A 54,129-nucleotide genomic window follows, 5' to 3' on the forward strand; every position below is an offset into this window, starting at 1 on the left:
CTGGCGGCGGAAGTACCGCTGAAGACCGTGCTGCGCGAGCACCGTGGGGCCGTGGTGCTGTCCATGCTGCTGACCTGGGTGCTGTCCGCTGCCATCGTGGTCGTGATCCTGATGACTCCGACCCTGCTGCAGACCGTTTACGGCTTCGAGGCAGCCACTGCGTTGAAGGCCAACAGCCTGGCCATCGTGTTGCTGTCCATCGGCTGTGTGCTGTCGGGTGCGATCGCCGACCGCATCGGCGCCGGGCGTACTTTCCTGGTGGGTGGCCTGATGCTGGCCATCAGCTCCTGGACCTTCTACACCAGCCTCACGGCTCATCCGGACTGGCTGTTCCCGCTCTACGCCATTACCGGGCTGTTCGTAGGCACCATCGGCGTCGTGCCCTACGTAATGGTCAAGGCTTTCCCGGCGGTGGTGCGCTTCTCCGGGCTGTCTTTCTCCTACAACCTGGCCTACGCCATCTTCGGCGGCCTGACGCCCATGGTGGTGTCGCTGCTGCTGAAGTGGGACAAGCTCGGCCCGGCCTATTACGTGGGAGCCCTGTGTGGCGTGGCGATGCTGATCGGGGTGTTCCTGATCGCGAAGAAGCGCTGAGAGCCTGTTCACGATTAGCGGCGCGTCGGTCCTGTTGCGTTAAAAGCAGGCTCGGACTGCTCATTTACAGCTGTAAACTGCGCGTCCTCGCCTGCTTTTGCCTTGCATGGCGCCAGCTCCCAAGCTCGTGAAAAGGCTCTGAGTGCCAGATCAGCTCCATGGAGTGGGTAGAGCCCGCGAACCCCATCGAAATACAATGCCGGGAGTGGCTCATTTCTTCTTCGCCGCACTCACCCGCCAGACCTTGTTGCCCACGTCGTCTGTCACCAGCAGGGCGCCCTTGCTGTCGAGCTTGACGTCCACCGGGCGACCCTGGGCATTGCCTTTGTCGTCGAGGAAGCCGGTCAGTACGTCCACTGGCAGGCCATTGGGCTTGCCACCCTTGAACGGCACGAAGATCACCTTGTAGCCACTGTGGGGCTTGCGGTTCCAGGAGCCGTGCTGGCCGACGAACAGGCCGTTCTGGAAGCCCGGCAGCTTGCTGCCCTTGGCGAAGGTGATGCCGAGTGAGGCGGTGTGCGGGCCCAGGGCGTAGTCGGGAACCAGGGCCTTGGCCACCAGATCCGGGCGTTGCGGCTGGATGCGCTCGTCCACATGCTGGCCATAGTAGCTGTAGGGCCAGCCGTAGAAGCCGCCGTCCTTGACCGAGGTGATGTAGTCCGGCACCAGGTCGCTGCCCAGCTCATCGCGCTCGTTCACGGCCGTCCACAACTTGCCGGTTTGTGGTTCCCAGGCCATGCCGTTGGGGTTGCGCAGGCCAGTGGCGAAGAGGCGTTTGTTGCCGCTGGCACGGTCCAGTTCCCAGATGGCGGCGCGGCCTTCTTCGGCCTCCATGCCGTTCTCGCCGACGTTGCTGTTGGAGCCCACCGTTATGTAGAGCTTGCGGCCGTCACGGCTGGCGATGACGTTCTTGGTCCAGTGGTGGTTCAGGCCGGCGGGAAGGTCAGTGACCTTGGTACCCGTCTCGCTGATCTCGGTGGCGCCCTTTTCATAGGGGAAGCGCATCAGGGAATCGGCGTTGGCGACATAGAGGTCCTTGCCCACCAGCACCATGCCGAAGGGCGAGTTGAGGCCGCTGAGGAAGGTGCTGCGCAGGTCGGCCACACCGTCGCCGTTGATGTCGCGCAGCAGGGATATGCGGTTGGCGCTGGGTACCTGGGAGCCCGCTTTCTTCATGAACCAGCTTGCTGCCCGGCTCTTGAGGCTTGGCGCCTTGTCCGTGCCGGGTGCCGCGCTCTCGGCCACCAGTACGTCACCATTGGGCAATACGTAGAGCCAGCGCGGATGCTGCAAGCCTTCAGCGAAGGCATTGACCTGGGTGCCCTTGGTGGCCATGGGCAGGGTCCCGGCGGGCCAGCCCACGGCGGTCGCAACATTGACGGTGGGGATGAACGTCCTGTTCGGCGCAGGCAGCTGCGGGTTGGGACCGGTGCCGTCCTCGACCGTCAATGCGGCCATTTCACTGCAGGCGGTGCAGAGGGCCAGAACGGCGATAGGCAGCAGGGGATGGGGCTTCATGTGGGGGTCTCCGGACGATTCACGGGGCGTGATTTTCCGTTGGACAGCGGATGGTGGCCTTTCATCCAATTGTCACAATCAATTCATAGAGTGGTCATACGGCCTCTCGATACTGGCCCCCGTTGCATTCACCCCCTCGTCCTGCTTAGGAGCAAGGCATGAAACTGAAGCGTTTGATGGCGGCCCTGACCTTCGTCGCCGCCGGCGTCGCTACCGCCAGCGCGGTCGCCGCTGTCGATCCGGCTATCCCGGCCTACCAGAAAACCACTGGTGTCTCCGGCAACCTCTCCAGCGTTGGTTCCGACACCCTGGCCAACCTGATGACCCTGTGGGCCGAGGCGTACAAGCGCGAGTACCCGAACGTGAACATCCAGATCCAGGCCGCCGGTTCCTCCACCGCGCCGCCGGCTCTGACCGAAGGCACCGCCAACCTGGGCCCGATGAGCCGCAAGATGAAAGACGTCGAGCTGCAGGCTTTCGAGCAGAAGTACGGCTACAAGCCGACCGCTGTTCCGGTTGCCGTCGACGCCCTGGCGATCTTCGTGCACAAGGACAACCCGATCAAAGGCCTGACCATGCAGCAGGTCGATGCGATCTTCTCCGCCAACCGCCTGTGCGGTGGCACCACCAACATCAAGACCTGGGGTGACCTGGGCGTGACCGGCGACCTGGCTTCCAAGCCGATCCAGCTGTTCGGCCGTAACTCGGTATCCGGCACCTACGGCTACTTCAAGGAAGAAGCCCTGTGCAAAGGCGACTTCAAACCGAACGTGAACGAACAACCGGGTTCCGCTTCGGTGGTTCAGTCCATCAGCCAATCCGTCAACGGCATCGGTTACTCGGGTATCGGCTACAAGACTTCCAGCGTGAAGACTGTTGCCCTGGCCAAGAAAGAAGGTGGCGAGTTCGTTGAAGACAACGAGCAGAACGCCCTGAACGGCAGCTACCCGCTGTCCCGCTTCCTGTACGTCTACGTGAACAAGGCGCCGAACAAGCCGCTGGCTCCGCTGGAAGCCGAGTTCGTGAAGATGGTTCTGTCCAAGCAAGGTCAGGAAGTCGTGGTCAAGGACGGTTACATCCCTGTCCCGGCCAAGGTTGCCGAGAAAGCACTGAAAGATCTGGGTCTGTAATCCAGACCGGATAAGGGAGCGGCCGCCTCATGCGTGCCGCTCCGCAAGGACGCAAGGGCGACGGAAGACCCCGTCGCAGAAGCCCGCCCGAGGATTCCTCCGGGTGGGCTTCGCCACGTCAACTCGCTGTAATCTTTCTGTCACACGAAGCCCGTAGTCTGTGCCCCCATCGTAAAAGCCTGCGCGCGCTGACTGTGGCAAGAGCCCGAATCCATGACTGACCTGGCCAACTCCCTGAATACTCCGAAGAACCCGCCCGCCCGCATCGACTTCAATACGCCTGCGCTGGTGCGCAAGCGCAAGATGCGTGCGCTGAAGGATCGCCTGACCCACTGGTACGTGCTGGTCGGTGGCCTTGCCGTACTGGGCGCCATTACCCTGATCTTCTTCTACCTGGCCTATGTGGTGCTGCCGCTGTTCAAGGGCGCGGAACTGACCGCGCGCAAGGAACAGAGCCCCGCCTGGTTGCAGCAGGATGCTGGCAAGCCCCTGTTGCTGGCCCTGGAAGAGCAGAACATGGTCGGCATGCGCGTTGCCGACAAGGGCGAGGTGCAGTTCTTCTCGGTCAAGGACGGCAGCGCGCTCAAGCGCCAGCAATTGCCGCTGCCGACGGGAGCCAGCGTGGTATCCATCGGCCAGGACCAGCCCGGTAGCCCGCTGGTGGTGCTGGGTCTGTCCAACGGCCAGGCCCTGATCTTCAAGCACAGCTACAAGATCACCTACCCGGACAACCAGAAGACCATCGAGCCCCTTGTCAGCTTCCCCTACGGCGAAGCACCCATGGTGCTGGATGCCCAGGGCCGCGCGATCGAACACGTCGCCCTCAGCATCAATGACGAGACGCTGATCCTGGCCGGCTCCACCGGCAACCAGTTGCACGTGCAGCAGGTAGTCAGCGAAGAGAACATGCTGACCGGTGAGACCACCCAGGAGCAGAGCAGTGTCGAGCTGCCGCAGATGGTCGAACCGATCAAGGCGATCTACATCGATCCGCGCCACCAGTGGCTCTATGTGCTCAACGGGCGTGCCCAGGCCGACGTCTTCAGCCTGCGCGAGCATGCCCTGAACGGCCGCTACAAGCTGCTGGAAGACGGCGAGCGCGAGGTCACCGCCAGCAACATGCTGTTGGGCGGCATCTCTTTGATGGTGGGTGATTCCAAGGGCGGCATCGCCCAGTGGTTCATGGCCCGCGATCCGGACGGTTCCTCGCGCCTGAAGCACATCCGTGACTTCCAGCTGGGGACCAGCCCGGTGGTGCAGATCACCGCTGAAGAGCGCCGCAAGGGCTTCGTCGCGCTGGATGCCACCGGCCACCTCGGTGTGTTCCACAGCACCGCCCACCGCACCCTGCTGGTGGAACCGGTTGCCGATAGCACCGGCATGCTGGCCCTGTCGCCACGCGCCAACCGCATCGTGGTCGAAGAAGGTGGCAAGCTGCTGCCGTTCCGCCTCAGCAACCCGCACCCGGAAGTCTCCTGGAGCGCGCTGTGGGGCAAGGTCTGGTACGAGAGCTATGACGAGCCGAAGTACGTCTGGCAGTCGACCGCGGCCAACACCGATTTCGAACCCAAGCTGAGCCTCGCACCGCTGACCTGGGGCACCCTCAAGGCGGCCTTCTACGCCATGCTGCTGGCCGCTCCGCTGGCCATCGCCGCTGCGATCTACACCGCCTACTTCATGGCCCCGGCAATGCGCCGCAAGGTCAAGCCGGTGATCGAGCTGATGGAAGCGCTGCCCACCGTGATCCTGGGCTTCTTCGCCGGCCTGTTCCTGGCACCCTACGTGGAAGGCCACCTGCCCGGCATCTTCAGCCTGCTGCTGCTGACACCCTTTGGCATCCTGCTGGCCGGCTTCATCTGGAGCCGCCTGCCGGAGTCCATCCGCCTGCGAGTGCCGGACGGCTGGGAAGCGGCCATCCTGATCCCGGTGGTCGGCCTCACCGCCTGGTTTGCCCTGGGCATGAGCCCGCTGCTGGAAAACTGGTTCTTCGGTGGCGACATGCGCCTGTGGATCAGCAATGACCTGGGCATTACCTACGACCAGCGCAACGCCCTGATCGTCGGCCTGGCCATGGGCTTCGCGGTGATCCCGAACATCTTCTCCATCGCCGAAGACGCCGTGTTCAGCGTACCCAGGAGCCTGACCTACGGCTCCCTGGCCCTGGGCGCTACGCCGTGGCAGACCATGACCCGCGTTGTACTGCTGACCGCCAGCCCCGGCATCTTCTCCGCCCTGATGATCGGCCTCGGCCGCGCCGTGGGCGAGACCATGATCGTGCTGATGGCCACCGGTAATACCCCGGTAATGGAAGTGAACATCTTCGAAGGCATGCGCACCCTGGCCGCCAACGTGGCTGTGGAAATGCCGGAGTCGGAAGTGGGCGGCAGCCACTACCGGGTGCTGTTCCTCTCGGCGCTGGTGCTGCTGACGTTCACCTTCGTCATGAACACCCTGGCTGAGCTGATCCGCCAGCGACTGCGCAAGAAGTACGCGTCTCTTTAAAAGCGCGCCTCGTAGAGGCGCATCTGCTGACCCTCTCCCTTCAGGGAGAGGGGGTAAATGACACGAAGCCTCCGGCCCCTGGCGGGAGGAACTGAAAGACTCACGCGGTGGAGAAATCCGTGAAAAAGGTTTCCCTGAAAGACTGGTTCAAAAGTGGCGCACCGGGCGTCTGGATAAGTGGTGGCGCGGTTTCCATCGCGGTCATCATGACCATCGGCCTGCTTTCGGTGATCGCCGTGCGTGGCCTCGCCCACTTCTGGCCGGCCGATCTGGTGGAGGCGCAGTACTCCGTGCCCGGCCAGGCAGCCAAGCCGGTGATCGGCGAAGCGGTACAGATCGAGGAAGTATCCCGTGTGCGCCTGCAAGGCGCCGGCCTGCCCGTGCCGGAAACCGGCCCGGAGTTCATGACCCGCGAGCTGCTCAAGGTGGGCAACCGTGACGTCTATGGCAGCGACTTCACCTGGGTCGTAGGTGACTGGCTGCTGGACCAGAAGTATCCGGCCGAGCTGGTGGCGCTGGAGCGCCGCGAGTGGGGCAATTTCTACGGCCGCCTCGTATCGGTGAAGGAAAACGGCCAGGTAGTGGCCGAAGGCGAGGCCGCCATGGCCGAGCTGTTGAAGCGCCTGGAGCGCGTGAATGCCCTCTACGACAAGCTCTACCAGCTGGAGAAGAAGGACATCGGCGCCATCAACCATGGCCTGGAGCGCCTGCGCCTGCAGACCCGCAAGCTGGAACTGAATGACGCCCTGACCCCTGAGGCCCAGGCCGACATCGCCAGCGAGCGCGCCGAGCTGGAGACGCGTTACAAGGGCCTGGAAGAGCAGCTGATGGGCCTGCACCAGGAATTCAACCGCGACAGCGTCGTGGTCCGTGAGTCCGGCGGCCAGGAACAGGAAATCAGCCTCGGCAAGGTGGTTCACGCCTACCAGCCCAACGCCATGGGCGTGGGTGCCAAGCTCGGCTTCTACTTCGCCAAGCTGTGGGAATTCCTTGCCGACGACCCGCGTGAAGCCAACACCGAAGGCGGTATCTTCCCGGCCATCTTCGGCACCGTGATGATGACCCTGATCATGGCCGTGATCGTTACGCCCTTTGGTGTGATCGCCGCCATCTACCTGCGCGAGTACGCCAAGCAGGGCCCGCTGACCCGCGTGATCCGCATTGCGGTGAACAACCTGGCGGGCGTTCCGGCCATCGTCTACGGCGTGTTCGGCCTGGGCTTCTTCGTCTATGTGCTGGGTGGCTCCCTCGACCGCCTGTTCTTCCCTGAATCCGCTCCGGCGCCGACCTTCGGTACGCCGGGGCTGCTCTGGGCGTCCCTGACGCTGGCGATCCTTGCCGTGCCGGTGGTGATCGTCGCCACCGAAGAAGGCCTGGCGCGTATCCCGCGTGCCGTGCGTGAGGGGTCCCTGGCCCTTGGGGCGACCAAGGCCGAAACCCTGTGGAAGGTGGTCCTGCCCATGGCCAGCCCGGCCATGATGACCGGCCTGATCCTCGCCGTGGCCCGTGCCGCCGGTGAAGTGGCGCCGCTGATGCTGGTGGGCGTGGTGAAACTGGCGCCCAGCCTGCCGGTGGACGGTAACTACCCGTACCTGCACCTGGACCAGAAGATCATGCACCTGGGCTTCCACATCTATGACGTCGGCTTCCAGAGCCCGAACGTCGAGGCCGCGCGGCCGCTGGTGTATGCCACCGCGCTGCTGCTGGTGCTGGTGATCGCCCTGCTGAACTTCTCGGCCGTCGCCATCCGTAACCACCTGCGCGAGAAATACAAGGCGCTGGACAGCTGATCGTCCGCCGCGAACCGCATTGCCTGAGGCTTACAGCTTGTAGCTCGAAGCTACGAACGGAGTGAACACATGCAACACGAAACCCACAGCCACGGCGTCAACATTTCCGCCCTTGGCCGCGACAAGCAGAACCTGCGCCTGGACAAGGAAACCGTTGCCCTCGAAGTGCCCGGCCTCTCCCTGTTCTATGGCGAGAAGCAGGCGCTGCACGACGTCAGCATGAATATCCCGAAACAGCGCGTGACCGCCTTCATCGGACCAAGCGGCTGCGGCAAGTCGACCCTGCTGCGTTGCTTCAACCGCATGAACGACCTGGTGGATGGCTGCCGCGTCGAGGGTGAGATCCGTCTCGACGGCACCAACATCTACCGCAAGGGCGAGGATGTTGCCGAACTGCGCCGCCGCGTGGGCATGGTGTTCCAGAAGCCGAACCCCTTCCCCAAGAGCATCTACGAGAACGTGGTTTACGGCCTGCGCATCCAGGGCATCAACAAGAAGCGCGTGCTGGACGAAGCCGTGGAGTGGGCGCTGAAGGGCGCGGCCCTGTGGGACGAGGTGAAGGACCGCCTGCACGAATCCGCGCTCGGTCTGTCCGGTGGCCAGCAGCAGCGTCTGGTGATCGCCCGCACCATCGCCGTGGAGCCCGAGGTACTGTTGCTCGACGAACCCTGCTCGGCGCTGGACCCGATCTCCACCCTGAAGGTGGAAGAGCTGATCTACGAGCTCAAGAACAAGTACACCATTGTCATCGTGACCCACAACATGCAGCAGGCGGCGCGGGTTTCCGACTACACCGCGTTCATGTACATGGGCAAGCTGATCGAGTTCGGCGATACCGACACCCTGTTCACCAACCCGGACAAGAAGCAGACCGAAGACTACATCACCGGCCGTTACGGTTAACCCCGGATCGTCCCCTCTCCCGCTGGGAGAGGGTTAGGGTGAGGGCGGCCTCGAGCCATGTCGGACTTCCCTCACCCCCGGCCCCTCTCCCAGGGGAGAGGGGGGACAGACGCCTTCCCTAGGACATCAAAATGATCGACAAAGACAGCCTTACCCATCACATCTCCCAGCAGTTCAACGCCGAACTGGAGGAAGTGCGCAGCCACCTCCTGGCGATGGGCGGCCTGGTCGAGAAGCAAGTCAACGACGCGGTTACCGCACTGATCGACGCCGATTCCGGCCTTGCCCAGCAAGTCCGCGAGATCGATGACCAGATCAACCAGATGGAACGCAACATCGACGAAGAGTGCGTGCGCATCCTCGCCCGTCGCCAGCCGGCGGCCTCCGACCTGCGCCTGATCATCAGCATCTCCAAGTCGGTGATCGACCTCGAGCGTATCGGCGACGAAGCCTCGAAGATCGCCCGTCGCGCTATTCAGCTCTGTGAAGAAGGTGTGGCTCCGCGCGGCTACGTCGAGGTGCGCCACATCGGCGACCAGGTGCGCAAGATGGTCCAGGAAGCCCTGGACGCCTTTGCTCGCTTCGACGCCGACCTGGCCCTGTCGGTGGCCCAGTACGACAAGAACATCGACCGCGAATACAAGACCGCCCTGCGTGAGCTGGTCACCTACATGATGGAAGACCCGCGCGCCATCAGCCGCGTGCTCAACGTCATCTGGGTCCTGCGTTCCCTGGAGCGTATCGGCGACCACGCACGCAACATTTCCGAATTGGTGATCTACCTGGTGCGCGGCACCGACGTTCGTCACCTGGGCCTGGCGCGCATGGCCGAGGAAGTGAAGGGCAATGGCGCTGGTGTTGGCGAGGGTTCTCCCAAGAGCTGATCCTGCCGCCTGTACCAGGAACGCCCGGCTTCGTGCCGGGCGTTCTGCTTCTGGGGTGTAGGGTGCGCTGTGCGCACCAAAGTTTCCGCTGCGCATAGCGCACCCTACTCAGAGCCGCGGCCCGCCCGCACCAGGGTGGATGTGACCAGTTGGTCGTGCTGCAAAAACAGGCTTGGCAATTGGCTATCAGCCAAGGCTATTCTTAGCTCCGTTTTCCAAGGAGTAGTCGATGGGCAAGGTCAATGTGCTGGTGGTGGACGATGCTTCCTTTATTCGCGATCTGGTGAAGAAGGGACTGCGCGACAACTTTCCTGGCATCCAGATCGAGGAAGCGATCAATGGGCGCAAGGCCCAGCAGATGCTCGCCCGCACCACGATCGACCTGATCCTCTGCGACTGGGAAATGCCCGAGATGTCGGGCCTTGAGTTGCTTACCTGGTGCCGTGAGCAGGACCATATGAAGACCACGCCCTTCATCATGGTTACCAGCCGTGGCGACAAGGAAAACGTCATCCAGGCCATCCAGGCCGGCGTTACCGATTACATCGGCAAACCTTTCTCCAACGATCAGTTGGTCACCAAGGTGAAGAAGGCCCTGAGCCGCAGCGGCAAGCTCGAGGCGCTGATGTCCAGCGCGCCGGTCAAGCTGCCCAATGCAGGTGGATTCGCCAACGACTCCCTGGCCGCCCTCACCGGTGGCAAGGCCGAGGTGGTCCGCCCGGCTGCTGCGCCGACAGCGGCAGCACCCGTGGCCAAGCCTGCCGCACCGGCTCCATCGGCCAAGACCGCGGCCCAGGCGCCTGGCGGACGCGGACAGGCCCAGCTGCGCCTGCCAGGTGGCATGCAGGCATGTGTGATCAAGGCCTTGAGCCTGAAGGACGCGCAGCTCGTCGTTCGTGCCGGCGACCCGCTGCCGCAGGTGCTGGAGAGCGCTGTGCTCGACCTGGAGCAGGGTGAAGGTGGCGAAGTGGCGCGGCTCAACGGCTACCTGCATTCGGTCGCGGCGCTGGAACCCAAGCCCGACAGCGAATGGCTGCTGCTGACCTTCCGCTTCGTCGATCGTGATCCGCAGAAGCTCGATTACCTGTCCCGACTGATCGCTCGCGGCACTGCCCAGAAGCATTTCGTCCCCGGCGCCTGACCGTCCAGCCAACCCCGTCACAGCCCGACGGGCAACGTCTCGCCCGGCGAGATTCGCGCTGCTAGTCTTCGGCAACACGGAGCACAGAAGAACAACGGGCCGACATGCTGGGGCGATTCCTATCTCTAGTGCTGCTGCTTGGCGCGAGCCTGCCGGCGGCGGCAGTGACCATATACAAGTACACCGACGCCAACGGTGTGGTGACCTACACCGACAAGGCCGTGTCCGGTGCCCAGGTGTTCGTCTTCCGCGACCGCATGGTGGAGCGCCTGGACCTGTCGGTGAAGCTGGAAACCAAGAAGCACGACGCAGGCGAAACCCTGGTGCTGCGCAACGAGCTGTTCGCACCGGTGGAAGTGGAGCTGCGCATCGACCAGGCGCACAACGTCTCCGGTGCCCCGGACCAGCCGATCCGCTGGGTGCTGGCGCCGCGCAGCAGCATGCGCATGGCCACCCTGGCCCCGGCCGACCCGAGCCGGCCCATGCGCTACAAACCCAAGCTGCGCTACGCCATGGGCGACCCGCGCCTGCAGCCGGTGGTGTATCGCTATCCGCTGCCCTGGCAGGGCGGCCCCTTCCGCTTGACCCAAGGCGCCAACGGCCGCTACAGCCACTTCACGCCCAAGGGGCGCTATGCCCTGGATATCGCCATGCCCGAAGGCACGCCCATCGTCGCGGCGCGGCCGGGTGTGGTGGTAAAGATCGAGAACGACCAGAGCGGTCGGGGCAACAACCCGTCCGGCAACTTCGTGCGCATCCTGCATGACGACGGCACCATGGGCGTCTACCTGCACTTGATGCGTGGCTCGGTGCAGGTGCGCGAGGGCCAGCAGGTGTCCATCGGCGAGCGCATTGCCCGCTCCGGCAACACCGGCAACAGCACCGGTCCGCACCTGCACTTCGTCATCCAGCGCAACCTGGGCCTGGCGCTGGAATCCATTCCGTTCGATTTCGCCCAGCCGGTGGATACGCTGCCGAACTTCGCGGTGGGCGGGGAGTAGCGTCTTTACTCCCCTCTCCCTCCGGGAGAGGGTGTAGGAGCAAGCTTGCTCGCGAACAGCCCGGGCGGGATCTTTTCGCGAGCAAGCTCGCGCCTACCGCTCTGCCCAACCTACGCATGCGGTGCTCAGTCGAGCTTGAGCACCTTGGCGAGGACGATCTTCGGGCCCTTCATCTTCTTCACGATGATGCGCAGGCCGTCCGTTTCCAGCACTTCTTCCTCTTCCGGCACGCGGTTCAGGCTCTCGTAGATCAGGCCGGCCAGGGTGTCGGCTTCCACGTGGTCGAGGTCAATGCCGAGCAGTCGTTCCACCTTGAACAGCGGGGTGTCACCGCGCACCAGCAGCTTGCCCGGCTGGTAGGCCAGCACGCCGCGTTCGGTCTTGCGGTGTTCGTCCTGGATATCGCCCACCAGCACTTCCAGCACGTCTTCCATGGTCAGGAAGCCCACCACCTTGCCGTCGGCCTCCTCGACCAGGGCGAAGTGCGCACCGCCCTGGCGGAACTGTTCCAGCAGGCGCGACAGCGGCATGTGCTTGGTGACGCGCTCCAGCGGGTGGGTGAGTTCGGCGAGGTCGAAGCTTTCCGGCAGGCTGTCCAGCGCGGACAGCGCCAGCAGCAGGTCCTTGATGTGCAGGACGCCGACGAACTCGCCTTTCTGATCGTCGTGCACCGGATAGCGGCTGTACTTGTGGCGGCGGATCACGCTGAGAATGTCCGCCAGGGGAGCGTCGTGCTCCAGGAAAATCAGGTCTTCGCGGGAGTTCGCCCAATCCACCACTTCCAGTTCACCCAGCTCCACGGCTGATGCCAGCACGCGCATGTCCTGGTCGCTGGGGTCGCGGGCGCGACTGGAGTGAAGGATCAGTTTCAGTTCGTCGCGGCTGTAGTGGTGTTCGTGGTGCGGGCCGGGCTCGCCCTGGCCGGCGATGCGCAGGATGGCGTTGGCGCTGGCATTGAGCAGCCAGATGGCCGGGTACATCAGCCAGTAGAAGACGTACAGCGGAACGGCGGTCCACAGCGACAGCAGCTCCGGCTTGCGGATGGCCCAGGACTTGGGCGCGAGCTCGCCGACTACGATGTGCAGGTAGGAAATGATGAAGAAGGCGGTGAAGAAGGCGATGCCATGGATCAGTTTCGGCGAATCGATGCCGACGTACTCCAGCACCGGTTGCAGCAGGTGGGCGAAGGCCGGCTCACCGACCCAGCCAAGGCCCAGCGAGGCCAGGGTGATGCCCAGCTGGCAGGCCGACAGGTAGGCGTCCAACTGGTTGTGTACGGTGCGCAGGATGCGGCCACGCCAGCCGTGCTTGTCGGCGATGGCTTCGACGCGGGTGGAGCGCAGCTTGACCATGGCGAACTCGGCGGCAACGAAGAAGCCGTTGAGCAGCACGAGGAAGAGGGCGAAGAGAATCAGGCCGAAATCGGCGAAATAACTGAGAAAGCTGGTACTAGGGGAAGGGTCCATGGAGGGCTTTTGCTGACGAATGACCGGCTAAGGGTGAATGCTGGACCCCGAGTTTGCAAGTCGGGGAGCCGGGGCATTCAGTTCCGCCGGACCACCTGGGCGCTGGGGAAATGGCAGGTGAAGGTACTGCCGTGATTGAGTACCGAACTGATGTCGAGGCGACCACGATGGCGAATCAGCACGTGCTTGACGATGGCCAGCCCCAGGCCGGTGCCCCCGGTGCTGCTGTTGCGGCTGGAGTCGACGCGGTAGAAACGCTCGGTCAGGCGTGGCAGGTGCTTGGTTTCGATGCCGATGCCGCTGTCCTGCACGGAAAGGTGCGCACCGGATTCGTCGCCCCACCAGCGGACACGGATCTCGCCTTCGTCAGGTGTGTACTTCACCGCGTTGAACACCAGGTTGGAGAAGGCGCTGCGCAGTTCCGCCTCGCTGCCGCGGAGCTTGTAGTTGTGGTCGGCTTCCAGGCTGATGCGGTGGTGGCGGTTGCCGGACAGGGCGACGGCGTCGGCCTTGATCTGCAGCAGCATCAGGTCCACCGCCACCGGCTGGTTGTCCGATGGGTAGTCGGTGGCTTCCAGCTTGGCCAGCAGCAGCAGGTCGTTGAGCAGGTTCTGCATGCGTTGGCCCTGCTGGCTCATCTGCTGCAGCGCGCGGGTCCAGCGTGGATTCACGTCTTCGACGTTGTCCAGCAGGGTTTCCAGGTAGCCGGCGATCACCGTCAGCGGTGTGCGCAGTTCGTGGGAGACGTTGGCAACGAAGTCCTTGCGCATCTGTTCGAGCTGGTAGAGGCGGGTGACGTCGCGCACCAGCATCAGGTGCTCGCTGTTTCCGTACTTGGTGATGTGGAATTGTAGGCGCAGACGGTCGTTGACCGGCGAGGGCAGGTCCAGGGGTTCGTTGTACTTGCCCTGTTCGAAGTATTCCTTGAAGCGCGGGTGGCGGATCAGGTTGGTCGCCGGCTGGCCGCTGTCCTGGGGCGTCTTCAGGCCCAGCAGGGTCTCCGCGGCGCGGTTCCACCAGTCGAGGTTGCCATCGCTGTCGAGCATCACCACCGCGTCTTTCAGTGCGGCGGTGGACTCCTGCACGCGGTCGATCACCGCTTGCAGCCGACCCCGGACGCGCTGGTCGCGGCGCTGGAGGTGGTAGATGCTGTCGAACACCTCGCCCCAGAGGCCGTAGCCGTCCGGCGGCGGCTCATCGGGCCGATGCTCCTTGAGCCACTTGTACAGGCGCAGGAGTTGCGCCAGGGTCCAGCCGAGGTAGGCGCCGAGGCCAACCACCAGTGCCCAGGCATAGTGGCCGGTGACCAGGCCCACCAGCAGGCAGGCACCGATCAGCAGGAGCAGGCGGCGGATGACTACGCCGCGCCAGTCTTGATTCACCTATCGCGTCCTTGTGGAGGGGGCGGGGTCAGCTTTTCGTGGAGAAACGATAGCCGGTGCCGCGAACGGTCTGAACCAGATTTTCGTATACCTCGCCGAGGGCCTTGCGCAGGCGCCGGATGTGCACGTCGACAGTGCGCTCCTCGACGTAGACGTTACCGCCCCATACCTGATCCAGCAGCTGGCCACGAGTGTAGGCGCGCTCCTGGTGGGTCATGAAGAACTGCAGCAGTCGGTATTCGGTGGGGCCCATCTCGGCAGGCTTGCCGTCGATGGTCACACGGTGGCTGATCGGGTCCAGCAGAAGGCCGCCGATGGCGATCGGTGCCTCGCTGTCGCTGGGGCCTGCGCGGCGCAGCACGGCCTTGAGGCGCGCCACCAGCTCACGCGGGGAGAAGGGCTTGGTGATGTAGTCGTCAGCGCCTACTTCCAGACCCTGGATCTTGTTGTCCTCTTCACCCTTGGCCGTGAGCATGATGATCGGGATGTCGCAGGTGAGGTCATCGCGCTTCAGGCGGCGGGCCAGCTCGATGCCGGAAGTGCCGGGAAGCATCCAGTCGAGGAGGATCAGATCGGGTTTGCGGTCGACGATGACGGCGTGCGCCTGCTGGGTGTTTTCGGCTTCCAGGCAGTCGTAGCCGGCCATCTCCAGGGCGACGGCGATCATCTCGCGGATCGGCGCTTCGTCGTCGACTATCAGGATGTTCTTGCCAACCATGTTCAAGCCTCAAGAAAGGTCGCGTGTTTGACTGATTGCGCCGCATTAGATAACGGAATTATTGCAGGGATGTGACACGTGAATGTTAGGTCCTTGAACGAGTGGCGCGAACCCGGCAGCTCCTCCATTTGACATGGAACTCGGCCGAACGGGCCTCGTCTATTCTCAATGAGGCCGCCGCGAACCTGGGGCGGCCTGGAGCCTGGCACAGGACCCCATCGCCCTGATGGGGGTTCGTGGCTCCTTCTGTCCTGTGCTGCTGTGACCTCAAGCCGTGATCCAGCTGCCGCCAGGCTGTCGCTGTTCATTCCGAGGAGAGGCTAGAAAATGAGAAGAATTTCCCCCCGATTCGTCCCGCTGTTTGCCGGCGTATTGCTGAGCTGGCCCTTGTTGGGCCTGGCGGCCGAGCCGGCGATGGAGAAGGACGGCATGCTGGTGGATGCCAAGGGTATGACGCTTTACACCTACGACAAGGACTCCGACGGCAAGTCCGCCTGCAACGGTCAATGCGCGCAGAACTGGCCGCCACTGATGGCCGATGCCAGCGCCAAGGCAGAGGGTGAGTGGAGCGTCGTCAAGCGCGACGATGGCTCCATGCAGTGGGCGTATGACGGAAAGCCGTTGTACACCTTCGTCATGGACAAGAAGGCCGGTGATGTCACAGGCGACGGCAAGATGGGGGTTTGGCACGTCGCCAAGCCCGAAGCCTACTAGCCGGCTGGAAAACTACCTGCGTTGCCGATACTGCGTAGAAAAAGGCCGAGGATCGCGTCCTCGGCCTTTTTGTGTTTGGGCTGCCTCGCCCGCACTTGTCGTCTGGTTCGCGTGATGACGCCTCAGCGCAGCGAGTAGTCGGCGACGATGCCGGCAAAGATGGCCAGGCCTGCCCAGTGGTTGTGCAGGAAGGCCTTGAAGCAGGCCTGCGGGTCCTTGGTGCGGGTGCTGTAGAACTCCCAGGCGAAGCACGCGGCCGCAGCCGCCAGGCCCAGGTAGAAGCAAACCCCCAGCTCGAAGCGATTCCCCGCCAGCACCAGGCAGAACAACGCCAGGCCCTGCAGTGTGGCGATGATCAGGCGATCGGCGTCGCCGAAGAGGATCGCGGTGGATTTGACCCCGATTTTCAGGTCGTCCTCGCGGTCGGTCATCGCGTAGTAGGTGTCGTAGGCCACGGTCCACAGCAGGTTGGCGATGTAGAGCAGCCAGGCCGCCGCCGGCAGCTCACCGGTTTCTGCCGTGAACGCCATGGGCATGCCCCAGGAGAAGGCCGCGCCCAGCACTACCTGCGGGTAGTAGGTGTAGCGCTTCATGAAGGGGTAGCAGGCGGCCAATGCAAGGCCGCCAAAGGACAGCCAGATGGTGGCGGCGTTGGTGAACAGCACCAGTACGAAGCTGATGGCCACCAGGATGAAGAAGAACACCAGCGCCTCGCGTGGGCTGACCCGGCCATTGGCCAGGGGGCGCGCCCGGGTGCGGGTGACGTGACCGTCGAAATTGCGGTCGGCGTAGTCGTTGATCACGCAGCCAGCGGCGCGCATCAGGTTCACGCCGAGGACGAAGATCAGCAGATTGGCCAGGCTGGGGCTGCCTTCACCTGCAATCCACAGGGCCCAGAGGGTGGGCCAGAGCAGCAGGTAAATGCCAATGGGCTTGTCCAGCCGGGTCAGCTGGATGAAATCCATGGCGCGCGGGTGCAGGCGGTTCAGCGATTGCAGCAGGGTCAGGTACATCAGCGCTCTCCCTTCGAAGCGCCGGATTATACGGCCTCGATGTCAGCCTGGCGCCACAGTGCGGGGAGGAAGATCTCCGCTACCAGTACCCCCAACTCACCCCGCGAGAAACACGAGCGACGGCCCCACAGGCGTTCGGCGCGCACGTCAGTCGGCAGCAGGGCGGCCGGATAGCGGGTGACTTCAATGGCGCCCCGGTCAAAGGCGCGGTCGCTGAACAACAGCTCGCCAAGGGAGCGGCTGCCGAGCTGGTGCAGATCCAGCCCGGAACCTTCCAGGGCGGCGCGGGCGGCGACGCTGCGGGCGAACACCCAGATCTCGCCGTGACCGCGCAGGTACACCTCGCGTACCCAGCCCTGGCTGCCGGCGGGAATTCCAAGGGCCGCGCACTCGTCGACCCGCAGGGTCTGCCAGCCTTCTTCCAGCGGTGTGACGCTGAAGGCGTTATCCGAAAGGACGGTCAGCCGCCGGGTCAGCGAGCCCTGGTCGAACAGCCAGTCACGGACGCCGGCTGCCGGAGCGGGATGGAGCTGGGTGGCGGTGAGCCAGCGAGGCGGATGGACGAGGGCTGCGTGGGGCACGGGCGGGGCTTGGGCGATGGAAGACGGCGCAGATTAGCACGGCCAGTGCCCGTCGGCTGCCTCTTGCCCGAGGGTGGGATAAACCAGTAAAAAGCGCCCCTGACGTGACCGGAAACGCCCGCCAGAGGCTACGGTTCGAGAACGCATGATTGTGGAGAGCAAAGTGATGAAGAAGTGGCAATGCGTGGTGTGTGGCCTGGTCTACGACGAGTCCCAGGGCTGGCCGGATGACGGCATCGCCGCTGGCACCCGTTGGGAAGATGTGCCGCAAGACTGGATCTGCCCCGATTGCGGCGTGGGCAAGCTGGATTTCGAGATGATCGAAATCAACTGATCCCGTTCCCGCCTCGACCAAGCCGGCCCATGCCGGCTTTTTCGTGTCCACAGGATCAGCCTATCCTCTGTCTGGACTGGTCCGGTGGCGCTTGGCGGTCGCCGGTCGATTGGAGTAGGTTCAGTAAGGCTTTCCGCGCCGGCGGAGGTGGTCATGCGCAAGTGGCAATGCGTTGTCTGCGGTTTCATTTACGACGAAGCCGAGGGGCTGCCCGAAGAAGGCATCGCACCCGGCACGCGCTGGGAAGATATTCCGCCGGACTGGGTCTGCCCCGATTGCGGCGTCGGCAAGATCGATTTCGAGATGATCGAAATCGCCTGATCCGTCCGCCATCCAACCCCCATTCAAGCGACGGCCCGTGGGCCGTCGTGTCGTTTCGCGAGCAGGAGTGAGCAATGAGTGCACCCGTGGTGATAGTCGGCACCGGCCTGGCCGGTTACAACCTGGCCAAGGAGTTTCGCAAGCTGGACAGCGAAACCCCGTTGCTCCTGATCAGCGCTGACGATGGCCGCTCCTATTCCAAGCCCATGCTTTCCACCGGCTTCGGCAAGAACAAGGATGCCGATGGCCTGGCCATGGCCGAGGCCGGCGCCATGGCTGAGCAGCTCAAGGCGGAAATTCGCACGCACACACGTATCACCGGAATCGACCCTGGTCACCAGCGCCTGTGGATAGGCGAGGAAGCGGTGCCCTATCGCGACCTCGTGCTCGCTTGGGGCGCGGACACTATCCGCGTGCCGGTGGAAGGCGATGCCCAGGATGCGATCTTCCCGATCAACGACCTGGAAGATTACGCGCGCTTCCGCACCGCTGCGGCTGGCAAGCGCCGGGTGCTGATCCTCGGTGCCGGCCTGATCGGTTGTGAGTTCGCCAACGATCTCAGCCTGGGTGGCCTGGAAGTCGCGCTGGTCGCGCCTTGTGAACAGGTGATGCCGGGCCTTCTGCATCCGGCCGCCGCGGCTGCGGTCCAGGCCGGGCTGGAAGGTCTCGGGGCGCGTTTCCACCTGGGCCCGGTGCTGGCTCGCCTGGACCGTGGCGAGAACGGCCTGGATGCCTTGCTCTCCGATGGCACCCGCATTGCCTGTGACCTGGTGGTATCTGCCGTAGGCTTGCGTCCGCGCACCGAGTTGGCCGCGGCAGCTGGTCTTGCGGTGAACCGCGGTGTCGCGGTTGATCGTCAGTTGCGTACGTCCCACGCGAATATCTACGCCTTGGGTGATTGCGCCGAAGTCGATGGCCTCAACCTGCTCTATGTGATGCCGCTGATGGCCTGTGCCCGTGCGCTGGCGCAGACCCTGGCGGGCAATGCCACCGCGGTTGCGTACGGCGCAATGCCGGTGACGGTGAAGACCCCGGTGTGCCCGCTGGTGGTGTCGCCGCCGCCCCGTGGCACGGATGGCAGCTGGACGGTCGAAGGCTCCGGGGCGGACATCAAGGCGCTTTGCCGTGATGCTGCTGGTAGCCTGCTCGGATATGCCCTCACGGGGGCTGCGGTGCAGGAGAAACTGGCCCTGAACCGGGAGCTGCCGCCGCTTCTGGCATAAATGTCAGCCCTTCTGTCGGATTAATCGTTCTGTTCTTTCGGAATTCCCGCGGAGGACACTGGCGGAGTGCCAATCGGCGTGCCATCCTCCCCGTGGTCTGCCGCAGCGCAGAGCCGTTGCGGCGCCTTGGGCGCTGTTCTGGACGAACAGCACGGACACAAAAACAACAAACCGTCAATGAGGCATCTATGCGTAAACCGGAACTCGCCGCCGCCATCGCCGAAAAGGCCGATCTCACCAAGGATCAGGCCAATCGCGTACTCAATGCGGTGCTCGAAGAAATCACCAACGCGCTGAACCGCAAGGACAGCGTAACGCTGGTGGGCTTCGGCACCTTCCTGCAACGTCATCGTGGTGCCCGCACCGGCAAGAACCCGCAGACGGGTCAGCCGGTCAAGATCAAGGCCAGCAATACTGTCGCCTTCAAACCGGGCAAATCGCTGAAAGAAGCGGTGAACTAAGCTTCTTCTGCCCGGAACCGGGGAGGTTCCGGGCAGTTCACTCAAGCCCCTCGCAATACCCTCCTTTGGCTGGCTGTAGTCCTGCCGGCAAACCGCTACAATGCGCCGCTTTCTCAATCCTTCGAGGCCGTGCGCGCATGAAATTCCGCTTTCTTCTCTGGATGCTGGGCCGTTTGATGGCCAAGGCCAGCCGTGATAACGCCGAGTTCCAGCAGCAGCTGGCGGGCAAGGACCTGGTGTTCCAACTGCATACTCTGGACGGCAAGATCGCCCGTCATTTCATCGTTCGCGAGCAGCGCGTAATCAGCAAGCGCGGCGTCGCCAGCGCACCCGCGTTCGCCATTAGCTTCAAGGACGGTGCCTACGGCTTTGCCACGATGAGTGCGAAGAACAAGCAGTTGGCTTTCATGCAGGGCATCCAGAACAAGGACATCCAGATCCAGGGCAATCCAGCATTGGTGATTTGGTTCCAGGGGTTGACCAAGCACCTGGTGCCGAAGAAGAAGGCCGTCGAGAAAAAAGCCGCCTGACATTGTTTTCCCTGTAGCGAATTCATTCGCGATTGAAATCACTCCCACAGCGTGCGGAAAGGACATGAAAAAAGGGGCGCCATTGGCGCCCCTTTTTTCATGTCCGCAGGATCAGTGCGGCGCGTTGAACTGGGAAGCCAGTTCGCGTAGAGCGGCTTCCGCCTGCAGCACCTTGTTGACTGCGTCATCCGCCTTCTCGCGGGTGATACCCAGCGCTTCGAACAGGTCGTTCGGGATCTCTACTTCCGGGCCGGAGCCGATGCCGCGGTTGCGCAGCAGGCTGACCGCCAGGCACACCAGGTTGGGGTAGGCGGCATTGTCGTTCTGATAGTCAGGGTCGTGCTGGAAGCGCAGGGCGGTGTAGAGCTCTTCCGGCATGTCCCAGAAACGCATCAGCCAGCTGCCGATCTGCTCGCGGGTGATACCCAGCAGGTGCTGCTCGATGTAGCTGTGGGAGAGGTGCGGGTTGACTTCAAGGTGACGGCAGATCAGCGAGAAGTGCGGCGGGAAGACGTGGGCCAGTACCAGGTAGCCGAAGTTGTGCAGCAGCCCGGCAAGGTAGGTCAGGCCGGTCTCGGGGCGCTGCGCGCGAGGCATGGCGCGGGTCAGGCCCTCGATCACCGCGGCGGTATAGATCGCCTGTTGCCAGTACGGGGTCGCGTGCTGCGGCTGGTCCTTGGGCAGGCTCAGGGACTTGCCGAGGGCGAGGCCGAGGGCCAGGTTGATCACCAGGTCGAAGCCCAGCACGCGCACGATGGCGTCTTCCACCGAGCGGATCTTGCCAGGGGCAGCGTAGTAGGGCGAGGCGGCCCAGCTCACCACCTGCGCGGCCAGGGCCGGGTCGGTTTCCACCACGCCGGTGATGTCTTCCACCGTGGCATTGGGATCGACTCGCAACTTGATGATCTTCTGCGCGGATTCCGCCAGCGGCGGGATCTCGATGGTTTCTTCCAGGCGCTGCTGGATACGGCGTGCAGTGAAGGCCTGCACGGCCTGGGTGATCTCGGCGCGGTCGTCGGCCGGACGATCAAGGTTCGGGCGGATGCTCGCCAGGGGCTCGCCGAAGCGCGCGGCGCTGGCTTTGCTCAGCAGGCCACGATAGTCCTCGCTGGCCAGCTCAAGCAGTACCCCGGGCTGCCCGGATTCCACCAGCAGGCGCGGTTCCTGCAACAGGCGCTCGTCGTACAGGCAGGGCGAGCTGGTCAGTGGCGGCAGCCCGGGCAGTGCGCCCAACTGGTGCTTGCCGAGCATGCGCTCGAGGCGCTCGGGCTTGACTGCCACCAGCTTGCGGCCGGTGAGTTCGGCGAGACGATTGAGGTCGAGCAGCTGGCTGCGCGGGAACAGCACCAGGAGAGCGCCTACGGCGTCTTCCAGCAACACCGACTGGACCCGCTGCGCAGCGGGCAGACCCGGATGCTCCAGTCGAACCTGGAACGCAAGCCCGAGTTTCTCGAGCAGCTGCACTATCACTTCGGGCGGTTGTGGCGAGGAATCCGGGGCGAGGGCGACTTCAGTCATGGCAGCATCCAGCTTTGATTTTTCTGCCCCGGAGTATAACGAGCAGGTTAGAAGAGGTCGGGGCGAGGCGACGATTGAGCTGTGAACTGCATCACACTTGGCCGTACTGTTGGCCGTGACGCAACCAGCGCTCCAATAGTGGACTGACATGCTGAGGCCAATGGGCCAGCAGGGCCTGGGCCGCGTCGCGTACGGCGGGCAACAGATCGGCATCACGCATGAGGTCGGCCACCTTGAACTGCAGCAGGCCGGTCTGGCGGGTGCCGAGCATTTCGCCGGGGCCGCGCAACTCCAGGTCCTTCTCTGCAATGACGAAGCCGTCGCAGGTCTCACGCATGATCGCCAGGCGTTCACGGCCGAGCTGTGACAGTGGCGCGTGATAGAGCAGCACGCAGTGGCTGGCGGCACTGCCCCGACCAACGCGGCCGCGCAGCTGGTGCAATTGGGCAAGGCCAAGCCGCTCGGGGTTCTCGATGATCATCAGGCTGGCGTTGGGCACATCCACGCCCACCTCGATCACGGTGGTGGCCACCAGCAGTTGCAGGGCGCCGGCCTTGAATTCGGCCATCACCGCGGCCTTCTCAGCGGGCTTCATGCGTCCGTGGATCAGGCCTACGCGAAGTTCGCCAAGGGCCGAGGAAAGCTCTTCGAAAGTCGTCTCCGCTGCCTGGCAGGTCAGCTCTTCGGATTCTTCGATCAGGGTGCAGACCCAATAGGCCTGGCGCCCTTCGTGGCACGCCGCACGGACCCGCTCGATCACTTCGATACGGCGACTATCGGCCACCAGCACGGTGTTCACCGGGGTACGGCCGGGAGGCAGTTCGTCGAGGATGGAGGTGTCCAGGTCGGCGTAGGCGCTCATCGCCAGCGTTCGCGGGATCGGCGTGGCGGTCATGATCAGCTGGTGCGGGCAGAGGCGCCCGTCCACGCCTTTCTGGCGCAGGGCCAGGCGCTGCTGGACGCCGAAGCGGTGCTGCTCGTCGATGATCACCAGGGCCAGGCGCTTGAACTTCACCTCATCCTGGAACAGTGCGTGGGTGCCGACCACCATCGGTGTACCGCCAGCGATTTGCTCGAGCGCGGCGGCGCGGGCCTTGCCCTTGAGCTTGCCGGCCAGCCAGGCGACTTCGATGCCGAGCGGTTGCAGCCACTTGGTGAAGTTGACGTAGTGCTGTTCGGCGAGGATTTCCGTGGGCGCCATCAGTGCCACCTGATAGCCGGCCTCCAGGGCCTGCAATGCGGCCAGGGCGGCGACCACCGTCTTGCCGGCGCCGACGTCGCCCTGCACGAGGCGCAGCATGGGTTCTTGCTGGGCCAGGTCGTAGGCGATCTCGGCGCCAACGCGCTGCTGGGCGCCGGTGGGCTGGAAGCCGAGGTTGGAAAGGTATTGCGCGGGCAGTTTGCGCGCCGGCGGCAATGGCGGCGCGTGCTGGGCACGCAGGCTCTCGCGAAGGCGTTGCAGGGACAGCTGATGGGTCAGCAGTTCCTCGAAGGCCAGGCGTTGCTGCGCCCAGTGCTGGCCCTCGGCGAGTTCTTCCAGGTCGGCGTCCGGCGGCGGGCGGTGCAGGTAACGGATGGCCTCGTCCAGCGAGCCCAGGTGGTAATCGCGCGCCAGTTCCTTGGGCAGCCAGTCCGGCAGGCTGTGTGGGCCGAGGCGGGCCAGGGCGAGCTGGCTGAGGCTGCGCAGGCGCTGTTGGGTCAGGCCTTCGGTAGTCGGGTAGATCGGAGTCAGGGTCTGCTCCACCGGCGGCGCCTCGTCGCCGCTAAGGGCGCGGTACTCCGGGTGGTAGATCTCCAGTCCTGTGGCGCCGGGGCGGACTTCGCCATAGCAGCGCAACTGGGTGCCGCGCTTGAGACCTTCCTTCTGCGCCTGGCTGAAGTGGAAGAAGCGCAAGGAGAGGGTGCCGCTGCCATCTTGCAGGCGTACCAGCAGGCTGCGGCGGCGGCCCATGACGACGTCCGCACCGCCGACAATGCCTTCCACTACCGCATCCTGGCCCGGGCGCAGCTCGCCAATCGGGGTGATGCGGGTTCGGTCCTGGTAGCGGGTGGGCAGGTGGAAAAGGATGTCCTGCAGGTTTTCCAGGCCGACCTTGGCGAGTTTTTCCGCCAGGGCGGCACCTACGCCCTTGAGCGCGGTGACCGGGACTTGCGCCAGCTCGGTCATGCCGGCTGCGGTTCGCCCTGGGTTTTCGGGTGAGCCACGGAGCAAAGGCGGATCGAGTCCGCCAGCACTTCGATGGCGCGCGGGCGCGGGAAGCTGGCACGCCAGGCGATGGCCACCGTGCGGAAGGGCACGGGCGGTGTCAGCGGGCGGATCTCGATGACGCCGGGGGCATAGTGATGGCTGTCCACCGCCGAGAACGGCAGGATCGATACGCCGAGGCCGGAAGCAACCATGTGACGGATGGTCTCCAGGGAGCTGGATTCCACCGTGGTGTGCTTGGCGCTGTCTTCACCACCCTTGCGCAGGCTCGGGCAGGCTTCCAGCACCTGGTCGCGGAAGCAATGGCCTTCGCCCAGCAGCAACAGGCTCTTGTCGTTGAGCATCTCGCTGTCGATGGATTCGCGCTCGGTCCAGGGGTGCCCGAACGGCAGTAGCACGTAGAAGGGTTCATCGTAGAGCGGCTTGGTCAGCACATCGGCTTCGACGAACGGCAGGGCGATGATGATCGCGTCGAGCTCACCAGTGCGCAGCTTGTCACGCAGGATGTGGGTGAAGTTCTCTTCGATGTACAGCGGCATCTGCGGGGCGACCCGGTGCAGCTGCGGAATCAGATGCGGAAAGAGGTAGGGGCCAACGGTGTAGATGGCGCCAACCTTGAGCGGCGCGGCGAGCTGGTTCTTGCCGGCCTGGGCCATCTCGCGGATGCCCTGCGCCTGCTCCAGCACCTTCTGTGCCTGGGTAACGATGCCCTCGCCGACCGGGGTCAGGCGCACTGCGCTCTTGCTGCGCTCGAAGATGAGCACGCCGAGCTCGTCCTCCAGTTTCTTCACCCCGACCGACAGGGTCGGCTGGCTCACATGGCAGCGCTCGGCGGCACGGCCGAAGTGCTGTTCCTGGGCGAGGGTGACGATGTAGCGCAGTTCGGTGAGGGTCATAGCATTTATCCATTGAGGTCCGGCAAGCATAGCGGCTGGAGTCAATGGAACCAAGCGCCTGCGCGAGGTGCGCAGGCGCTTGGGAGTCAGCGGCGGTCCAGCGAGTAGACGAAGGGCGCGACCACTTCGAGGGAGCCGTTGTTGAGCAGCTCCGGCGGGGGCGGGGGCAGCGGCTGGGCGCGACGGATCATCTCCAGGGTGGCACGGTCCAGCGAAGCGCTACCGGACTTGCCGACCAGGGTGTAGGAGGTCACTTTGCCTTCACTATCGACCACGAAGCGCAGGCGGTTGACCCCTTCGAAGCCGCGGCGGCGGGCATCGTCCGGGTAACGCTTATAGCGAGCCAGGTGCGCCAGCAGCTTGCTTTGCCAGGTCGGCTTGGCGTCCGAAGGTGCGCTGGAAGCGGCCTGCTGCTGTGCAGCGGGCTTGGTGTCGCTCGGGGTCGTGGTCGGCGCGGCGACGCTTTCCTTCACGCTCTCGGTTTCCTGCGGCTTCTCAGGCTTGGGCTCCGGCGGTTTCGGCCTCGGCGGCTTGGGCTTGGGTTTCGGCTTGGGCGCGATGGCGATCTTCGGCTTAGGCACTTCCACCAGTTTGGGCAGCGGTTCGGGTTCGGGCTCGACCTGGGGCGGTGGCGCCGGCAACGGAGCTGGAGCCGGCAGCGGCTCCAGCTCCACCATCATGGCCGCCGGCGGCAGCTCGATCGGCTCGGCGTGAGGGCGCCAGTAGAGCGCCCAGAGGCCGAGGCCGATGTGCAGGCCGAGCACGACGACCAGGCTGACGCCCCATTGCGACAGCTTGCGTTTGCCTTGGCTCATTTAGTCCCGACCGTCTCGAGTCCGACCAGGCCGATCTTCAGGTAGCCGGCGTTGCGCAGGGCATCCATGACTTCCATCAGGCGACCGTATTCGACGACCTTGTCGCCGCGCACGAAGATGGTCTTCTCCTTGTCAGCCTTGGTCAGCTTGTCCAGCACGCTGGCCAGTTGCTCTTCGGTGACCTGCTCGTTGTCCAGGTATAGGCTCTTGTCTTCCTTGATGCTGAGGTAGATCGGCTTGTCCGGCCTGGGCGCGGGCTTGGCGGTGGAGGCGGGCAGGTCGACCTTGATGTCGACCGTCGCCAGGGGGGCCGCCACCATGAAGATGATGAGCAGCACCAGCATTACGTCGATGAAGGGGGTGACGTTGATCTCGTGGGTTTCCTGGAGATCATCGCCCCCATCGTTCAGATGGATTCCCATGACTCAGCCTACTTTCACCATTTGCGGAGACTGGCCACGCTCGGCCGTGTGATGGTCGAGGTCGCGGCTGACCAGCAGCAGGACCTGGGCCGACGCGTCGGACACCTGCGCCTTGTAACCGGCGATGGAGCGAGCGAAGACGTTGTAGATGACTACCGCCGGGATCGCCGCGACGAGACCAAGGGCCGTGGCCAACAGCGCTTCGGCGATACCGGGGGCGACCACGGCGAGGTTGGTGGTCTGGGATTTGGCGATGCCGATGAAGCTGTTCATGATGCCCCAGACGGTGCCGAACAGGCCGACGAAGGGTGCGGTGGAGCCGATGGTAGCGAGCACGCCGGTACCCTGGCTCATCTGACGACCGCTGGCGGCGACCAGGCGCTCGAGGCGGAAGCTGACGCGTTCCTTGATGCCTTCTTTCTCGCGGGTGTTGCTGGAGAGCTTCACCTCTTCCTGGGCGTCCTGCACCAGCTGGTGGGAGATGCAGGTGCCGTTGCTGACCTTCTGTCCGGCTTCGTTCAGGGTGCGGGCGGATTTCAGGGTGCCCAGTTCACGGCGCAGGCGGCGCTTGGCGGCGAGCAGCTCGAAGCCCTTGGCGATCCACACGGTCCAGGTCAGGACGGAGGCCAGAGCCAGTCCAATCATCACGGCCTTCACCACGATATCGGCGTTCTGGTACATGCCCCAGGGGGACAGGTCGTGGGCTAGCGTCAGCTCGCCTTCCGCCCCGGCTGCCAGCGGGTCGGTCGGAATGGCGTTCGGGTCCAGGGCGGCAGCGTCGGCCTGCACTGCGGTGCCGCCGGCGGCCGGGGTGGCGGCGGTGTTGGTAGCATTGGCCTGGGCAGCGGCGGGCTGGCTCGCGGCGGCCGGCTCCTCGGCAAAGGAGGCGCTGGGTACCAGCATCATGCTGATCAGCAGGGCTGCCAGCAGGCGAGGTGGGCGGGAGGCAATGTTGGGCTGTACGTTGCGAGCGTTGGATTTCATGCTGGCCGGACCTGAAGGAAAGGAAGCGATTTCGTCCAACGGCATTGAGGTAGCAGCCTGGACCGAAGGGTTCGCATTATTGCAAGTAATTCTTGTTTGTAGAAGTGACTATTTATCGATCACATTGCCGTTTGGCGATTCGAAGGCGTGCCGTGAGTGATTGGCGATTGCCTGCCATGGCCCTATCCTGAGGACTTTTTCGGAGTTTTCCCGATGTCCGCTTCCCTCCTGATCGCCGGCTGCGGCGATATTGGCAGCCGCCTGGCTACCGAGATGTTGCAGGCCGGCTGGACTATCCATGGCCTTCGCCGCCAGGTTTCGGCGTTGCCAGCGGGTGTGTTGCCGGTAGCTGGCGACCTCGAGCGGGCCGACTGTCCGACGGGCTGGCCCCAGGGGACCCTGGACTATCTGGTCTACAGCGCGGCGGCCAACCAGCACGATGAGGCCGGCTACCGCTTGGCCTACGTCGAAGGCCTTCGCCACGTGCTCGCGTGGTTGGCTCAGCACGGCCAGGTGCCGCGGCGCGTTCTGTTTGTCTCCAGCAGCGGGGTTTATGGTCAGCGAGACGGCGAGTGGATCGACGAGACTTCCCCGGCCGAGGCCGAGGGTTATTCCGGCCAGGTCATGCTGGAGGCCGAGCGCCTCGTCCTGGGCAGCGGCATTCCCGCTACCTGTGTGCGCCTGACGGGTATCTACGGTCCTGGACGCGAGTGGCTGCTCAAGCAAGTGCGCATGGGCTATCGCGTGGTCAGCGAGCCGCCGCTCTATGCAAACCGTATCCACGCTGACGATTGCGCCGGCTTGCTGGCTCATCTGCTCAAGGCTGATGCCGACGGTGTGGCGCTGGACGATTTTTATATCGGTGTCGACGATACGCCGGCTCCGTTGCACGAGGTTGTGGGTTGGTTGCGCGAGCGGATGGGCGTGACGGAGTGGGCCGACGAGTCGACAGTACGCCGCTCCGGCAGCAAGCGCTGCAGCAACGCCCGCGCCCGAGCCCTGGGCTGGACGCCGCGTTACCCGAGCTACCGCGAAGGCTACGGGGCGATCCTCAGCGGAGCCTGAACATGGATGCCAACCGCATGCTGGCTCGCCCCTGGTTACCGGGGGTGGAGTTGTTTCATGCGGATTTCTCCGGGCAGCCCTTTGGCCGTCACAGCCACGACGCCTTCGCCATTGGCGCCATCCTGCATGGCGTAGGCGGCTATCAGTGCCGGGGTGAACGCCATGCGCTGCCGGCGGGCACTCTGTCGCTGATGAACCCCGAAGAGCCCCACACCGGGCATGCAGAATCCGAGCGGCTGATCTATCGCATGCTCTACGTCGAAGAGTCGCGCCTGCCGACCCTGCTCGGGCGCAAGCGCTTGCCCGATGGGTTTCGCGAGTTGAATCCGGCCGATGACGGGCAGGTGGCGGCCGGACTGGCGCGCTTGGCGGCGGAGTTCGAGCGTGGCGATGCGCTGGCGCTGGAGAGCGAATTGCTGGATGTGCTTGAACTGGTGTTCGTCCGCCACGGCGGCCTGCGTGCGGCGGCACCCGCATCCCGGGATGGCGGTGTGACGAATTTCCTGCGCGACTACCTGGAGGCTCACTACGCTGAGGCCGTGAGCCTCGAGCAACTGGCCGGGCTGGTGCAGCGACATCCGCGTCATCTGATCGACGCATTTCGTCGTGCCTACGGTGTACCGCCGCACACCTACCTGCTGCAACGCCGGGTGCGCGAGGCCAAGCGCCTGCTTTTGAGCAATCAGCCGCCACTGGAGGTGGCGCTGTCCCTGGGTTTTTACGATCAGGCCCACTTCTCCGGTACATTCAAACGCTTCACCGGCGTGACGCCGGGGCAGTTCCGCCGAGCCGCGCGTACCTGAGAGCCTGTTCACGATCTGCTGCGCGTCGACCATGCCGCGTTAAAAGCAGGCCCGGAGTGTTCATTTACAACTCGTAAACTAGCGTGCGAGCCCGGCCCGCTTCCTCGCCTGCTTTCGCCTTGCATGGCTCTAGCTCGCGAAACCGTGATCAGACTCTGAGTTTTCTCCAAGACCGCTTGAGCCACGGACTTCGACACTGTCCGCAGCACTTCACGGAGGCTCGAAGCCATGCTCGCGTTGTTCCTGCTGGTCGCCAGTACCCACTTCGCTGCCCTGCTGTCGCCAGGGCCCGATTTCTTCCTGTTGCTGCGGGCCGGACTGGTCAATGGCCTGCGCCACGCGGATGGTGCTGCGGCGGGCATCGCGCTGGCCAATTTGCTGAGCATGCTGCTGGTCTTGCTGGCCCTCAGCCTGTTGCCCGCTTCGAACGGGACGTTCTGGCAGGTGCTGCAACTGGTTGGCGGTGGCTATTTCATCTGGATCGGCACCCAGGCGCTGCTGGCGACCCGTGAGCTGGAACTGCCGCAGGCCAAGGCGGGTGGGCATGGATCGTGGCGGCTCGGATTTTTCGAGGGGCTGCTGGCCAGCAGTCTCAATCCCAAGCTGCCGCTCTTCTATGCCGGACTGTTCGGTGTGCTGCGCAATGCGGCTATGCCCGGCTGGGGGCTGGTCATGAGCATGGGCTGGATGACAGTGGTGGTGCTGTTCTGGGATATGGCGCTGGTGCGATTGCTGGACCACCCGCGCTGGCGTAGTTGGCTGCAACTCCGGGTCCGGGCGCTGGATAGGTTTTGCGGCGCGTTGTTGCTGGCGCTGGGGGGATGGCTGGCGATCGGGGTGATGGGTGGCGTATAGGTTGGCGCTAAGTGGAGCGAAGCCCAATATGTGTTCGTTGGGCTTCGCTACGGTTCAGTCGCGCTCCAGCAGCCAGGCACGCTTGCCGGGGGCGTACTCTGGCATCTCGTCGATATGCGCACGGTTACGCGCTTCGAGGATTTCCAGCTCATCACCATCGTGGACGAAGATCCAGGCCGCACCCTGTTTGCCGTTCTGTAGCCAGATGCTGTCGTTCTCGCCGCTCATCGCGGCGCAGTCGCCAGCGAGGCAGAGGGCATAGCGATCAGCGCCCGGGAGGCCTTCCAGGCTGCCATCAGGATTGAACTTGACCAGGCCGCCCTGGCCTTGCCCTTCGACGATTTTCCAGGTTCCGCCGAGATAGGCGGAGTAGAGCGCGTGCTCGAATGCGCTGCCAAGCGGTGCCCCTTCGGCAGGATTCTGGTCCGGATGGACGAAGCGTTGTTCGGGGAGGTTATCGCTGGCTTTCTGCACCAGTTCCTTGCCGTCCACTTCAAGTTCTTCGTGGTAGTCGCCGTAGAAGTCCACTCGCCAGCCGTCATCTTCCTGGGCCGCGAGGCGCCCTTCACCCAGTTCGAAGCCATTGCTGTAGTGGGCCTCGCCGGATTTCTGGTCGATCTGCCACTCCAGGTTCGGGCCATAGGCGAGCAGGGACTCGCGTAACTTGCCCTCTTTGGCTGCGGCATTGATGGCCGCCTGGTTGATCCAGATGCCGCTCGGGTCTGATGACGTGCTGGAGCAGCCGCCAAGAATGGCCGCACAGAGCAGCAGGGGGAGGGTGTGACGCATGACGGATTCCTTCCGGAACGATGCCACGGACCGAGCGGCCCGTGGCAGAGGTAACTTATTCGAGGACCAGGATGGCGTCCATTTCCACCTGGGAGCCGCGCGGCAGCGCAGCTACGCCAATGGCGGCGCGAGCCGGGTAGGGCTGCTCGAAGTAACGACCCATGACTTCATTGACCTTGGCGAAGTGGGACAGGTCGGTCAGGAAGATGTTCAGTTTGACGATGTCCTTGAAGGAACCGCCCGCGGCTTCGGCCACGGCTTTCAGGTTCTCGAAGACCTGCACGGTCTGGGCTTCGAAGCCTTCGACCAGCTCCATGGTTTTCGGGTCCAGCGGGATCTGGCCGGACATGTAGACGGTGTTGCCGGCCTTGATGGCCTGAGAGTAAGTGCCGATGGCGGCAGGGGCCTTGTCGCTGCTGATGACGGTCTTGCTCATGAGAACTCCTTTGGGCTCTTGGGATCAGCTACGCCCGCACGCGGGTGATGCGGATCACCCCCTTGAGCGCGCGCAGCTTCTTGATCACTCGGGCCAGGTGCACGCGGTCGTGCACGCTGACCACCAGCTGGACCACGCTGATGCGGCCATCGCGCTCGTCCATGCTGATCTTCTCGATATTGCCGTCGGCGGCATTGACACTGCTGGCCAGCAGGGCGATCAGGCCGCGCTGGTGCTCCAGCTCGACGCGCAGCTCGACGTTGAATTCGCCGGCAACGTCCTTGGCCCACGACAGCTGGATGCATTTCTCCGGGTTGTGTCGGATTTCGCTGATGTTCTTGCAGTTCTCAAGGTGCACCACCATGCCCTTGCCGGCGGAAAGGTGGCCGACGATGGGGTCGCCCGGAATCGGCGTGCAGCACTTGGCATAGCTCAGCACCAGGCCCTCGGTGCCGCGGATTGCCAGCGGCCCCTCGGGGTTCGGCAGCTGTTCGCCGTCGCTGGCCAGCAGGCGGCGGGCGACTACGTAGGCCATGCGGTTGCCGAGGCCGACGTCTTCCAGCAGGTCTTCGATCACGTCCAGGCGGTACTCGCCGAGGACAGCCTGGACGCGTTCGGGGCTGATCTTGTCCAGATGGCTCTCGAAACCGGCCAGAGCCTTGTTCAACAGGCGTTCGCCGAGGCTGATGGATTCGGAGCGACGCTGCTGCTTGAGGGCGTGGCGAATGTGAGTACGTGCCTTGCCGGTCACGACGAAGTTGAGCCAGGCCGGATTCGGTCGCGCGCCGGGCGCCGTGACGATTTCCACTGTCTCGCCGCTCTGTAGCGGTTCCGAGAGGGGCGCCAGGCGGCGATTGATGCGGCAGGCGATGCAGGTGTTGCCGACGTCGGTATGCACCGCGTAGGCGAAGTCGACCGCGGTGGAGCCTTTCGGCAACTCCATGATGCGGCCCTTGGGCGTGAACACGTAGACCTCGTCGGGGAAGAGGTCGATCTTCACGCTCTCGATGAATTCGAGTGAGTTACCGGCGCGTTGCTGCAGTTCCAGGATGCCCTTGACCCACTGGCGTGCCCTGGCATGGGTGCCCTTGGGCTGGTCGTCCTCGGTGGACTTGTACAGCCAGTGGGCGGCGATGCCGTTGTTGGCCATCTCTTCCATTTCACGGGTGCGGATCTGGATTTCGATGGGCACGCCGTGCATGCCGAACAGGGTGGTATGCAGCGACTGGTAGCCGTTGGCCTTGGGAATCGCGATGTAGTCCTTGAAACGCCCCGGCAGCGGCTTGTACAGGTTGTGCACGGCGCCGAGCACGCGATAGCAGGTGTCGACCTTGTCGACGATGATGCGGAAGGCGTAGACGTCCATGATCTCGTTGAACGCCCGGCGCTTGCCGCGCATCTTCTTGTAGATGCTGTAGAGATGTTTCTCGCGGCCGATGACCTCGCCTTCCATGCCTTCGCGGCGCAGGCAGTTGGTCAGCGACTCCTCGATCTTGTTGACGATTTCCTTGCGGTTGCCGCGGGCGCGCCGCACCGCCGCGCGAATGCGCTCCGAGCGCATCGGGTGCATGGCCTTGAAACCGAGGTCCTCGAACTCCACGCGCATGCTGTGCATACCCAGCCGGTTGGCGATGGGGGCGTAGATTTCCAGGGTTTCCTTGGCAATGCGCCGGCGCTTCTCACCGGATAGCACTTCCAGCGTGCGCATGTTGTGCAGGCGGTCGGCCAGCTTGACCAGGATCACGCGGATATCGCGCGCCATGGCCATGGCCATCTTCTGGAAGTTTTCGGCCTGGGCTTCGGCCTTGGACTCGAAATTCATCTGGGTCAGCTTGCTGACCCCATCCACCAGCTCGGCGACGGTCTCGCCGAATTGCGCGCAAAGGGCTTCCTTGGCGATGCCGGTGTCCTCGATCACGTCATGCAGCATCGCGGCCATCAGGCTTTGATGGTCCATGTGCATGTCGGCGAGGATGCTTGCTACGGCAAGCGGATGAGTGACGTAGGCTTCACCGCTGCGGCGGCGCTGGCCGTCGTGGGCTTGCTCTGCGTAAAAGTAGGCTCGGCGCACCAGGTTGACCTGGTCGGCGCCGAGATAGGTCGAAAGTCGATCGGCGAGGGCGTCTATGCTCGGCAAGATGTCTCTCCTTGCCGACCTTCATGACCCTGCGCCGTGCGACGTCGACCAGGCATGGATTCAGAGGGCCTCGTTGGCCTCGTCCTCGAATGCGGCGAACAGCGGCTCTTCTTCAACGATGTCTTCCTGGGCGACGACTTCATAGTCGACCAGGCCGGCAGCGATTTCGCGCAGGGCGACTACGGTCGGCTTGTCATTTTCCCAGGCTACCTTCGGCTCTTTGCCGCCGGTGGCCAGCTGACGGGAACGCTTGGTAGCGAGCATGACCAGCTCGAAGCGGTTGTCGACATTGTCCAGGCAATCTTCAACGGTAACGCGGGCCATGGTGTTCCTCGTAGCACGAAATGAATGGCTGATGCTGTGCCCAATTGGGCGAGCGGACTGAATAGTCTAAAAAATCGCCAGCAATTAGGGAAGCGCCGATTTTCGGCGCTTTGCGGGTGGAGTGTGGCTCAGGACCGACGCGGGGGCTAGCTATGAAAGCGATAGAGAGTCGTGCAGCTAGTCGAGCAGGCGGGCCAGCAGGGCGCCGTGGCGGACTTGTTGCGAGTCGTGGCGCAGCTGGTTCGCACGGAAGATGGACTTGAGGTCTTCCAGGGCTATGGCGAAATCGTCGTTGATCACCAGGTAGTCGTACTCGACGTAGTGGCTCATCTCGCTGACGGCCTCGCGCATGCGGCGCTCGATGATCTCTTCGCTGTCCTGGCCGCGGTTGTCGAGGCGCTGGCGCAGGGCTTCCTGGCTTGGCGGCAGGATGAATATGGACTTGGCCAGGGGCATCAGGCGACGGACCTGCTGGGCGCCTTGCCAGTCGATCTCGAGAATCAGGTCATGGCCTTCGGCCAGGGTCTGCTGGACCCAGCGCTGGGAGGTACCGTAGAGATTGCCGAAGACTTCAGCGTGTTCCAGGAAGTCGCCGTGCTCGAGCATCTGCACGAACTCTTCGCGGCTCACGAAGTTGTAGTTGACGCTGTCCACCTCGCCCGGGCGCATGCCGCGGGTGGTGTGGGAAACCGAAACGCGGATATTGGGTTCGGCGTCGATCAACGCCTTGACCAGGCTGGTCTTGCCGGCGCCGGAGGGGGCGGAAACGATGTACAGGGTGCCGGGAGTGGCGGTCATGGGGGCGGTCTCTTACTCGATATTCTGGACTTGTTCGCGCATCTGCTCGATCAACACCTTGAGGTTGACCGCAGCCTGAGTACTGCGCGGGTCGAAGGCCTTGGAGCCCAGGGTATTGGCTTCACGGTTGAGTTCCTGCATCAGGAAGTCCAGGCGGCGGCCGGCGGCGCCGCCAGCCTTGAGCACGCGGCGGACTTCGCTGATGTGGGTGCCGAGGCGGTCCAGTTCTTCGGCGACGTCACTCTTCTGCGCCAGTAGGACCATCTCCTGCTCCAATCGTTGCGGATCGAGCTCTGCCTTCATTTCGGAGAAGCGATCGAGGATCTTCTGTCTCTGTGCTGCGAGCATCTGCGGGACCAGGGCGCGTAGGGCTGTGACGTCTTCCTGCATGGCATCCAGGCGGTCATTGAGCAGGCGAGCCAGCTCGGCACCTTCACGGGCACGGCCTTTCTTCAGCTCGTCAAGCGCCTGGGAGAAGGCTTCCATGGCGGCTGCATTGAGCGCCTGCGGGTCCTCAGCATCGGCCACCAGTACGCCCGGCCAGGCGAGGACTTCCAGGGGGTTGAGCGGTGCGGGTTGCTGGATCAGCGCGGCAACGCTTTCGGCGGCCTTGATCAGCTGGCCGGCGCGCTCGCGATCCACCTGCAGCGGCTTGCCAGTGCTTTCTTCTGCCAGGCGCAGAGTGCATTCAACCTTGCCGCGCGACAGGCCCTGGCGCAGGGCGTCGCGCACGGGGCCTTCGAGGTCACGGAAGGATTCCGGCAGACGCAGGTGGGGTTCGAGATAACGGTGGTTGACCGAGCGCAGTTCCCAGCTCAGGGTGCCGTGGGAGCCGGCCCGTTCAACGCGTGCGAAGGCGGTCATGCTGTGCACCATGGGGTTTCCTCTCGGTTTCGACGATCAAAGGAGGCGATTGTAGCCCAGGCGGCTTGCGCCTCCCAACGTGGCGATGTCCCCCATGCCCCGGGGCCTCTATAATGGCGGGCAGATTTCTCCCGAACAGGTAAGCCCGAATGAAACGTCCCAGTGGCCGCGCGGCCGAACAGCTGCGTCCGATCCGCATCACCCGCAACTACACCAAGCACGCCGAAGGCTCTGTACTGGTGGAGTTCGGGGATACCAAGGTGATCTGCACGGCCAGCGTCGAGTCCGGCGTGCCGCGCTTCCTCAAGGGGCAGGGTCAGGGCTGGCTGACTGCCGAATACGGCATGTTGCCGCGCGCCACTGGCGAGCGTAACCAGCGCGAGGCCAGTCGTGGCAAGCAGGGTGGCCGCACCCTGGAGATCCAACGGCTCATCGGCCGCTCGCTGCGCGCGGCGCTGGACATGACCAAGCTGGGCGAGAACACCATCTACCTGGATTGCGATGTGATTCAGGCCGACGGTGGCACCCGCACCGCTTCCATCACCGGTGCCATGGTGGCCCTGGTTGATGCGCTGAAGGTGCTGAAGAAGCGTGGCGCCCTGAAAGGCGAGCCGCTGAAGCAGATGGTTGCCGCCGTTTCCGTGGGCATCTACCAAGGTGAGCCGGTTCTGGACCTGGACTACCTGGAAGACGCAGCTGCCGAAACTGACCTGAACGTAGTCATGACCGATGCCGGTGGCTTCATCGAAGTGCAGGGCACCGCCGAAGGTGCGCCCTTCCAGCCGGAAGAGCTGACGGCCATGCTCGACCTGGCGCGCCAGGGTCTGAACGAGCTGTTCGAGCTGCAGCGCGCCGCGCTGGCCGACTGACGGCACATCCGCACGAGGAGACGTGGGAATGGACGAACCTACTCAATATCAGGAGCCGAACAGGGAAGTGCGGCAATGGGCGATGTTCTGCCATTTCTCCGCATTCCTCGGCCTGGTGTTTCCCTTTGGCAATCTGCTGGGGCCACTGATCGTCTGGCAGATCAAGAAGGACCTCGATCCCTTCGTCGACGCCCAGGGCAAGGAAGCGCTGAATTTCCAGATCACCGTGGCGCTGGCTGTCGTACTGTGTTTCCTGCTGATGCTGGTGGTGATCGGCTTCCCGCTGCTCGGGCTGGTGAGTATCGGTGCGCTGGTGCTCACGATCATCGCCGGGATCAAGGCCAACGAAGGTCAGGCATACCGCTACCCCTTCTGCTGGCGACTGGTGAAATAGGCCGAATTGCGGACAAGAAAAAGCCGGCTCGAAAGCCGGCTTTTTTCTGCCTGGATCACACGCTCAGCAACCAGTCGTAGTCGACAATCAGCGGTGCGTGCTGCGAGAAGCGCGGTTGGCGCGGCAGCTTGGCGCTACGCACGAAGCGGCGCAGACCCGGCGTCAGCACCTGGTAGTCGAAGCGCCAGCCGAGGTTGAGCATCTCGGCCTGCTCGCTGTCCGGCCACCAGCTGAACTGGTCGCCTTCGCGGCTGACCTCACGTAGAGCATCGACATAACCCATGTTGCCGAACACTTCGTCCATCCATGCACGCTCGGGCGCCAGGAAGCCGGGGATCTGCTGGCAATCGCGCCAGTTCTTAACATCCAGCTTCTGGTGGGCGACGTAGAGCGAGCCGCAGTAGATGTATTCGCGACGCTTGCGGCGCTGCTTGTTCAGGTAATGGGTGAGGTCGTCCATGAACTTGAACTTATGGTTCAGATTCTCGTCCCCGCCTTGCCCGGAAGGCAGCAGCAGGGTGGCGATGCTCACTTTGTCGAAATCAGCCTGCAGATAGCGTCCGTACCGATCGCAGGACTCGAAGCCGAGTCCCCAGATAACCGCCTTGGGTTGCAACCGCGAATAGAGCGCCACGCCACCTTGGGCAGGCACTTCGGCATCGCCGGCGTAGAGGAAATAACCATCCAGTTGGAAGGCAGGGTCGTCCAGGTCGAAGGCGGAGGCACGTGTGTCTTGCAGGCAGATCACGTCGGCATTCTGAGCTTGCAGCCAGCTGAGGAGACCTCGCTCGGCTGCCGCTTGAATACCATTCACGTTCACACTGATGATCCGCATAAATGGCCCCCAAAAACACGTGCGTGTATGATACCCGAGCTCTTTCTTTTTAGCTAAATCCGTGCCGTCCGAGGCTTTTCATGCAGGCGTACCAGCGCGATTTCATTCGCTTTGCCATCGAGCGCGGAGTTCTGCGTTTCGGTGAGTTCACTCTCAAATCCGGGCGTACCAGCCCCTATTTCTTCAATGCCGGCCTGTTCAACAGTGGCCTGGCTCTTGCCCAGCTCGGCCGATTCTATGCGGCCGCCGTGGTGGACAGCGGCATTCCTTTCGATGTGCTGTTCGGTCCGGCCTACAAGGGCATCCCATTGGCAGCGGCGACTGCCGTGTCACTGGCCGAGCATCATCAGATCGACATCCCGTGGTGTTTCAACCGCAAGGAAGCCAAGGACCACGGCGAAGGCGGCACCCTGGTCGGTGCGCCGCTTGCCGGTCGCGTGCTGATCATTGATGACGTCATTACCGCCGGCACCGCGATTCGCGAGGTGATGCAGATCATCCAGGCGCAGAATGCCCAGGCGGCCGGTGTGTTGATCGCGCTGAACCGTCAGGAGCGTGGCCAGGGTGAACTCTCAGCTATACAGGAAGTAGAGCGCGACTTCGGCATCCCGGTGGTCAGCATCGTGTCCCTGGAGCAGGTACTGGAATACCTGGCCGGTGACGCGGAGTTGAAGAAGCACCTGCCCGCCGTGGAAGCCTATCGCGCCAACTTCGGAATCTGACCATTCGGGGCTGGGAGTCCTCATGCTGACGTCGCCTGCATTCCGCTACAGCGTGGTGCTGTTTCTGCTGCTGCCGGCTCTGGCCGGCGCGGCGGAGCTGTATCGCTATGTCGACGACAAGGGCGTGACCGTTCTTGATCGCCAGGGCGTACCACCGGAATACATCGGCAAGGGTTACGAGGTGCTCAACGAGCAGGGCAGGGTCATTCGCGTGATTCCGCCTGCGCCCAGCCGTGAGGAAATGCAGCGTCAGCTGGACGCCAAGGCCCGGGCCAGCTCCGATGCCCAGTTGCTGCGTCTGTATACCAGCGTTGAGGATGTTGACCGCGCTCTGGTTCGCAAGTTGGCTGAGCTGGACGGGCTGATCGGCGTCGCCCGAGGCAACCAGCAGTCGTTGCGCACCCAGCAGGCCAACCTTCAGAGCCAGGCGGCGGAAAGCGAGCGGGCTGGACGTGAAGTGCCGGCGCACCTCGTGGAGCAGATCAACAACCTGCGCGACCAGCAGAAAGGGCTAGACAAGGATATCGCTCGATACGAGAAAAGCCGCGAAGCCGCCAAGGCTGCTTTCGCAGCTGATCGTGCGCGCCTGGCCGAGCTACTCGGCGGAGTTCGCTGACCTGCCTCAATCGGTCGGTGCGATCCGCTCGAAACCCCGCACCCGTTCCCTCAGCCAGTCCGGCAGCCGCAGACTTCTGCGATTGTCGGCGTCGGCATGCACGTAGACCACCTCGCCCGAGGTGAGTTGATCGTTTCCACGCCAGATGCCCAGCTCGAAGGCCATGCTCGCGCCGCCCAGACGACTAACCCGCACACCGATATCCAGCAGGTCGTCGAAGCGCGCTGGCGCCAGGTACTCGAGCAATGTCTTCACTGCGAAGAAGTCGCCGCCGTCCTTCAGCAGGTCGGCTGGGTAGGCCACTTCCAGGCTTCGGAAATACTCGGTGATGGCGACATCGGCGTAGGTCAGGTAGTTGCCATTGAAGACGATGCCTTGCGGGTCGACTTCGGCCCAGCGCACGCGCAAGGCGTGGAAGTAGCTGAAGTCGTCGCGGGACAGTCTGGCCATTTCCTGCTCCTTGAATAAAACAGGCCGGATCACTCCGGCCTGCCTGGGTTTCGCTCCGCTCAGTGACGCTTGCGGTTGGTGATCAGGGTGCCGACGCCGCTGTCGGTGAAGATCTCCAGCAGCACCGCGTGGGGCACACGACCGTCGATGATGTGCGCGGCATTCACGCCGCCCTGCACCGCGTCCAGGGCGCAGCGGATCTTCGGCAGCATGCCGCCGTAGATGGTGCCATCGGCGATCAGGTCGTTGACCTGCTCGGTGGAAAGGCCAGTGAGCACCTGGCCCTGCTTGTCCATCAGGCCGGCGATGTTGGTCAGAAGCATCAGCTTCTCGGCCTTCAGCGCCTCGGCCACCTTGCCGGCTACCAGGTCGGCGTTGATGTTGTACGACTCGCCGTTGGCGCCGACACCGATCGGTGCGATCACCGGGATGAAGTCACCTTGTACCAGCATGTTCAGCAGGTCGGTATTGACGCTGGCAACCTCACCCACGTGGCCGATGTCGATGATCTCTGGCTGGGTCATCTCCGGGGTCTGGCGGGTGACGGTGAGCTTCTTCGCGCGGATCAGCTCGGCGTCCTTGCCGGTCAGGCCGATGGCACTGCCGCCGTGGCGGTTGATCAGGTTGACGATGTCCTTGTTCACCTGGCCGCCGAGAACCATCTCCACTACATCCATGGTCTGGGCGTCGGTCACGCGCATGCCGTCGACGAAGTGGCTTTCGATGGACAGGCGCTTGAGCAGGTCACCGATCTGCGGGCCACCGCCGTGCACTACCACGGGGTTGATGCCGACAGCCTTCATCAGCACCACGTCGCGGGCGAAGCTGGCCTTCAGCTCGTCGCTCTCCATGGCGTTGCCGCCGTACTTGACCACCAGGGTCTTGCCGACGAAGCGGCGGATATAAGGCAGCGCTTCGGACAGGACCTGGGCGACGTGGGAAGCAGCGTCAAGGCTGAGGGTCATGCTGGGCTCCAGTGAAACAGATCAGAACGGCAGGTTGAGTTCAGGGGCGATGAGGGTGAGCTGGCTGCGGAACACCTGCTTGATGCGTTCCAGCTCTTCCTCGGTGTCGGCCTCGAAGCGCAGCACCAGCACGGGAGTCGTGTTGGAGGCGCGGCACAGGCCCCAGCCCTTCGGATAATCGACACGCACGCCATCGAGGGTGGTGAGGTTGGCTTCGCCCCAATTGGCCTCGCGTTGCAGGCGCTCGATCAGGAGGAACTTGGTCTCATCGGTGACGGTGATGTTGATTTCCGGAGTGGAGACGTCTTTCGGGAAGGCCGAGAACACATGTTCCGCATCACGCTTGTCCTGACTGAGGATTTCCAGCAGACGGGCGGCGCTGTAGATGCCGTCGTCGAAGCCGTACCAGCGCTCCTTGAAGAAGATGTGGCCGCTCATTTCGCCGGCCAGCAGGGCGCCGGTTTCCTTCATCTTCTTCTTGATCAGCGAGTGGCCGGTTTTCCACATCACCGGACGGCCGCCATAACCGCTGATGAGAGAGGTCAGGCGGCGGGTGCACTTGACGTCGAAAATGATGTCGGCGCCCGGATTGCGCGATACCACGTCCTTGGCGAACAGCATCAGCAGGCGGTCCGGGTAGATGATGGTGCCTTCGTTTGTCACCACGCCAACGCGGTCGCCGTCGCCGTCGAAGGCCAGGCCCAGGTCGGCTTTCTCTTCCTTCACCTTGGCGATCAGGTCTTCCAGGTTCTCCGGCTTGCCCGGGTCCGGGTGGTGGTTCGGGAAGGTGCCGTCGACGTCGCAGAACAGCGGGATCACGGTGCAGCCCAGGGCCTCGATCAATTGCGGGGCGATCACGCCGGCTACGCCGTTGCCGCAGTCGACGACGACGCGCATGGGCTTGGCCAGGGCGATGTCGTCACGGATTTCACGGAAGTAACGGTCCAGCACGTCGATCGCTTCAATGCTGCCGACGCCACTGGCCAGATCGTTGTTCTGGATGCGGGTATGCAGGGCGGTGATCTGCTCGTTGGCCAGGGTTTCGCCGGCCACCATGATCTTGAAGCCGTTGTAGTCCGGCGGGTTGTGGCTGCCGGTGAGCATCACGCCGGATTTGCCGGCCAGTACGTTGGCGGCATAGTAGAGCGCCGGAGTCGGCACCATGCCGACGTCGGTGACCTGGCAGCCGCAGTCCATCAGGCCCTGGATCAGCGCCTGGACCAGTTCGGGGCCGGACAGGCGACCGTCGCGGCCTACGGAAACGTTGGGTTCGCCACGGGCCAGGCTCTCGGACCCGATGGCGCGACCTACCCAGTAGGCGGTCTCTGTGGTGAGGGTGTCGCCGACCACGCCGCGGATGTCATAGGCGCGGAAAATGCTGGCGGGCAGAGGGGGAGCGATCTGTTCGATGCTGGTCATGGCGGGGGCTTGCTCCAATCCCAGGAGGTCCTGGTCTTCGTCGAGGATGTCGATATCGAGAATGTCGGTATCTTGGAAACGTGGGTCGGCCGATTCGGCCGGCCGGGCGGATGCCGTCGCAACGTGGTCGCCGGCGGGCGCCTGGACCAGGCCATTCTCCGGCGCCGGCTCGGGTTTGCGCCTGGGTTGGCGCGCGAGCGCCTGGGCCAGGCTGTCCAGCGCTGGCAGGCGCAGACTTAAGGGTTTGACGCTCTTGCCGTTCGAGAGTTCTTGCAGCAGCTGATTGAGCTGCTCGGCGTCGTCGCGCAGCTTGCGTTGCAGGGCGCCCTGGCTGAGCTTCAGTCCGAGGACTGCACCGCCGAGGGCGAGCAGGGCGGCCAGCGCCAGTAGCAAGGGAGAAAGGTTGGTCTGAGTCAGGGCCTGTCCAGGTGTGAAACTGAGCTTCCAGTTAGGGTTGCCGCTGTCCAGGGCGATGGGAGTGGCACCGTCGGCCTGGCCGCGCTGTGCGAGGACCTGGGCCGGAGCGTTGCTGAACTGCTGGATCAGTTGCAGCTGACCGATATCCGACGATATCGACGGCAGGCTGCGCAGCAGTCGGTCCAGGTCGAACACCAGCAGCAGTGTGCCCTGGGACACGCTCTGTTCATTCAGGCGCAGCGGTGCGGCGCTGTAGACGAGCCAGCGATCACCCACCTTGTAGGCTTCCGGGCTGGGTTGCTGGCCGCTTTCCAGGCGCCGCAGCATGTCGAGTGCGGCAAAGTTCATTGGCGCGGCACGTTGACTGTTCTGTTGGGCCTGCCCGGGCAGGTTGAGGTGGGCATCGATCACTCCGTCGCGATAACCCAGCCTGCGTTCGGCGGCGAGCCACTGTCCGGCGTCGCCACTGTTGAGGGCGTCGATCAGGCCGGGGTCTTGGGCGGCGGCATTAGTATCCGCCTGCAACTGGACGATCGCCTGGCGCAGGGTGGCTGCCTGGCTGCTGCCCCAGGCCTGGCCGAGCTGGTCGACTCGGCTCTGCTCGGCAGGACCGAGGACTCCGAGCCAGAGCAGGGCGCCAGCGGCGGCGACGCCTGTCAGTGCGGCGAGCGCGCCGGGGAGCAGGTCGCCAGAGCCTTTGCGGGGGTGCCTGGAGTCGGTCGGCCGGCTGGCCACTCCGTGAGTGGTGGCGTCCTTGCTACTGCGCTTGAAGAGTTTCACTGAACGTCTCCTGGGCGGTTCGTCCTGGTGTGGTTCTATCAGTGGCTGCCGGTGTGACCGAAGCCGCCGGCGCCACGTTCGCTTTCGTGGAACTCGTCGACAAGTTCGAAGTGCGCCTGGACCACGGGCACCAGTACCAGCTGGGCGATGCGTTCACCAATGGCGATGTGGAAGGCAGTCTGGCCGCGGTTCCAGCAGGACACCATCAGCTCGCCCTGGTAGTCGGAGTCGATCAGGCCTACCAGGTTCCCGAGGACCACGCCATGCTTGTGGCCAAGGCCGGAGCGCGGCAGGACCAGCGCGGCCAGGCCTGGGTCGGCGATGTGAATCGACAGGCCGGTGGGAATGAGGATTGTCTGGCCCGGCTCTAGGATCACTTCTTCCTTGAGCATGGCGCGCAGGTCGAGGCCGGCGGAGCCTGGGGTGGCATATTGCGGCAGCGGGAATTCGCTGCCGAGACGGGAATCGAGGATCTTGGCTTGCAGTGAGTGCATGGAGTCTCAGGCCTGGTTGAGGCGGTCGGCGATGAAGGCGATCAGCTGGCGGGCGATCTTGCCCTTGCTGGTCTGGGCGAAGCTGGATTGGGCCAGGTCGCGGTCGATGACCGTGATGGCGTTTTCCTCACTGTTGAAGCCAATGCTTGGGTTGGCCACGTCATTGGCGACGATCAGGTCGAGGTTCTTGTCCTTGAGTTTTCGCGAAGCGTACTCGAGCAGGTTCTCGGTCTCGGCGGCGAAGCCCACGCTGAACGGGCGGTCGGTGCGGCCGGCGAGCGTCGCGAGGATATCGGGGTTGCGCACCAGCTGCAGCAGCAGGCCTTCGCCACTGGTCGGGTCTTTTTTCATTTTGTGCTGTGCAACCACTTCCGGGCGGTAATCAGCCACGGCGGCGGCGGCGATCAGCAGGTCGCAGGGCATGGCCGCTTCGCAGGCAGCGAGCATGTCGCGGGCGCTGACGACGTCGATGCGGTTGACCCGGTCCGGCGTGGGCAGGTGCACCGGACCTGTGATCAGGGTCACCTTGGCGCCGGCTTCCACAGCGGCCTCGGCGAGGGCGAAGCCCATCTTGCCGGAGCTGTGGTTGGTGATATAGCGCACCGGGTCGATGTTCTCCTGGGTCGGACCGGCTGTAATCAGCACATGGCGCCCGGTAAGTGCCCGATGCTCGAAGCAATCGGCGGCGCGCTGGGCCAGTTCCTCGGCTTCGAGCATACGGCCCAGGCCAATATCGCCACAGGCCTGGCTGCCGGCAGCAGGGCCGAACAGTCGTAGCCCGCGCTTGGCGAGGAGTTCCAGATTGGCTTGGGTGGCCGGGTCGCGCCACATGGCCTGGTTCATCGCGGGAGCCAGGGCAACGGGCGCATCGGTGGCGAGCACCAGGGTGGTCAACAGGTCGTCCGCGACACCCTGTGCCAGGCGTGCCATCAGATCGGCAGTGGCCGGTGCGATCAGCACCAGGTCGGCCCAGCGAGCGAGCTCGATGTGCCCCATGGCCGCTTCGGCAGCGGAGTCGAGCAGCTCGAGGTGGACGGGATGCCCGGAGAGGGCCTGGAGGGTCAGCGGGGTGATGAACTCGCGGCCGCCCTGGGTCATTACCACGCGGACCTCGGCGCCCTGGTCGCGCAGTCGGCGAACCAGTTCAGCGCTCTTGTAGGCGGCAATACCGCCGCCCACGCCCAGAAGGATGCGTTTCCGATAGAGCCGCTGCATAGGCCTGCCTTTATGAGGTTGAAGATGTGCAGCGGCGAAGGCGCCTCCCCAGGCCGATCGCCGCGCAAAAAAGGTGGGTTAAGATAGCACAGCGACCGCACTGGAACAGCGGCGCGGCTCAACCATGGAGGTGTCATGAGCATCCGCAATTGGCCCGCGGCGGAACGTCCGCGGGAGAAACTTCTTGAACTGGGCGCGGCGGCCCTGAGCGACGCCGAGCTCCTTGCCATTTTCCTGCGTACCGGGGTGGCTGGCCGCAGTGCCGTCGACCTGGCGCGCCATCTGTTGAACGACTTTGGCAGCCTGCGCGCGTTACTGGAGTCCGAGCTGCAGGAGTTCAGTCAGCACCTTGGTCTGGGGCCGGCCAAGTTCGCCCAGTTGCAGGCCGTCCTGGAAATGGCCCGCCGCCACTTGGCCGAGGGGCTGCGCCGCGACTCTGTATTGGAAAGTCCCCAGGCGGTGCGCGATTTCCTCAAGGCGCAGCTGCGCCATTCGCATCACGAGCAGTTCGCGTGCCTGTTCCTCGATACCAGGCACCGGGTGCTGGCTTTCGAAGTGTTGTTCCACGGCACCATCGATGGCGCCAGTGTCTACCCCCGCCAGGTGGTCAAGCGGGCCCTGGCGCACAATGCGGCGGCCTTGATCCTCAGCCACAACCATCCTTCAGGTGTCGCCGAGCCCAGCGAAGCGGATCGTCAACTGACTCGGCGCCTCAAGGAAGCGCTGGCGCTGATCGATGTGCGAGTGCTCGACCACTTCATCGTTGGCGATGGCGAGCCACTGTCGATGGCCGAGTGGGGCTGGATCTAGTCCAGCTTCACCTTTGAGAAGTCCTGTCGGCCAAAGGGACTGACCTGATAGCCATCGACGTTTGCGCGGGTCAGGGCGAAGGCCGTGGGGTGGGCGAGGGGCAGCCAGAGTGCCTGCTCGCGGATGATCTGCTGTGCCTTTGTATAGAGGCTGGTGCGCTCAGTCAGGTCGGTATGGCTCTTGCCGTCGGCGATCAGCTTGTCGAGCTCGGCATTGCAGTAACGCGCGAAGTTGAGCCCGGATTGAACCGAGGCGCAGGAAAACTGTGGGGTGAGGAAATTGTCCGGGTCACCGTTGTCGCCAGCCCAGCCCATGAACAGCAGATCGTGTTCGCCCGCCTTGGCGCGGCGGATCAACTCGCCCCATTCGATCACGCGGATCTCGGCCTGAATGCCCACCTTGGCCAGGTCGGCCTGCAGGAGTTGGGCGCCCAGGCTGGGGTTTGGGTTGAGCAGGCTGCCGGAGGGACGGGTCCAGATGGTGGTCTTGAATCCATCCTTCAGACCCGCCTCGGCAAGCAGCGCCTTCGCTTTCTGCAGGTCGTTAGGGTAGGCCGGCAGGTCCTTGGCGTAGCTCCAGGTGTTCGGCGGGTACGGACCATCGGCTGCGGTGGCGCTGCCTTCGAATACGGCCTTGATATAGCTCGGCTTGTCGAAGGCGAGGTTGATCGCCTGGCGGACTTCGGCCTTGTCCAGCGGCGGATGCTGGCTGTTGATGCCGACGAAGGCGGTCATGAATGCGGGGGTCTGGATCACCTTGATGTTCTTGTCGCTGGCTGCTGAATTCACATCCAGGGGCTTGGGTGAAAGGGCGACCTGACATTCGCCGCGACGCAGCTTCTGCAGGCGTACGTTGGCGTCCGGGGTGATGGCGAAGACCAGTCCGTCGATACCCGGCTTGCCACCGAAGTAATCAGGGTTGGCTGCGTAGCGCACGGCGGCGTCCTTCTGGAACCGGCGGAAGACGAACGGGCCGGTGCCAATAGGTTGGGCGTTGAGCTTCTCGGGCGTCCCCGCGTTCATCAACTGGTCGGCATACTCGGCCGAATAGATGGAGGCGAAGCCCATGCTCAGGGTGGCCAGGAAGGTGGCGTCCGGCTTGTTGAGGGTGAATCGGACCTGCTGGTCGCCCAGCTTGTCGATGCTCTTGATCAGGCCAGGCAGCTGCATGGACTGGGCATGGGGGAAGCCGCTCTGGGCGACCTTGTGCCAGGGATTGCTCGGGTCGAGCATGCGCTGGAAGCTGAACACCACGTCATCGGCTGCCAGCGGGCGGCTCGGCTTGAAGTAGTCGGTCGAGTGGAAGGCCACGTTCCTGCGTAGCTGGAAGGTGTAAGTCAATCCGTCGGCGGAGACGTCCCAGCGTTCGGCCAGGCCTGGCACCAGCTTGCTGTCCTGCGCGTCGAACTCCACCAGGCGGTTCATCAGCACGTCGGCCGACGCGTTGGTGGTGGTCAGGGAGTTGTACTGCACCACGTCGAACCCCTCGGGACTGGCCTCGGTGCAGACGCTCAACGTGGCGGCCTGGGCGAACAGCGGGACGAAAAGCAGCGGGAGGGCGGCGAAACGCATGGCAAGCTCCTTTGCATGGGCGGGTGGGCCCGCGAAGGGCCAAAGGCCTTACCCTAGACCAAGCCAGGTCAGCTAACAATTGGTGGTGGCGACGAGCGGTCGCCTCGTCGGAGCCCCCTTGGTGCGGCGGCACGGGTATGATTGCGGCATTCCCGAGCCTGTGGGTAAATCGCTACGTCCCTTGCTGCACTAGGGTCTTTCTGATATAAAGCAGCGCTCTTTTCTGGGGGCCCGGTCTTTCGCAGTCAATATGCGGCCGGTAAGACCCCGACGAGACGGGCGTTCAAGCGCCCAAAATGTGAGAGTTCAAGCGGCCAACCCATGCCGGGTTGGGCATGTGGTTTAGAGGGCTGAGTCATGTCGAGAGTCTGTCAAGTAACCGGTAAGGGTCCGGCTACTGGGAACAACATTTCCCACGCAAACAACAAAACCCGTCGTCGTTTCCTGCCGAACCTGCAGCACCATCGCTTCTGGGTCGAGTCCGAGAAGCGCTTTGTACGTCTGCGCGTTTCCGCCAAGGGCATGCGTGTAATCGACAAGCGCGGCATCGACGTAGTTCTGTCTGAACTGCGCGCCCGCGGCGAAAAGGTTTAAGGAGCTAATCATGCGTGAACTGATCCGTTTGGTGTCCAGCGCCGGTACCGGCCACTTCTACACCACCGACAAGAACAAGCGCACTACTCCCGACAAGATCGAAATCAAGAAATTCGATCCGGTCGTGCGTAAGCATGTGATGTACAAGGAAGCCAAGATCAAGTAATTGATCCGGCCCTTGTCGAGAAAGCCCGCCTTGTGCGGGCTTTTTCATGCCCGGAATTTAGCTGCCAGGCAAGAACCACAGGACGGGCCCGGTGGCGCTCCACTCAAGCCGCCCAACGGGGAGCTTCTACCGCGGCCATAAAAAAGCCCGCACTAGGCGGGCTGAAGGGTGACATCGGATAAGGCAGGTTTAGCGGGCGGCCTGCTCGAAGATCACGTAGACCTTGCGGCAGGGCTCAAGGACTTCCCAGGTACCGGAAAAGCCGGCCGGGATGACGAAGCGGTCGCCAGCCCGAACGGTCTTGGCGTTGCCGTCCGCATCGCGGATCACCGACACGCCCTGGAGAATCTCGCAGTATTCGTGCTCGCTGTAGCTCACCGTCCAGTGACCCGCGGCGCCTTCCCAGATCCCCACGTTGAACTGGCCGCATGGGCTGCCGTAGTGGTTGCGCACGCTCTGCTCCGGGTGTCCCTTGAGGATCTTCTCGGGGGCCGGGCGGTAATGCTCCGGTGCGGTGGTGGCCTGGGCGAAGTCGACAATCTGCTGGATGTTCATTTTGCGGTCCTTGTTCAGACGGCCTTGCGGATGGAGTCGGCGAGCTTGCCGACGAGAATGTCGATCTGTTCCTTCTCCACGATCAGCGGCGGCGACATGGCGATGGTGTCGCCAGTGACGCGCACCATCAGGTCATCGTGGAAGCACTGTTCGAATACCTGGAAGCCTCGCTTGCCGACGCCTTCGGCGCCTGGAGCGAGCTGTACGCCTCCGACCAGGCCGACGGCGCGGATGTCGATTACGTTTGGCAGGTCTCGCAGGCTGAGCAGTGCATCCTGCCAGTAGCCTTCCAGCGCGACAGCGCGCTCGAACAGGCCCTCGCCCTGGTAGATATCCAGGGTTGCCAGGGCGGCGGCGCAGGCCACCGGATGGCCGGAATAGGTATAGCCGTGGAAGAACTCGATGGCACTTTCCGGACCTTGCATGAAGGCTTGGTAAATAGTCTCGGCGACGAACACCGCGCCCATGGGAATGGCGCCATTGGTCAGGCCCTTGGCGCAGGTGATGATGTCCGGGGTAACGCCCCAGCGCTGGGCGGCGAAGGCTTGCCCGACACGACCGAAGCCTGTGATGACTTCGTCGAAGATCAGCAGGATGCCGTGCTTACGAGTGATCTCGCGCAGGCGTTGCAGGTAGCCCACCGGCGGCAGGATCACGCCGGCCGAACCGGACATGGGTTCGACGATCACCGCGGCGATGTTCTCGGCGCCATGCAGGGTCACCAGGCGCTCCAGTTCGTCGGCCTTCTCGATACCGAATTCCGGCAGGCCCCGGCTGAAGGCATTGCGCTGGATGTCCAGGGTGTGCGGCAGGTGATCGACGTTCGGCAGCAGGGCAGGGAAGGCCTTGCGGTTGTTGACCATGCCACCGACAGAAATGCCGCCGAATCCGACGCCGTGGTAGCCCAGCTCGCGGCCGATCAAGCGGGTGCGGGTACCCTGGCCGATGGCGCGCTGGTAGGCCAGGGCGATCTTCAGTGCGGTATCCGCCGACTCCGAGCCGGAGTTGGTGAAGAACACCTTGTTGAGACCTTTGGGGGCGATATCGGCCAGGCGTTCAGCCAGTTCGAAGGGCAGGGGGTGTCCCATCTGGAAAGTCGGTGCGAAATCCAGCTTGGCAATCTGTTTGCTCACCGCCTCGGTGATTTCGCGGCGTCCGTGGCCGGCGTTGCAACACCAGAGCCCGGCAGTACCGTCGAGGACCTGGCGGCCATTGGTGCTGGTGAAGTACATCCCTTCGGCGCTTTCCAGCAGGCGCGGCTTGGCCTTGAACTGACGGTTGGCGGTGAAGGGCATCCAGAAATCATCAAGACTGTTGGATATTCTGTCCGGTTGAGGCGCGTAGGCGTTTGTCATTGTGACCACCAGAGAAGGCAAGGTGTGGTGTTGTAGTGATTTTGCCGGAGTCTATGTTTAATATAACGAACATGACAAGGCTGTTTGGCCGGCAACTGTAAAATATATTGAAAAGGCTGGGCTCTCTGGTTTAGGGTTGCGAAGATGGCCAGATATAGGTCGGCCTTGCAGAATTTTTGACAGTGCATGCCTGAGCTGGCGGCACTCTTCTAATAAGAGGAAAGCTCCGATGACCACCCTGACCCGTGCAGACTGGGAACAACGCGCCAAGTCCGTGCAGATCGAGACCCGCGCCTTCATCCATGGCGAATACACCACCGCCGTTTCCGGCGAGACCTTCGATTGCATCAGCCCGGTCGATGGTCGTCTGTTGGGCAAAGTAGCCAGCTGTGATCTGGCTGATGCCGAGCTGGCCGTGAAAGATGCCCGCGCCGTGTTCGAGTCCGGTGTGTGGTCGCGTCTGGCGCCGGTCAAGCGCAAGGAAGTGATGATTCGCTTCGCCGACCTGATCGATGCCCACGCCGAAGAGCTGGCCCTGCTGGAAACCCTGGACATGGGTAAGCCGATCAGCGACTCCCTGAGCGTTGACGTCCCGTCCGCATCCCGCGCCATCCGCTGGAGCGGTGAGGCCATCGACAAGATCTACGACGAAGTCGCTGCCACCCCGCACAACGAGCTGGGTCTGGTAACCCGCGAGCCGGTGGGCGTGGTCGCTGCGATCGTGCCGTGGAACTTCCCCCTGCTGATGACCTGCTGGAAGCTCGGCCCGGCCCTGTCCACCGGCAACTCGCTGGTGCTCAAGCCGTCTGAAAAGTCGCCGTTGACCGCCATTCGCCTGGCCCAGCTGGCCATCGAGGCCGGTATCCCGGCTGGCGTGCTGAACGTGCTGCCGGGCTTCGGCCACACCGTGGGCAAGGCCTTGGCCCTGCACATGGATGTCGACACCCTGGTGTTCACTGGCTCCACCAAGATCGCCAAGCAACTGATGATCTACGCTGGCGAATCCAACATGAAACGCGTCTGGCTGGAAGCCGGCGGCAAGAGCCCGAACATCGTCTTCGCCGACGCCCCTGACCTGCAGGCCGCCGCCGAAGCCGCTGCCGGCGCCATCGCCTTTAACCAGGGCGAAGTCTGCACCGCGGGTTCGCGCCTGCTGGTAGAGCGCTCCATCAAGGACAAGTTCGTGCCCATGGTGGTCGAGGCGATCAAGGCCTGGAAGCCAGGCAACCCGCTGGACCCGGCGACCAACGTCGGCGCCCTGGTGGACACCACCCAGATGAACAACGTCTTGTCCTACATTCAGGCTGGCCATGATGACGGCGCCAAGCTGGTTGCTGGCGGCAAGCGTGTGCTGGAAGAAACCGGCGGCACCTACGTCGAGCCGACCATCTTCGACGGCGTGGACAACGCTATGCGCATCGCCAAGGAAGAAATCTTTGGCCCGGTGCTCTCGGTCATCGCCTTCGACAGCGAAGAAGAAGCGGTCGCCATCGCCAACGACACCATCTACGGTCTGGCCGCGGCGGTGTGGACCAACAACCTGTCCCGCGCCCACCTTGTCGGCAAGGCCCTGCGCGCCGGCAGCGTCTGGATCAACCAGTACGACGGCGGCGACATGACCGCGCCCTTCGGCGGCTTCAAGCAGTCCGGCAACGGCCGCGACAAGTCGCTACACGCCTTCGACAAGTACACCGAGCTGAAATCCACCTGGATCAAGCTCTAAGTTCCAACTGAGGTCCGCCCCCATCATTCGGGGGCCGGCTCTTCGAGCCACGCCTGCGGCCGGGTTTCCAGCGATGGAACCCGGCCGTTTTTGCTTTGCCCCACACGGAAAGGGAGGACATTGGCAATGCGTTGGGGAACCTATTTCGCCGTTTGCGGTGCGGTCATCAGCATCGGCCTCGCCTTGGGTGTGACCATGCCGCTTGTCTCTTTGCGGCTGGAGAGCTGGGGCTACGGCAGCTTTGCCATTGGTGTCATGGCGGCGACCCCGGCTGTAGGTGTTCTACTTGGAGCGGTGATCGCTGGACGCTTGGCCGCCCGCTTCGGCACTACGACCCTGATGCAGCTCTGCCTGCTGGTGGGCGCATTGTCCGTGGGCTTACTGGCGCTGGTTCAGGTTTATCCGGTCTGGCTGTTGCTACGGTTGTTGATCGGTGTTGCCCTGACCGTGGTGTTCATCCTCGGTGAAAGCTGGATCAACCAACTGGCAGTGGAAGAGTGGCGCGGCCGCCTGGTTGCCCTTTATGGCACCGGCTACGCCCTGAGCCAATTGTCTGGCCCGCTGCTGCTCACGGCACTCGGTACTGGCAATGACCTCGGCTTCTGGACCGGCACCGGTCTGCTGGTCGGTGGTTCCCTGCTGCTGCTCGGCCGTACTGGCGCGCCCAGTGTCGACGCCCATAGCGCTTCGGGGCGCGGTCTCTGGTCCTTCTGTGCACGCTTGCCGACCATCGCCTGGGCGGTCGTGCTGTTCGCCGCCTTCGAAGCGATGATGCTGACCTTGTTGCCGATCTATGGCCTGCGCCAGGGGTTCACCCAGGAAGTGGCCTTGTTGATGGCCAGTGTGGTGGTCGTGGGTGATGCCGCCCTGCAGCTCCCCATCGGCTGGCTGGCAGACCGCATGTCCCGCCTCAGTCTGTTTCGTGCCTGCGGCGTCACGCTGCTGGCGAGCAGCCTGGCCATTCCGATTCTGCTGCATACGCCGCTGATCTGGCCGATCTGGGTGCTGTTCGGGGCCAGCGCGGGTGGGCTCTTTACCCTGGCGCTGATCCTGATCGGCGAACGCTATCGGGATGACGAGCTGGTGCGAGCCAACGCCCATATCGCGCAGCTCTGGGGGATCGGCTGCCTGATCGGGCCACTGGTAACCGGTGCGGCAAGCCAGTGGATAAGTGGCCACGCACTGCCGCTGATGATGGCCTTGGGCGCAGCGGGTTTCGTCTGGTTGGCCTGGACCCGCGAATTGTTCTAGGACGGCGCCGAGGCTGTTCCCGACTGAAATCCGGATGAGGCAGAGCAAAGCGAAACCCATCGCGGCGGAACGGCCAATTGATGGGGTTCGCAGTTCGGGCCAAGCCTGATTGATGCAGTGGGATCAGGCGATCCCCACGGCTTCCTTCATCCGGTACCAGAGCATGCCGAGGGCCAGCAGCGGTGAACGCAGATGGCGACCACCCGGGAAAGTGATGTGCGGCACTCTGGAGAAGATGTCGAAACCGTTGCTCTGTTCGCCGCAGATGGCCTCTGCCAGCAACTGTCCGGCCAGGTGAGTGGCGTTCACGCCGTGACCGGAATAGGCCTGGGCGAAGTAGACATTGGGCTGGTCGGGCAGCTTGCCGATCTGCGGTAGACGGTTGGCGCCGATGCCGATCATGCCGCCCCAGTGGTAGTCGATACGCAGGTTCTCCAGTTGCGGGAATACCTTGAGCATCTTCGGTCGCATGTAAGCGGCGATGTCCGCCGGGTCGCGCCCCGAATAGTGGCAAGCACCGCCGAACAGCAGGCGGTTGTCAGCGGAAAGGCGGTAGTAATCCAGTGCCACGCGTTGGTCGCAGACCGCCATGTTCTGCGGCAACAGTTGATGGGCAAGATCGGCGGACAGCGGCTCGGTGGCGATCACGTAGCTGCCGGCGGGGAGCACCTTGCCACCGAGGGTGGAGTTGAGGTCATTCATGTACGCGTTGCAGCCCAGTACCAGAGTCTTGGCGCGGACGTGTCCCCGGGCGGTATGTACCTTCACCTCGGGGCCGTAGTCGATCCGGGTGACGGCGGAATGCTCAAACAGGCGCACGCCAAGGGAATGTGCGGCAGCGGCCTCGCCCAGGGCGAGGTTCAGCGGATGCAGGTGGCCGGAACCCATGTCGACAAGGCCGCCAACGTAGCGGTCCGAGCCGACCACGCTGCGCATCTCATGGGCTTGCAGCAGGCGCATTTCGTGGCGATAGCCGAGGCCTTTCAGCTCTTCCATGTCTTCGGCGAAACCCGCGAGGTCGCGTGGCTTGTTGGCCAGATCGCAGTAACCCCAGGTCAGGTCGCAATCGATGGAGAACTCCGCGACACGGCGGCGAACGATCTCCACCGCTTCCAGGCCCATCAGCTTGAGCGAACGCACGCCCTCGGCGCCGATCACCGACTCGAACTGCTCAACACCATGGCCAACGCCGCGGATCAATTGCCCGCCATTGCGTCCGCTGGCGCCCCAGCCGATCTGCCTGGCTTCCAGCAGCACCACGGAACGACCGCGCTTGGCCAGTTCGATCGCCGTGTTCAGCCCGGAGAAACCGCCACCGACAATGCACACATCGGCCACCTCCTCTCCCACCAGGGGCGGGTGCTCGATGCGCCGGTTGGCGGTCGCTGCGTAATAGGAAGGGGCGTGCTGTTCGGTGTGCACCGGGATGCGAACGCGGGCGTTCATGTGCGAAATCCTGATTTTATTGTTTGGAAAATTTGACGCCCGGGCAGGATAAGGCGAACCCCCGAGCTATGCCAAGGGGTTCGGAACGCTCGTAACAAATCAGTCGGGAATCGGCAGGTTCAGTGACTCTTTCACTTCTTCCATGACGATGTAGGACTTGGATTCGCGCACGTGGGGCAGTTTCAGCAGGATGTCTCCGAGCAGCTTGCGGTAGGAGGCCATTTCGTTGATCCGCGCTTTCACCAGATAGTCGAAGTCACCCGAGACCAGGTGGCATTCCAGCACATGGGGAAGCTTGAGGACGGCGCGGCGAAAGTCTTCGAAGGTGTCGCCGGACTTGTAGTCCAGGCTGATCTCGACGAAT

Annotated in this window: 55 protein-coding genes (2 of these 55 running past the window's edge); 26 read left to right on the top strand and 29 right to left on the bottom strand. The window is 63.7% G+C overall.

Annotated features, from left to right (window positions below; translation table 11 throughout):
• On the top strand, positions 1–594 hold the 3' portion of the coding sequence (locus tag E8E75_RS23740; RefSeq protein ID WP_153919131.1) for an MFS transporter. Its footprint begins 696 nt before the window's first position; 594 of the gene's 1,290 nt are visible here — the last part of the coding sequence; its start codon lies off the left edge, out of view; the stop codon is at positions 592–594.
• Positions 595–804: 210 nt separating this feature from the next.
• Here E8E75_RS23740 and E8E75_RS23745 read toward each other — a convergent pair whose 3' ends face one another.
• Positions 805–2,112, bottom strand: a complete 1,308-nt coding sequence (locus tag E8E75_RS23745; protein ID WP_153919129.1) for a sorbosone dehydrogenase family protein — start codon at positions 2,110–2,112, stop codon at positions 805–807.
• 158 nt (positions 2,113–2,270) lie between these two features.
• Here E8E75_RS23745 and E8E75_RS23750 point away from each other — a divergent pair, with 158 nt between their 5' ends.
• The 7 genes from E8E75_RS23750 (at position 2,271) to E8E75_RS23780 (ending at position 11,463) form a co-directional block, all read left to right on the top strand.
• Positions 2,271–3,242: a phosphate ABC transporter substrate-binding protein PstS family protein gene (locus E8E75_RS23750; RefSeq protein ID WP_120653907.1), complete on the top strand. Its 972-nt coding sequence runs from the start codon at positions 2,271–2,273 to the stop codon at positions 3,240–3,242.
• Positions 3,243–3,758: 516 nt separating this feature from the next.
• Complete coding sequence (locus tag E8E75_RS23755; RefSeq protein WP_174235608.1) at positions 3,759–5,744, top strand: ABC transporter permease subunit; 1,986 nt, start codon at positions 3,759–3,761, stop codon at positions 5,742–5,744.
• Positions 5,745–5,863: 119 nt separating this feature from the next.
• Positions 5,864–7,534 (top strand): phosphate ABC transporter permease PstA, encoded by a 1,671-nt coding sequence (pstA, locus tag E8E75_RS23760; protein WP_120653909.1) that lies wholly within the window; start codon positions 5,864–5,866, stop codon positions 7,532–7,534.
• Positions 7,535–7,603: 69 nt separating this feature from the next.
• Entirely contained in the window at positions 7,604–8,437 is an 834-nt protein-coding gene (gene pstB / locus E8E75_RS23765; RefSeq protein ID WP_120653910.1) for a phosphate ABC transporter ATP-binding protein PstB, read from the top strand.
• 131 nt (positions 8,438–8,568) lie between these two features.
• The gene (gene phoU / locus E8E75_RS23770; protein WP_120653911.1) at positions 8,569–9,321 is read left to right on the top strand and encodes a phosphate signaling complex protein PhoU; all 753 of its coding nucleotides are present in this window, start codon (positions 8,569–8,571) and stop codon (positions 9,319–9,321) included.
• 229 nt (positions 9,322–9,550) lie between these two features.
• Entirely contained in the window at positions 9,551–10,462 is a 912-nt protein-coding gene (locus E8E75_RS23775; protein ID WP_120653912.1) for a response regulator, read from the top strand.
• A gap of 104 nt (positions 10,463–10,566) precedes the next feature.
• On the top strand, positions 10,567–11,463 hold the full coding sequence (locus E8E75_RS23780; RefSeq protein WP_120653913.1) for a peptidoglycan DD-metalloendopeptidase family protein: 897 nt from the start codon (positions 10,567–10,569) through the stop codon (positions 11,461–11,463).
• Between the two features lie 125 nt (positions 11,464–11,588).
• On the opposite strand, the gene E8E75_RS23785 is transcribed toward E8E75_RS23780, so the two are convergent.
• From E8E75_RS23785 to phoB, 3 genes are all read right to left on the bottom strand, one after another.
• A complete protein-coding gene (locus E8E75_RS23785) occupies positions 11,589–12,929 on the bottom strand; it encodes a hemolysin family protein (protein ID WP_153919127.1) in 1,341 nt (446 codons plus the stop codon).
• Between the two features lie 77 nt (positions 12,930–13,006).
• The gene (phoR, locus tag E8E75_RS23790; RefSeq protein ID WP_120653915.1) at positions 13,007–14,311 is read right to left on the bottom strand and encodes a phosphate regulon sensor histidine kinase PhoR; all 1,305 of its coding nucleotides are present in this window, start codon (positions 14,309–14,311) and stop codon (positions 13,007–13,009) included.
• 28 nt (positions 14,312–14,339) lie between these two features.
• Entirely contained in the window at positions 14,340–15,029 is a 690-nt protein-coding gene (phoB, locus tag E8E75_RS23795) for a phosphate regulon transcriptional regulator PhoB (protein WP_120653916.1), read from the bottom strand.
• A 327-nt stretch (positions 15,030–15,356) separates the two neighbouring features.
• On the opposite strand from phoB, the gene E8E75_RS23800 reads away from it, so the two are divergent.
• Positions 15,357–15,743, top strand: a complete 387-nt coding sequence (locus E8E75_RS23800) for a hypothetical protein (RefSeq protein ID WP_120653917.1) — start codon at positions 15,357–15,359, stop codon at positions 15,741–15,743.
• Positions 15,744–15,865: 122 nt separating this feature from the next.
• Here the strand turns inward: E8E75_RS23800 and ubiA are convergent, their stop codons facing one another.
• Together ubiA and E8E75_RS23810 are read right to left on the bottom strand one after the other, a co-directional pair.
• Positions 15,866–16,756, bottom strand: a complete 891-nt coding sequence (gene ubiA, locus E8E75_RS23805; RefSeq protein WP_153919124.1) for a 4-hydroxybenzoate octaprenyltransferase — start codon at positions 16,754–16,756, stop codon at positions 15,866–15,868.
• Positions 16,757–16,782: 26 nt separating this feature from the next.
• Positions 16,783–17,337: a chorismate lyase gene (locus E8E75_RS23810; protein WP_280359846.1), complete on the bottom strand. Its 555-nt coding sequence runs from the start codon at positions 17,335–17,337 to the stop codon at positions 16,783–16,785.
• A gap of 166 nt (positions 17,338–17,503) precedes the next feature.
• On the opposite strand from E8E75_RS23810, the gene E8E75_RS23815 reads away from it, so the two are divergent.
• From E8E75_RS23815 to E8E75_RS23835, 5 genes are all read left to right on the top strand, one after another.
• Positions 17,504–17,671, top strand: coding sequence for a rubredoxin (locus E8E75_RS23815; RefSeq protein WP_077524852.1), 168 nt, complete (start codon positions 17,504–17,506; stop codon positions 17,669–17,671).
• 153 nt (positions 17,672–17,824) lie between these two features.
• Positions 17,825–17,992 (top strand): rubredoxin, encoded by a 168-nt coding sequence (locus E8E75_RS23820; protein WP_077524853.1) that lies wholly within the window; start codon positions 17,825–17,827, stop codon positions 17,990–17,992.
• A gap of 74 nt (positions 17,993–18,066) precedes the next feature.
• Positions 18,067–19,215 carry an FAD-dependent oxidoreductase gene (locus E8E75_RS23825; protein WP_120653920.1) on the top strand — a complete coding sequence of 383 codons (1,149 nt, stop codon included), beginning with the start codon at positions 18,067–18,069 and terminating at the stop codon, positions 19,213–19,215.
• 188 nt (positions 19,216–19,403) lie between these two features.
• Positions 19,404–19,676 (top strand): HU family DNA-binding protein, encoded by a 273-nt coding sequence (locus tag E8E75_RS23830; RefSeq protein ID WP_016495401.1) that lies wholly within the window; start codon positions 19,404–19,406, stop codon positions 19,674–19,676.
• Positions 19,677–19,813: 137 nt separating this feature from the next.
• Positions 19,814–20,206 (top strand): helicase, encoded by a 393-nt coding sequence (locus tag E8E75_RS23835; RefSeq protein WP_153919122.1) that lies wholly within the window; start codon positions 19,814–19,816, stop codon positions 20,204–20,206.
• 111 nt (positions 20,207–20,317) lie between these two features.
• Here the strand turns inward: E8E75_RS23835 and E8E75_RS23840 are convergent, their stop codons facing one another.
• From E8E75_RS23840 to exbB, 6 genes are all read right to left on the bottom strand, one after another.
• Positions 20,318–21,724 (bottom strand): aminoacyl-tRNA deacylase and HDOD domain-containing protein, encoded by a 1,407-nt coding sequence (locus tag E8E75_RS23840; RefSeq protein ID WP_120653922.1) that lies wholly within the window; start codon positions 21,722–21,724, stop codon positions 20,318–20,320.
• 91 nt (positions 21,725–21,815) lie between these two features.
• Positions 21,816–23,891: an ATP-dependent DNA helicase RecG gene (gene recG, locus E8E75_RS23845; protein ID WP_153919119.1), complete on the bottom strand. Its 2,076-nt coding sequence runs from the start codon at positions 23,889–23,891 to the stop codon at positions 21,816–21,818.
• Positions 23,888–24,826, bottom strand: coding sequence for a hydrogen peroxide-inducible genes activator (locus E8E75_RS23850; RefSeq protein ID WP_153919116.1), 939 nt, complete (start codon positions 24,824–24,826; stop codon positions 23,888–23,890). The genes recG and E8E75_RS23850 overlap by 4 nt, the downstream gene beginning before the upstream one ends.
• A gap of 86 nt (positions 24,827–24,912) precedes the next feature.
• Complete coding sequence (locus E8E75_RS23855; protein WP_153919113.1) at positions 24,913–25,641, bottom strand: energy transducer TonB; 729 nt, start codon at positions 25,639–25,641, stop codon at positions 24,913–24,915.
• Positions 25,638–26,063 carry a TonB system transport protein ExbD gene (exbD, locus tag E8E75_RS23860; RefSeq protein WP_120653925.1) on the bottom strand — a complete coding sequence of 142 codons (426 nt, stop codon included), beginning with the start codon at positions 26,061–26,063 and terminating at the stop codon, positions 25,638–25,640. The genes E8E75_RS23855 and exbD overlap by 4 nt, the downstream gene beginning before the upstream one ends.
• A 3-nt stretch (positions 26,064–26,066) precedes the next feature.
• Positions 26,067–27,047 carry a tonB-system energizer ExbB gene (gene exbB / locus E8E75_RS23865; protein ID WP_153919110.1) on the bottom strand — a complete coding sequence of 327 codons (981 nt, stop codon included), beginning with the start codon at positions 27,045–27,047 and terminating at the stop codon, positions 26,067–26,069.
• A 213-nt stretch (positions 27,048–27,260) separates the two neighbouring features.
• Between exbB and E8E75_RS23870 the strand changes: the two genes are divergently transcribed.
• The 3 genes from E8E75_RS23870 (at position 27,261) to E8E75_RS23880 (ending at position 29,770) form a co-directional block, all read left to right on the top strand.
• On the top strand, positions 27,261–28,112 hold the full coding sequence (locus tag E8E75_RS23870) for an NAD-dependent epimerase/dehydratase family protein (RefSeq protein ID WP_153919107.1): 852 nt from the start codon (positions 27,261–27,263) through the stop codon (positions 28,110–28,112).
• Positions 28,113–28,114: 2 nt separating this feature from the next.
• Positions 28,115–28,915: an AraC family transcriptional regulator gene (locus E8E75_RS23875; RefSeq protein ID WP_153919104.1), complete on the top strand. Its 801-nt coding sequence runs from the start codon at positions 28,115–28,117 to the stop codon at positions 28,913–28,915.
• Between the two features lie 228 nt (positions 28,916–29,143).
• Entirely contained in the window at positions 29,144–29,770 is a 627-nt protein-coding gene (locus E8E75_RS23880; RefSeq protein ID WP_120653928.1) for a LysE family translocator, read from the top strand.
• Positions 29,771–29,824: 54 nt separating this feature from the next.
• Here the strand turns inward: E8E75_RS23880 and E8E75_RS23885 are convergent, their stop codons facing one another.
• From E8E75_RS23885 to E8E75_RS23910, 6 genes are all read right to left on the bottom strand, one after another.
• Positions 29,825–30,559, bottom strand: a complete 735-nt coding sequence (locus tag E8E75_RS23885) for a hypothetical protein (RefSeq protein WP_153919099.1) — start codon at positions 30,557–30,559, stop codon at positions 29,825–29,827.
• A gap of 55 nt (positions 30,560–30,614) precedes the next feature.
• Complete coding sequence (locus tag E8E75_RS23890; protein WP_077524919.1) at positions 30,615–30,995, bottom strand: RidA family protein; 381 nt, start codon at positions 30,993–30,995, stop codon at positions 30,615–30,617.
• 28 nt (positions 30,996–31,023) lie between these two features.
• Positions 31,024–33,132, bottom strand: a complete 2,109-nt coding sequence (spoT, locus tag E8E75_RS23895; RefSeq protein WP_120653930.1) for a bifunctional GTP diphosphokinase/guanosine-3',5'-bis pyrophosphate 3'-pyrophosphohydrolase — start codon at positions 33,130–33,132, stop codon at positions 31,024–31,026.
• A 60-nt stretch (positions 33,133–33,192) separates the two neighbouring features.
• On the bottom strand, positions 33,193–33,456 hold the full coding sequence (gene rpoZ / locus E8E75_RS23900; RefSeq protein ID WP_120653931.1) for a DNA-directed RNA polymerase subunit omega: 264 nt from the start codon (positions 33,454–33,456) through the stop codon (positions 33,193–33,195).
• Between the two features lie 177 nt (positions 33,457–33,633).
• Positions 33,634–34,254 carry a guanylate kinase gene (gene gmk / locus E8E75_RS23905; protein WP_153919095.1) on the bottom strand — a complete coding sequence of 207 codons (621 nt, stop codon included), beginning with the start codon at positions 34,252–34,254 and terminating at the stop codon, positions 33,634–33,636.
• Between the two features lie 12 nt (positions 34,255–34,266).
• On the bottom strand, positions 34,267–35,130 hold the full coding sequence (locus E8E75_RS23910; protein ID WP_120653933.1) for a YicC/YloC family endoribonuclease: 864 nt from the start codon (positions 35,128–35,130) through the stop codon (positions 34,267–34,269).
• 137 nt (positions 35,131–35,267) lie between these two features.
• Between E8E75_RS23910 and rph the strand changes: the two genes are divergently transcribed.
• Positions 35,268–35,987 (top strand): ribonuclease PH, encoded by a 720-nt coding sequence (gene rph / locus E8E75_RS23915; protein WP_120653934.1) that lies wholly within the window; start codon positions 35,268–35,270, stop codon positions 35,985–35,987.
• A gap of 28 nt (positions 35,988–36,015) precedes the next feature.
• Positions 36,016–36,381: a DUF4870 domain-containing protein gene (locus E8E75_RS23920; RefSeq protein ID WP_028626898.1), complete on the top strand. Its 366-nt coding sequence runs from the start codon at positions 36,016–36,018 to the stop codon at positions 36,379–36,381.
• Between the two features lie 55 nt (positions 36,382–36,436).
• On the opposite strand, the gene E8E75_RS23925 is transcribed toward E8E75_RS23920, so the two are convergent.
• Complete coding sequence (locus E8E75_RS23925; RefSeq protein ID WP_069086259.1) at positions 36,437–37,216, bottom strand: exodeoxyribonuclease III; 780 nt, start codon at positions 37,214–37,216, stop codon at positions 36,437–36,439.
• Positions 37,217–37,296: 80 nt separating this feature from the next.
• Between E8E75_RS23925 and pyrE the strand changes: the two genes are divergently transcribed.
• Together pyrE and E8E75_RS23935 are read left to right on the top strand one after the other, a co-directional pair.
• Positions 37,297–37,938: an orotate phosphoribosyltransferase gene (pyrE, locus tag E8E75_RS23930; protein ID WP_028626896.1), complete on the top strand. Its 642-nt coding sequence runs from the start codon at positions 37,297–37,299 to the stop codon at positions 37,936–37,938.
• A 22-nt stretch (positions 37,939–37,960) separates the two neighbouring features.
• Positions 37,961–38,554, top strand: a complete 594-nt coding sequence (locus E8E75_RS23935) for a DUF4124 domain-containing protein (RefSeq protein ID WP_120653936.1) — start codon at positions 37,961–37,963, stop codon at positions 38,552–38,554.
• 6 nt (positions 38,555–38,560) lie between these two features.
• Here the strand turns inward: E8E75_RS23935 and E8E75_RS23940 are convergent, their stop codons facing one another.
• The 5 genes from E8E75_RS23940 to coaBC all read right to left on the bottom strand — a co-directional run bounded on the left by E8E75_RS23940 (position 38,561) and on the right by coaBC (position 44,294).
• A complete protein-coding gene (locus E8E75_RS23940) occupies positions 38,561–39,004 on the bottom strand; it encodes a thioesterase family protein (RefSeq protein ID WP_120653937.1) in 444 nt (147 codons plus the stop codon).
• Between the two features lie 59 nt (positions 39,005–39,063).
• On the bottom strand, positions 39,064–39,969 hold the full coding sequence (gene argB / locus E8E75_RS23945; protein WP_120653938.1) for an acetylglutamate kinase: 906 nt from the start codon (positions 39,967–39,969) through the stop codon (positions 39,064–39,066).
• A gap of 21 nt (positions 39,970–39,990) precedes the next feature.
• A complete protein-coding gene (algC, locus tag E8E75_RS23950) occupies positions 39,991–41,388 on the bottom strand; it encodes a phosphomannomutase/phosphoglucomutase (RefSeq protein ID WP_218569252.1) in 1,398 nt (465 codons plus the stop codon).
• 1,235 nt (positions 41,389–42,623) lie between these two features.
• Positions 42,624–43,079, bottom strand: coding sequence for a dUTP diphosphatase (gene dut / locus E8E75_RS23955; RefSeq protein ID WP_120653940.1), 456 nt, complete (start codon positions 43,077–43,079; stop codon positions 42,624–42,626).
• 6 nt (positions 43,080–43,085) lie between these two features.
• Positions 43,086–44,294: a bifunctional phosphopantothenoylcysteine decarboxylase/phosphopantothenate--cysteine ligase CoaBC gene (gene coaBC / locus E8E75_RS23960; protein WP_120653941.1), complete on the bottom strand. Its 1,209-nt coding sequence runs from the start codon at positions 44,292–44,294 to the stop codon at positions 43,086–43,088.
• Between the two features lie 135 nt (positions 44,295–44,429).
• Between coaBC and radC the strand changes: the two genes are divergently transcribed.
• On the top strand, positions 44,430–45,104 hold the full coding sequence (gene radC, locus E8E75_RS23965) for a DNA repair protein RadC (RefSeq protein WP_120653942.1): 675 nt from the start codon (positions 44,430–44,432) through the stop codon (positions 45,102–45,104).
• On the opposite strand, the gene E8E75_RS23970 is transcribed toward radC, so the two are convergent.
• Complete coding sequence (locus E8E75_RS23970; protein WP_120653943.1) at positions 45,101–46,675, bottom strand: ABC transporter substrate-binding protein; 1,575 nt, start codon at positions 46,673–46,675, stop codon at positions 45,101–45,103. The two genes, radC and E8E75_RS23970, sit on opposite strands and share 4 nt — an antisense overlap.
• Before the next feature lie 357 nt (positions 46,676–47,032).
• Here E8E75_RS23970 and rpmB point away from each other — a divergent pair, with 357 nt between their 5' ends.
• Positions 47,033–47,269 carry a 50S ribosomal protein L28 gene (gene rpmB, locus E8E75_RS23975; protein ID WP_077525540.1) on the top strand — a complete coding sequence of 79 codons (237 nt, stop codon included), beginning with the start codon at positions 47,033–47,035 and terminating at the stop codon, positions 47,267–47,269.
• Positions 47,270–47,279: 10 nt separating this feature from the next.
• Positions 47,280–47,435 carry a 50S ribosomal protein L33 gene (gene rpmG, locus E8E75_RS23980; RefSeq protein ID WP_003464575.1) on the top strand — a complete coding sequence of 52 codons (156 nt, stop codon included), beginning with the start codon at positions 47,280–47,282 and terminating at the stop codon, positions 47,433–47,435.
• A gap of 189 nt (positions 47,436–47,624) precedes the next feature.
• Here the strand turns inward: rpmG and E8E75_RS23985 are convergent, their stop codons facing one another.
• Together E8E75_RS23985 and E8E75_RS23990 are read right to left on the bottom strand one after the other, a co-directional pair.
• Positions 47,625–47,990 (bottom strand): cupin domain-containing protein, encoded by a 366-nt coding sequence (locus E8E75_RS23985; protein ID WP_120653944.1) that lies wholly within the window; start codon positions 47,988–47,990, stop codon positions 47,625–47,627.
• A gap of 14 nt (positions 47,991–48,004) precedes the next feature.
• A complete protein-coding gene (locus E8E75_RS23990; protein WP_120653945.1) occupies positions 48,005–49,345 on the bottom strand; it encodes an aspartate aminotransferase family protein in 1,341 nt (446 codons plus the stop codon).
• A gap of 229 nt (positions 49,346–49,574) precedes the next feature.
• Here E8E75_RS23990 and E8E75_RS23995 point away from each other — a divergent pair, with 229 nt between their 5' ends.
• Together E8E75_RS23995 and E8E75_RS24000 are read left to right on the top strand one after the other, a co-directional pair.
• Entirely contained in the window at positions 49,575–51,068 is a 1,494-nt protein-coding gene (locus E8E75_RS23995; protein ID WP_120653946.1) for an aldehyde dehydrogenase, read from the top strand.
• 126 nt (positions 51,069–51,194) lie between these two features.
• Complete coding sequence (locus E8E75_RS24000; RefSeq protein ID WP_153919089.1) at positions 51,195–52,319, top strand: MFS transporter; 1,125 nt, start codon at positions 51,195–51,197, stop codon at positions 52,317–52,319.
• Positions 52,320–52,442: 123 nt separating this feature from the next.
• Here E8E75_RS24000 and E8E75_RS24005 read toward each other — a convergent pair whose 3' ends face one another.
• Positions 52,443–53,765 carry an FAD-binding oxidoreductase gene (locus E8E75_RS24005; protein ID WP_153919087.1) on the bottom strand — a complete coding sequence of 441 codons (1,323 nt, stop codon included), beginning with the start codon at positions 53,763–53,765 and terminating at the stop codon, positions 52,443–52,445.
• Between the two features lie 99 nt (positions 53,766–53,864).
• Positions 53,865–54,129 carry the 3' portion of an Lrp/AsnC ligand binding domain-containing protein gene (locus E8E75_RS24010; RefSeq protein WP_016495366.1) on the bottom strand. Its footprint extends 224 nt past the window's final position, so the window shows 265 of its 489 coding nt (coding positions 225–489); its start codon lies off the right edge, out of view; it ends in the stop codon at positions 53,865–53,867.

It is taken from the genome of Pseudomonas sp. BN606 (assembly GCF_029873115.1).
In the GTDB taxonomy this organism is placed as follows: domain Bacteria; phylum Pseudomonadota; class Gammaproteobacteria; order Pseudomonadales; family Pseudomonadaceae; genus Metapseudomonas.

What these genes read in the sequence shown, in the direction of transcription:
- E8E75_RS23835 (WP_153919122.1), top strand. Translation starts at nt 19,814, where the DNA reads ATGAAATTCCGCTTTCTTCTCTGGATGCTGGGCCGTTTGATGGCCAAG.
- E8E75_RS23875 (WP_153919104.1), top strand. Translation starts at nt 28,115, where the DNA reads ATGGATGCCAACCGCATGCTGGCTCGCCCCTGGTTACCGGGGGTGGAG.
- E8E75_RS23920 (WP_028626898.1), top strand. Translation starts at nt 36,016, where the DNA reads ATGGACGAACCTACTCAATATCAGGAGCCGAACAGGGAAGTGCGGCAA.
- dut (WP_120653940.1), bottom strand. Translation starts at nt 43,079, where the DNA reads ATGCACTCACTGCAAGCCAAGATCCTCGATTCCCGTCTCGGCAGCGAA.
- coaBC (WP_120653941.1), bottom strand. Translation starts at nt 44,294, where the DNA reads ATGCAGCGGCTCTATCGGAAACGCATCCTTCTGGGCGTGGGCGGCGGT.
- E8E75_RS23990 (WP_120653945.1), bottom strand. Translation starts at nt 49,345, where the DNA reads ATGACAAACGCCTACGCGCCTCAACCGGACAGAATATCCAACAGTCTT.
- E8E75_RS23840 (WP_120653922.1), bottom strand. Translation starts at nt 21,724, where the DNA reads ATGACTGAAGTCGCCCTCGCCCCGGATTCCTCGCCACAACCGCCCGAA.
- E8E75_RS23880 (WP_120653928.1), top strand. Translation starts at nt 29,144, where the DNA reads ATGCTCGCGTTGTTCCTGCTGGTCGCCAGTACCCACTTCGCTGCCCTG.
- gmk (WP_153919095.1), bottom strand. Translation starts at nt 34,254, where the DNA reads ATGACCGCCACTCCCGGCACCCTGTACATCGTTTCCGCCCCCTCCGGC.
- rpoZ (WP_120653931.1), bottom strand. Translation starts at nt 33,456, where the DNA reads ATGGCCCGCGTTACCGTTGAAGATTGCCTGGACAATGTCGACAACCGC.
- E8E75_RS23985 (WP_120653944.1), bottom strand. Translation starts at nt 47,990, where the DNA reads ATGAACATCCAGCAGATTGTCGACTTCGCCCAGGCCACCACCGCACCG.
- recG (WP_153919119.1), bottom strand. Translation starts at nt 23,891, where the DNA reads ATGACCGAGCTGGCGCAAGTCCCGGTCACCGCGCTCAAGGGCGTAGGT.
- rpmB (WP_077525540.1), top strand. Translation starts at nt 47,033, where the DNA reads ATGTCGAGAGTCTGTCAAGTAACCGGTAAGGGTCCGGCTACTGGGAAC.
- E8E75_RS23745 (WP_153919129.1), bottom strand. Translation starts at nt 2,112, where the DNA reads ATGAAGCCCCATCCCCTGCTGCCTATCGCCGTTCTGGCCCTCTGCACC.
- exbB (WP_153919110.1), bottom strand. Translation starts at nt 27,047, where the DNA reads ATGAAATCCAACGCTCGCAACGTACAGCCCAACATTGCCTCCCGCCCA.
- E8E75_RS23750 (WP_120653907.1), top strand. Translation starts at nt 2,271, where the DNA reads ATGAAACTGAAGCGTTTGATGGCGGCCCTGACCTTCGTCGCCGCCGGC.
- phoB (WP_120653916.1), bottom strand. Translation starts at nt 15,029, where the DNA reads ATGGTTGGCAAGAACATCCTGATAGTCGACGACGAAGCGCCGATCCGC.
- phoU (WP_120653911.1), top strand. Translation starts at nt 8,569, where the DNA reads ATGATCGACAAAGACAGCCTTACCCATCACATCTCCCAGCAGTTCAAC.
- exbD (WP_120653925.1), bottom strand. Translation starts at nt 26,063, where the DNA reads ATGGGAATCCATCTGAACGATGGGGGCGATGATCTCCAGGAAACCCAC.
- E8E75_RS23780 (WP_120653913.1), top strand. Translation starts at nt 10,567, where the DNA reads ATGCTGGGGCGATTCCTATCTCTAGTGCTGCTGCTTGGCGCGAGCCTG.
- E8E75_RS24000 (WP_153919089.1), top strand. Translation starts at nt 51,195, where the DNA reads ATGCGTTGGGGAACCTATTTCGCCGTTTGCGGTGCGGTCATCAGCATC.
- E8E75_RS23890 (WP_077524919.1), bottom strand. Translation starts at nt 30,995, where the DNA reads ATGAGCAAGACCGTCATCAGCAGCGACAAGGCCCCTGCCGCCATCGGC.
- E8E75_RS24005 (WP_153919087.1), bottom strand. Translation starts at nt 53,765, where the DNA reads ATGAACGCCCGCGTTCGCATCCCGGTGCACACCGAACAGCACGCCCCT.
- E8E75_RS23855 (WP_153919113.1), bottom strand. Translation starts at nt 25,641, where the DNA reads ATGAGCCAAGGCAAACGCAAGCTGTCGCAATGGGGCGTCAGCCTGGTC.
- algC (WP_218569252.1), bottom strand. Translation starts at nt 41,388, where the DNA reads ATGACCAGCATCGAACAGATCGCTCCCCCTCTGCCCGCCAGCATTTTC.
- E8E75_RS23925 (WP_069086259.1), bottom strand. Translation starts at nt 37,216, where the DNA reads ATGCGGATCATCAGTGTGAACGTGAATGGTATTCAAGCGGCAGCCGAG.
- E8E75_RS23935 (WP_120653936.1), top strand. Translation starts at nt 37,961, where the DNA reads ATGCTGACGTCGCCTGCATTCCGCTACAGCGTGGTGCTGTTTCTGCTG.
- E8E75_RS23940 (WP_120653937.1), bottom strand. Translation starts at nt 39,004, where the DNA reads ATGGCCAGACTGTCCCGCGACGACTTCAGCTACTTCCACGCCTTGCGC.
- E8E75_RS23870 (WP_153919107.1), top strand. Translation starts at nt 27,261, where the DNA reads ATGTCCGCTTCCCTCCTGATCGCCGGCTGCGGCGATATTGGCAGCCGC.
- E8E75_RS23850 (WP_153919116.1), bottom strand. Translation starts at nt 24,826, where the DNA reads ATGACCCTCACCGAACTGCGCTACATCGTCACCCTCGCCCAGGAACAG.
- E8E75_RS23755 (WP_174235608.1), top strand. Translation starts at nt 3,759, where the DNA reads ATGGTCGGCATGCGCGTTGCCGACAAGGGCGAGGTGCAGTTCTTCTCG.
- E8E75_RS23825 (WP_120653920.1), top strand. Translation starts at nt 18,067, where the DNA reads ATGAGTGCACCCGTGGTGATAGTCGGCACCGGCCTGGCCGGTTACAAC.
- radC (WP_120653942.1), top strand. Translation starts at nt 44,430, where the DNA reads ATGAGCATCCGCAATTGGCCCGCGGCGGAACGTCCGCGGGAGAAACTT.
- E8E75_RS23800 (WP_120653917.1), top strand. Translation starts at nt 15,357, where the DNA reads ATGAGAAGAATTTCCCCCCGATTCGTCCCGCTGTTTGCCGGCGTATTG.
- E8E75_RS23970 (WP_120653943.1), bottom strand. Translation starts at nt 46,675, where the DNA reads ATGCGTTTCGCCGCCCTCCCGCTGCTTTTCGTCCCGCTGTTCGCCCAG.
- rph (WP_120653934.1), top strand. Translation starts at nt 35,268, where the DNA reads ATGAAACGTCCCAGTGGCCGCGCGGCCGAACAGCTGCGTCCGATCCGC.
- E8E75_RS23820 (WP_077524853.1), top strand. Translation starts at nt 17,825, where the DNA reads ATGCGCAAGTGGCAATGCGTTGTCTGCGGTTTCATTTACGACGAAGCC.
- pyrE (WP_028626896.1), top strand. Translation starts at nt 37,297, where the DNA reads ATGCAGGCGTACCAGCGCGATTTCATTCGCTTTGCCATCGAGCGCGGA.
- pstB (WP_120653910.1), top strand. Translation starts at nt 7,604, where the DNA reads ATGCAACACGAAACCCACAGCCACGGCGTCAACATTTCCGCCCTTGGC.
- E8E75_RS23885 (WP_153919099.1), bottom strand. Translation starts at nt 30,559, where the DNA reads ATGCGTCACACCCTCCCCCTGCTGCTCTGTGCGGCCATTCTTGGCGGC.
- E8E75_RS23995 (WP_120653946.1), top strand. Translation starts at nt 49,575, where the DNA reads ATGACCACCCTGACCCGTGCAGACTGGGAACAACGCGCCAAGTCCGTG.
- E8E75_RS23815 (WP_077524852.1), top strand. Translation starts at nt 17,504, where the DNA reads ATGAAGAAGTGGCAATGCGTGGTGTGTGGCCTGGTCTACGACGAGTCC.
- ubiA (WP_153919124.1), bottom strand. Translation starts at nt 16,756, where the DNA reads ATGTACCTGACCCTGCTGCAATCGCTGAACCGCCTGCACCCGCGCGCC.
- E8E75_RS23910 (WP_120653933.1), bottom strand. Translation starts at nt 35,130, where the DNA reads ATGGTGCACAGCATGACCGCCTTCGCACGCGTTGAACGGGCCGGCTCC.
- E8E75_RS23830 (WP_016495401.1), top strand. Translation starts at nt 19,404, where the DNA reads ATGCGTAAACCGGAACTCGCCGCCGCCATCGCCGAAAAGGCCGATCTC.
- argB (WP_120653938.1), bottom strand. Translation starts at nt 39,969, where the DNA reads ATGACCCTCAGCCTTGACGCTGCTTCCCACGTCGCCCAGGTCCTGTCC.
- E8E75_RS23785 (WP_153919127.1), bottom strand. Translation starts at nt 12,929, where the DNA reads ATGGACCCTTCCCCTAGTACCAGCTTTCTCAGTTATTTCGCCGATTTC.
- rpmG (WP_003464575.1), top strand. Translation starts at nt 47,280, where the DNA reads ATGCGTGAACTGATCCGTTTGGTGTCCAGCGCCGGTACCGGCCACTTC.
- E8E75_RS23775 (WP_120653912.1), top strand. Translation starts at nt 9,551, where the DNA reads ATGGGCAAGGTCAATGTGCTGGTGGTGGACGATGCTTCCTTTATTCGC.